26 protein-coding genes (2 of these 26 cut by a window edge) are annotated in these 57,671 nt (G+C 67.3%); 18 read left to right on the top strand and 8 right to left on the bottom strand.

Translation table 11 applies throughout. The features are described from left to right. The 9 genes from NJ1_RS18470 to NJ1_RS18430 form a co-directional block, all read left to right on the top strand. On the top strand, window positions 1-20,450 hold the 3' portion of the coding sequence (locus NJ1_RS18470; RefSeq protein WP_067695726.1) for a WXG100-like domain-containing protein. The gene continues 2,005 nt to the left of window position 1, outside the view; only the last 20,450 of its 22,455 coding nucleotides appear in the window; its start codon lies beyond the left edge, outside the window; the stop codon is at window positions 20,448-20,450. Between the two features lie 103 nt (window positions 20,451-20,553). Beyond that, window positions 20,554-20,838, top strand: coding sequence for a hypothetical protein (locus NJ1_RS18465; protein WP_067696072.1), 285 nt, complete (start codon window positions 20,554-20,556; stop codon window positions 20,836-20,838). Between the two features lie 76 nt (window positions 20,839-20,914). Beyond that, window positions 20,915-22,531 carry a hypothetical protein gene (locus NJ1_RS18460; protein ID WP_245717460.1) on the top strand — a complete coding sequence of 539 codons (1,617 nt, stop codon included), beginning with the start codon at window positions 20,915-20,917 and terminating at the stop codon, window positions 22,529-22,531. Between the two features lie 73 nt (window positions 22,532-22,604). Then, window positions 22,605-24,389 (top strand): hypothetical protein, encoded by a 1,785-nt coding sequence (locus NJ1_RS18455; protein ID WP_067695724.1) that lies wholly within the window; start codon window positions 22,605-22,607, stop codon window positions 24,387-24,389. 5 nt (window positions 24,390-24,394) lie between these two features. Next, complete coding sequence (locus tag NJ1_RS18450; protein ID WP_067695721.1) at window positions 24,395-25,195, top strand: ESX secretion-associated protein EspG; 801 nt, start codon at window positions 24,395-24,397, stop codon at window positions 25,193-25,195. Then, a complete protein-coding gene (locus tag NJ1_RS18445) occupies window positions 25,192-25,536 on the top strand; it encodes a hypothetical protein (RefSeq protein ID WP_245717452.1) in 345 nt (114 codons plus the stop codon). The genes NJ1_RS18450 and NJ1_RS18445 overlap by 4 nt, the downstream gene beginning before the upstream one ends. A 186-nt stretch (window positions 25,537-25,722) precedes the next feature. Further along, on the top strand, window positions 25,723-26,043 hold the full coding sequence (locus NJ1_RS18440) for a type VII secretion target (protein ID WP_067695715.1): 321 nt from the start codon (window positions 25,723-25,725) through the stop codon (window positions 26,041-26,043). After that, on the top strand, window positions 26,040-27,257 hold the full coding sequence (locus NJ1_RS18435; protein ID WP_067695711.1) for a hypothetical protein: 1,218 nt from the start codon (window positions 26,040-26,042) through the stop codon (window positions 27,255-27,257). The genes NJ1_RS18440 and NJ1_RS18435 overlap by 4 nt, the downstream gene beginning before the upstream one ends. Before the next feature lie 156 nt (window positions 27,258-27,413). Then, entirely contained in the window at window positions 27,414-27,722 is a 309-nt protein-coding gene (locus NJ1_RS18430) for a PE family protein (protein ID WP_067696067.1), read from the top strand. A 31-nt stretch (window positions 27,723-27,753) separates the two neighbouring features. Here the strand turns inward: NJ1_RS18430 and NJ1_RS18425 are convergent, their stop codons facing one another. Both NJ1_RS18425 and NJ1_RS18420 read right to left on the bottom strand, forming a co-directional pair. Beyond that, entirely contained in the window at window positions 27,754-28,218 is a 465-nt protein-coding gene (locus NJ1_RS18425; protein ID WP_067695708.1) for a hypothetical protein, read from the bottom strand. Window positions 28,219-28,246: 28 nt separating this feature from the next. Then, complete coding sequence (locus NJ1_RS18420; RefSeq protein WP_067695706.1) at window positions 28,247-34,801, bottom strand: WXG100-like domain-containing protein; 6,555 nt, start codon at window positions 34,799-34,801, stop codon at window positions 28,247-28,249. 354 nt (window positions 34,802-35,155) lie between these two features. Here NJ1_RS18420 and NJ1_RS18415 point away from each other — a divergent pair, with 354 nt between their 5' ends. Next, entirely contained in the window at window positions 35,156-35,815 is a 660-nt protein-coding gene (locus tag NJ1_RS18415; protein ID WP_067695702.1) for a hypothetical protein, read from the top strand. Window positions 35,816-35,866: 51 nt separating this feature from the next. Here the strand turns inward: NJ1_RS18415 and NJ1_RS39740 are convergent, their stop codons facing one another. Both NJ1_RS39740 and NJ1_RS39735 read right to left on the bottom strand, forming a co-directional pair. Next, window positions 35,867-36,385, bottom strand: a complete 519-nt coding sequence (locus NJ1_RS39740) for a YbaB/EbfC family nucleoid-associated protein (protein WP_067695698.1) — start codon at window positions 36,383-36,385, stop codon at window positions 35,867-35,869. 11 nt (window positions 36,386-36,396) lie between these two features. Next, window positions 36,397-36,708 (bottom strand): hypothetical protein, encoded by a 312-nt coding sequence (locus NJ1_RS39735; protein WP_067695695.1) that lies wholly within the window; start codon window positions 36,706-36,708, stop codon window positions 36,397-36,399. A 317-nt stretch (window positions 36,709-37,025) separates the two neighbouring features. On the opposite strand from NJ1_RS39735, the gene NJ1_RS18400 reads away from it, so the two are divergent. Both NJ1_RS18400 and NJ1_RS18395 read left to right on the top strand, forming a co-directional pair. After that, entirely contained in the window at window positions 37,026-37,589 is a 564-nt protein-coding gene (locus NJ1_RS18400) for a hypothetical protein (RefSeq protein WP_067695692.1), read from the top strand. 491 nt (window positions 37,590-38,080) lie between these two features. Continuing rightward, a complete protein-coding gene (locus NJ1_RS18395; protein WP_157574077.1) occupies window positions 38,081-39,085 on the top strand; it encodes a hypothetical protein in 1,005 nt (334 codons plus the stop codon). A gap of 35 nt (window positions 39,086-39,120) precedes the next feature. Here NJ1_RS18395 and NJ1_RS18390 read toward each other — a convergent pair whose 3' ends face one another. Both NJ1_RS18390 and NJ1_RS18385 read right to left on the bottom strand, forming a co-directional pair. Next, on the bottom strand, window positions 39,121-39,831 hold the full coding sequence (locus tag NJ1_RS18390) for a hypothetical protein (protein WP_067695687.1): 711 nt from the start codon (window positions 39,829-39,831) through the stop codon (window positions 39,121-39,123). A gap of 12 nt (window positions 39,832-39,843) precedes the next feature. Continuing rightward, the gene (locus NJ1_RS18385) at window positions 39,844-40,074 is read right to left on the bottom strand and encodes a hypothetical protein (RefSeq protein ID WP_067695686.1); all 231 of its coding nucleotides are present in this window, start codon (window positions 40,072-40,074) and stop codon (window positions 39,844-39,846) included. A 424-nt stretch (window positions 40,075-40,498) separates the two neighbouring features. Between NJ1_RS18385 and NJ1_RS18380 the strand changes: the two genes are divergently transcribed. From NJ1_RS18380 to NJ1_RS18355, 6 genes are all read left to right on the top strand, one after another. Beyond that, window positions 40,499-42,373, top strand: coding sequence for a hypothetical protein (locus NJ1_RS18380; protein WP_067695683.1), 1,875 nt, complete (start codon window positions 40,499-40,501; stop codon window positions 42,371-42,373). After that, complete coding sequence (locus NJ1_RS18375) at window positions 42,370-43,149, top strand: ESX secretion-associated protein EspG (RefSeq protein WP_067695680.1); 780 nt, start codon at window positions 42,370-42,372, stop codon at window positions 43,147-43,149. The genes NJ1_RS18380 and NJ1_RS18375 overlap by 4 nt, the downstream gene beginning before the upstream one ends. Before the next feature lie 114 nt (window positions 43,150-43,263). Further along, window positions 43,264-44,691 (top strand): serine/threonine-protein kinase, encoded by a 1,428-nt coding sequence (locus tag NJ1_RS18370; protein WP_067695677.1) that lies wholly within the window; start codon window positions 43,264-43,266, stop codon window positions 44,689-44,691. Window positions 44,692-44,944: 253 nt separating this feature from the next. Beyond that, entirely contained in the window at window positions 44,945-46,645 is a 1,701-nt protein-coding gene (locus NJ1_RS18365; RefSeq protein ID WP_157574076.1) for a hypothetical protein, read from the top strand. 68 nt (window positions 46,646-46,713) lie between these two features. Next, window positions 46,714-48,498 (top strand): hypothetical protein, encoded by a 1,785-nt coding sequence (locus NJ1_RS40845; protein WP_067695672.1) that lies wholly within the window; start codon window positions 46,714-46,716, stop codon window positions 48,496-48,498. A 211-nt stretch (window positions 48,499-48,709) separates the two neighbouring features. Further along, entirely contained in the window at window positions 48,710-49,471 is a 762-nt protein-coding gene (locus NJ1_RS18355; protein WP_067695670.1) for a hypothetical protein, read from the top strand. A gap of 42 nt (window positions 49,472-49,513) precedes the next feature. On the opposite strand, the gene NJ1_RS18350 is transcribed toward NJ1_RS18355, so the two are convergent. Then, complete coding sequence (locus tag NJ1_RS18350) at window positions 49,514-50,380, bottom strand: immunity 49 family protein (protein ID WP_067695667.1); 867 nt, start codon at window positions 50,378-50,380, stop codon at window positions 49,514-49,516. Beyond that, window positions 50,358-57,671, bottom strand: the 3' portion of a protein-coding gene (locus NJ1_RS40840) for a WXG100-like domain-containing protein (RefSeq protein ID WP_067695665.1). 1,104 nt of this gene lie beyond the right edge of the window; only the last 7,314 of its 8,418 coding nucleotides appear in the window; its start codon lies beyond the right edge, outside the window; its stop codon occupies window positions 50,358-50,360. The genes NJ1_RS18350 and NJ1_RS40840 overlap by 23 nt, the downstream gene beginning before the upstream one ends.

The raw sequence follows: 57,671 nt of genomic DNA, 5'->3' as shown, positions 1-57,671 counted from the left end.
ACGCCGGCTCCAACCCGAACGCCGCCCCCGCGACCCACGACCGCTCATCGGCCCCTGACCAACGCACCACCACCCGTGCGGGCGACGCCACCACCACCCGCCCAGCGGACGCCACCCCCCGAACCGACCCTCGCCCAGATTCCACCCCGCGCGACACGACGTCGCACCCAGCGGCGGACGGCACTCCGCGAGACCGCTCGGACATCACCCGAAACCCCCAGTCCGACAACGACTCACCGTCGTCGGACAACCCCTCTGACCAGTCCCGACCGCGCAGCGATGATTCCGCTCCACCCGATGCGGACGCCCCCACACGCCCCGAGGGGGATGACTCTTCGCGTGATCCGTCTCCGGAGCCGGACAATGACTCGCGCGACCGTTCGGACTCACCCGAGCGCGACCCGAGTCAGCCGCGTAGCGATGATTCCGCTCCGCGTGACGCGGACGCACCCGCGCACCGCGATACCGACGACCCCTCGCGCGACAGGTCCCCGGAGTCCGACGCCGGTTCACGCGACCGTTCGGATTCGCCCGAGCGTGACGGAAGTCAGCCGCGCAGCGATGATTCCGCTCCACGTGACGCGGACGCATCCACGCGCTCCGATGCTGACGAATCCTCGCACGGCCGGTCCCCGGAGTCCGACGACGCCCCGCGCGACCGTTCGGACTCACCCGAGCGCGACGGAAGTCAGCCCCGTAGCGATGATTCCGCTCCGCGCGATGCGGACGCACCCGCGCACCGTGATACCGATAACCCCTCGCACGACAGGTCCCCGGAGTCCGACGCCGGTTCACGCGATCGTTCGGATTCGCCCGACAATGACCGAAGTCAGCCGCGCGGTGAGGATTCCGCTCCGCGTGAGCTGGATGCCCCCACGCACCGTGATACCGACGACGGTTCGCGTGACAGATCCCCGGAATCGGAGGACCGGTCCGGGGATCGCTCGCCAGGGCGTGAGCCGACCCAGCCCCGCGGTGACGACAACACGCGACATGACGCGGATCAGGAGGCGCGCCCGGATACCGACGACGGCCGCCCCGACAGGTCGCCCGAGTCCGACGGTTCTCGTGACCGGACCGATCGTTCCGAGGACGCGGAGAAGCAGCAGGATTCGCGGCCGGATGATTCCCACGCCCGACGCGACTCCGATGATCCTGCGAATCTTCGCCCGGCCCGCGAGGGCGACTCCGAACCTGTTCGCCCCGAGAGTGATTCACGCCGTCCATCCGACGATGACACCCGCGCACACGGCGACGATCCGGATGCCCTGCTGCTCGCGCCGATTCCCGTGGCCGACGGAACGCACCCGCACGACGGCGCACGACGTCCCGCGGAGTCAGGTCGCCGCTCGGACCGAGTCGACGCCGACGCCCCCGAATCCCGCCCGGCCGCCCGCAATCCGGAGGACGGCCCGAACCGCAGAGCCGGTGCACCGGATCGTGGCGACGGTGCCGCCCCCCACCCGGGTTCCCTCGATGAGGGTTCGCGAACCTCTGCGCGCCAACCGGATTCGGACGCCCCGGACGATCGCTCCACCCGCGGCCGCTGCGGCGAACTCGCGCTGCGCCTGCTGCGCGACCTCACCGGGAACGAGTCGATCCGCCTCCCGGAGCGCACCGTCGGCGCCTCCGGCCTGTCTCGTGACGAGCTGATTTCCGCCGCGGGCGGCCAGCTGCGCGAATACTCCGATCACGACGCCATCGCCGATCGCCTCCGCCAGCTCGGCCCCGGTTCGGCCGCCCTCGTCGTCGATCACTACGCCGGAGACGCCGACGCCTACGGTGTCGGCGCACACGCCTACCTCCTGGTCAACGAGGGCGGCGAGATCGTGGTCAAAGACCCCGGAGCCGGGCTCGACCACGGCTATCCACCCGTCGTGCCCCGCGAAACCCAGGGCACGCACGCGATCCTGTTCAAACCCGAGGGCGACCCGGTTCACCGTCTGGCCACCAAACAGCGCGTCATGCTGGACGAGCGCGTCCGAATCGGCCACGGCCACCAGCCCGTTCGCTTCCAGCGCACCGGCGACGAGATCAGACTCGATCTGGCCGAGGCGAATGCCTACGGCCGGGACAATTGGGCGGACGCGCACAACGACCTCACCGACGAGCAGCGCGCGGCCGTGCGCGCCTTCCTCGGCGATCCCGGTGACGATTCGAATCCGACTCGGTCCGATGGTGCACCCACCGCCGCCGATATCAACGCGGTCCTGCGCGGCGACGCCGAACCCACTCCCGAGATCTCCCGCGCCCTGGACCTCATCGACAGCGCCCTGAACCTGCAGCCGCTCGCCGAGCCGGTCATGGTGACGTACCCGGTGAGCTCGAACCCGTTCGACGGCGTGCCCACCGATCTGGTCGGCACCACCCAGCACATCTCGGAGTTCCTGCGCCCCATGCTCGGCGGATTCCCGTCGATGCAGGACATGACCCACCACCTCGAGCTGGTCCTGCCCGCGGGCACCCCCGCCCTCTTCCTGGGCGACCTGTCCCCGCTCGGCGACCGCCTCCCCATGATGCTCCTGGCCCACGGCCTGGACATTCACATCGACGCCGTCCAACCCCGAGGCGAAGGCCACTTCGGCATCCAGGCAACCGTCCTCCCCTTGGCCGATGCCACGCCCGATCCCCACGCCACCCGACCCGACAACGCCCTACCTCGCCCCGACGCGGAGAACACCGCCCCGCCCACCCGCGAGGAGCCGCGCCCCGCAGACTCGACGCGCCCGGATACCGGGGCCACCCGCGAGGACGCCAGCCCTACCGCGGACACGGAAACCCTACGTCCCGAACCGGATTCGACACGCGATCCGGAGCGGACGAGGAATACGGACACCACTCGGGACTCGGAGACCACCCGGGATCCGAATGCGACAAGAGATGAACAGAACCCTGAAGTGCCCCCGGCTGGATCGGACGACGCTGCCCCGCAGCCGGAGTCGTCCGGCGCCGGCGGCGGGAAGCCGCCGAGCGATCCGCCTGTCTCCTCCGCCGCATCGGATCCGGAGGGCGCGGACCACGCCGGGCATCCGTTGGATCAAGGTGCGGCGCACCCGGATCCTGCTGCCACACAGTCGGAGTCCCCGCACACGGTGACCGAGTCCATCGACCGCGCGAACACGGTCATCCGAGAATCGGAAGCGCAGCTGTCCGAGCTGCAGCGCCGCATCGACGATGGTTTCGCGGCCCTGGACCGCATGGTGAGCCGAAACCTCGACGCGATCGCCGAGGGCCGCGAGCCGGGTCTGTCCGAGGCGATCGATCGCGCGTCCGATGTGCTGGACGAGTCGATCGCGCGTATGGACGAGATGTCCCGTCGCATGGATGCGGGCGTCGCCGAGCTGGAACGAATTCTGTCCGGCCTGGATCGACCCCTGGAGCCCGACGCTCCACCCGCATCCGAACCCGATGCGGTACAGCACGATCCGCTACCTGACCAGTCCCGCCGACCTGATGGCACATGGCAGTCGGAGCCCCCGCCCGAGCAGTCACGTCAGGCCGACGGCACCTGGCGGTCCGACGGCGACCACCCGGATCAGTCGCGCCACCAGGACGGCAGCCGGCAGTCCGATGGTCCGCCGGAGCAGTCGCGTCAGCACGACGGTTCGTGGGAGCCCGACGCGGATCATTCACGGACACAGACGGATTCGAACGGTCATCCACCGGACGCACCCCGGAACCCGGACGGCACCTGGAACGCGGACGACCCGAACGCGACCCGCGTCGACGGCACCCGCACCGATCTTCCCGCACTCGAACCGACTTCGGCCGACACCACCCGCGCGGATGTGTCCGAGGCGGAACGCACCCGGACCGACGACACTCGCACGGATCTGCCGACGCCGGAACAAACCCGCGTCGACGGCACCCGCACCGACCTGCCGGTCGCGCAGCAGACCCGAACCGATGGCACCCGGCCGGATCTCCCGGCCCAGCCGGAGCCGCGCCCCGCGTCTCGCCTGGAGCGGGCGGGCGAACGACTGCGGCAGATCGGCGACGAGATCCGCGGTCTGGTGGACCTTTTGCGCGCGGGCCACGAGCCGATCCTGAAACATCCGTCGGGCTCGGGTCTCGACGGTCAGGGCCAGTCGGTGGCGGTGAACTCGGTCATCGAATTGGCGGGTGGCCACTCCGACCACGCGGCTCCGAACTCTGTTCGGGTCCTGAAGGAACTCGTCGAGCTGTTCCGTCAGCGCGGCCGCATCATCGAATTCCTGCGCGGTATCAACTCCCCGCGCCCGGACGATTTCGTGATCCCCCTCAACCCCGACGGTTCGGAGAATCGGTACTGGGAGACCGAGGCCGACCCGCGCCTCGCCGCCGACGTCGACATCCCGCAGCGCCTGCGCGAGCACTTCGCCGAACTCGACGCACAATTGCCGCCGCCCGAGACGCCCCGCAGCGATGACACCCGCGCCGATATCGCCGTCCCCGATCGCGGCGACGCCGAGCGTGGTCGCATCGAGACTGAATTGTCGCGCCTGGCAGAGGTTCTGGGTGTCCCGCTGCCCGACTACAGCCCCACCTCACTGCGCGTCGCCGACGCCGACATCCGAGAACAGTTGCGCGCCCGCCAGGACGAGATCGACCGGTTCGAGGAGGTGGCCAAGAACTACAACGAGGAAGACGCCCGCATCCCGTTCAGTCGCGAACTCCCGCTCGGCCTCGAAGGTGTGGCCGACGAGGACGCGGGCCTGCGCCTGGTGCGCGAACTCCTCGGCCCCGAAGCCGTTTCCATGATGGACACGCAGGGTGTGAACAACGGTGCGGCTAGCCCCTCCTCCGAAACCCGGATCACCGACCTCTACCGCGAAGCCGCCCAGCGCCGTCTGGACCTCGCCGCCGACCGGGTGGAACGCGCCGACGCCCTCGGCGTGAACCTCAACCGCGAGAACCTGGACCCAGCCCTGGCCCGGCTTCGCGCCGACGCGCTGCGCCAGGAACTCCGGGCGGAGGTCTTCACCGAACTCGCCGCCCAGCACGAGCGCCTCCCCGCATCCGAGCCCCCCACCCCTGTCGACGCCTCTCCGACCCGCGCCGACACCACCGACTCCTATCCGCGCGAGACCCGCTCGGACACCGCGGATTCAGACGCGACGCGCCGAGATCCGCTCCCCGCGGAGGCCACTCGTCCGGAGCCGCTGCCCGCGGATGCGACGCGGACGGATGCCACCCGCCCCGAACCCGCTCAGCAGCGCCGCCCGGACGGATCGTGGCGCGCCGGCGACCCGGATCCAGGGGTCACCGGACCCGACCGCGCCCCTGCGGCCGAAACCCACCGGGATGCCGCAGCATCGACCCCCGAGCCGCATGACGGCGACTCGTCCGGACCCGAGTTCTTCGACGGGCAAGACTGGTCGTCCGACGACGCATCCGACGGGACGCACAACCACACCGACGACGACCAACCGATCAACCCTGACGATCACCCGGTTTCGCCCGATCAGGAGTGGTCCGCGCACCCGGACGACGACTGGTCCACGATGGACCGCGAGGAGATTGTCCAAGAGCTGAAGGACCGCTGGCATTTCGAGGACGTCGTCGGCTTCGACAACCCGGATGTCCACCCGGAGGTGCTGCGCGAGTTCGCCCGCGTCGTCGACGACATGATGTCCCGGTACAGCTTCCTCGATCTGCGCGTGCTGGAGATCGGCCCGACGGAGAACGACGGCGCATACGCCGAGACGACATCGGGCGTGACCGCCGACGGCCGCGTCTACGCGGAGAAGCTTCTCCTGAGCAGCAACTGGGCGAAGTACCCCGACCTGTTCCGGACGTTCGCGATGAAGGACGAGTCCGTCGGCTTCCATGTGCCGAATTCGGGTCCCCGCCCGGTGTATTCGATCCTGGTGCACGAGTTCGGCCATGTCCTGGACTTCAACGGTCAGCTGAACGCGCACGGCGATCTCGGCGATGTCCTGCTGAATCATTACGAGGCGCGATACGGTCCCGCCGAGACGATCCCTTACCTGACCTGGCTGTCGCAGCTCTCGAACTACAGCTTCGAGGAGGGCGGTGGCCCGCTCGAACGCTACGAGGCACTGGCGGAGGCCTTCACCGACGTCATTCTCAACGGGAACGACGCATCCGTACCGGCGCAGGTCCTCTTCCGGCTTCTGGCCACCCACGCCGATGACGCCCGAATCCTGCCGTCCGGCCCCGACTCCGTAGCCGCTCCCGACCCCGATCAAAACAGTTCCGGCACAGAGCACTCCGCGGAGACGAAGCCCTCGACTCCCCACAATCCGGAGTCCGATGCCGCGCCGAATCAGCCGCACGATCAATCGCCGGTACAGATTCCGAACGATCGCCTGGAACCCGCGGGCGCCGAACGGGAACCATCACCGGACGGACGGGCGAGGCAGCAGGACAGCGCGGTTCGCGATGTCGCATTCCGCGACAGCTCGTCCGAACTCTGGGTCCCGCGAACACCGGACCCGGGCTTGACGTCCATCGCGGAAGTGCTGGCGCACACCGAGGCCGGCCGGGTCGCGTTGGAAGCGCTGAACTCGGCCGATGTGTCGGTCCGGCTGGTGGACAGCGACGGTGAGCCACCGACGGGCGATTCCTTCGATCCCGCGCGCAACGAGCTGGTCATCGACACCCACGGCCGTGACGAATTGGCGCAGGCCGCAGCGCTCGTGGCTGCGGTGCCACACCTCGAGGGCCCGCACGCCGACGCGACCCACACCGGAGATCCGCGGCACACCGCGGCCGAATCCCTGGCCCGGCACACCGAATTCGTCAATGAACTGCGCGAGGCGGGCTACGACCCGGACGGCGGCTCGCTACGGGACCCGATCGAGGCGGCCTACGAACGCTCGCTCCAGCAGGACTACAGCCGCGCGGCCGATGCCGCCGTGGGCGAGGCGCGCGCCCGCGATCCGGAGCTGACCGACGCCGACGCCCGCCGCATTGCCCACGAGGCCGGCCGTGACGCGCTGCTGTCGGATGATCGATTCCGCGGCGCATCCGGCGACGACAGCCCGAATCCGCTCGCGGACCGCTACCAGGCGCCCCCGAACACCCGCCCCGATCTCCCGCCCCCGGTTGACGAGTCGCGCCCGCCTGCCCATGAGGCCCTGGCCGATGACCTGACGATGCTGCGCCATACGGCCGCGAGCTACGACAACGGTTCCGATATCAGCCGCTGGGCCGTCGAGACCCTCAATCGCCACGGTGTCGATATCCGCTTCAGCGATGATCCGGGTGTCGAGACCGTCCGGACTCCGGACGGCCGCTCGGATCGCGGCGCCCTGCTCGGCTACGATCCGGCCACCAATACCCTGGTGCTGCCGGATGATTCGACCCCGTCGCAACACGTCACGGAACTGGTCAACGCGGCCGCGCAGGTCGAGGCCCTGGCTCGGGTCGAAGGCCCGCCCGAGCGCTTCACGATGTCCCGCGACGACTACGTGCGCACCATGCTGGCCCGGCAGGCCGAAGCCCTGAGCCTCGGCTATCAGCACGATCTCGTGCGGAGCGAACACCCCGGCCGGACCCCGAGAGCGGTGACCGATCCGCTCGAACGCTCCTTCCTGCGTGCCCGTGAACAGGCTCTGCGGACGGCCCGAGACGCCTATCGCGGCAGCGACGCCGCCACCGAGCGGATGGTGGAGGCAGCTGCCTACCGTGCCGGTGTGCGTGAGGTGCTCACCCGCCTGGCCGCGGATGGTCCGCGGGTGGCGGGTCGAGATCCCGCCGCCGTCCATGCCGCGCAATGGGATCGGGCGCACGGGATCACGGGCTCCGACGACCCGCCGCGCACCCCTCGCCCCGAGCGCGATACGCCCGAGTCGCACGCCCGCCGCGCCGCCGACTACCTCACCGAGATCGATCATCTGCGGATGCTTCGCGAGTCCGGCACCCCGATTTCGGTCGGTCCCGCCGAGCGCGCCTACACCGACGCCCACGAGAAGGCGCTGCGCCGCTCGGACGCCACGCCGGAATCCGCCCGTGCCGCAGGTGAGAACGCCGTGCGCCGCTATCTCGATCGGACCGGACTCCGCGATGCCGAAATCGCCTTCGACGTGGTGCGCTCGTTCGGCGAGATCGGCGAATCGCACTGGGGACAGCCACATCCGACAGATCCGCATCTCGGCTTCGATTCGCCGCGTACCCCCGCGGACCAGGTTCCCGATGCTCCACCGCCCGTGCACCGCGCCACCGACGAGCACGAATTCCTGCGCCGTGTCACGGATGCGGAGCTGCGTCGCTATCCGGTGGGCGCGGAAAGGCTCTCCGACAATGTGATCCGCGTACCGGATACCACCGGGTCGAGCACCCGACTGGTCGTCTACGCCGCCGACGGCGAGCACATGCGCGTCCTGCGGGAGCTGGGGGAGTCGGACCCGCGCTATCGAGATGCCCTGTGGGACAGGTGGAAGCGGGTCGCCTACCGGCAGCTCACTCCGGACGGTGCGGGTGGCTTCCGGGTGGAGGACATCCACGCCGACGAGGCCGAAGGCCCGATGCGCCGCCCGACCCATCAGGACGCGCTGGGAGAGATGGTCGCCCACTACCTGCGCTACCGCGACGAGGGGCGCGTGTCGGTCGGCATCGACGAGTGGATGCGCCAACTCGGTCCGGACGCGTTCGATCACACTGTGCAGCCGCGTCTTTCGATACGTCGCGAGGGCATGCACGTGGAAGTGCCCACCGGACTGAATCCACGCTTCATGGAGGTCGGCCATCGGCAGGCGGAGTCCGATCCGGCCGTCGCGCACCCGCATCCGGCGGCCGTGGCCCACGATCTGCAGACCCGTCGACTGCCGATGCCCCCGCGCGACGGTGGTCCGCTCGACAGCCGGTACCACGGAAACCGGGATCGATACAGTTTCAAGGGTTTCGAGGCCGGCCCGCTGCGCCTGGACCTGTGGCTGGAGCGCGACGGCTCGGGCGGCTGGCGGGTGCCTCCGCCGACCGGAGCCGGTGGCCCGTCCGATGCGATCGCCGCCCGCTACGGCCATCTCACCGATACCGACCCGGCACGCCTGCTGGAGCGCATCGCCACCAATCTGCTGGACGGTTCGCGCCCGGTCGGCGTGGAGCCGGAGAAACGTGGCCTGTTCCAGCGCATGACCGATCGATTCACCGGTCGTGACCCCGCGGCGGTGGAAGGCGCTGCGCCGCACACGCGCCCGGAAGATGCGTCCGCGCCCGATCGCCGTTCGGCCCTGCCCCGCTCGCAGGAGCCCCCCGCGGAGAGCCCGGGGCCGCAGCGGAGGTCGGAGGCTCCGGGTAACGAGCCCGAGGATCCCGCCACCGCGCACCGCACCGACGGCACAGACGACATTGACCGCACCGACGGCGCCGACGACCTCACGCATCATGCCGCGCCGGAACCGGATTGGTCGCTGCGCGCGAACGACGAGTGGTCGGCGCTGGACCGTGAAGGGGTCATCGACAAGCTCCAGAACGACTGGGATCTCGAAGTCACCGGGTTCGACGATCCGCTCGTCGACGTGGAGGTGCTGCGCGAGTTCGGCCGAGCCATCGACGACATGCTGCGGCAGTTCCCCGACACGGATCTACTGGCGGTTCGCATCGGCCCGATCGACGATCCGGGCGTCTTCGCCGAGGCGGATCCCGCCACCTCCGGCGGGCGGGTGTACTGCGATTCGATCACCCTGAACGAGAGCTTCGCGCGCAACCCGGAGGCGTTCGCACGCCGCATCGCCGTCAACGAGTCCGACGGCGATCTGGCGCCGGGATCCGCTGAGCGGCCCTACTATTCGACGATCGTGCACGAGTTCGCACACGCCATCGACTTCAGCGCCCAACTCCGGGCACAGGGTGAGGCGTTCGACGCGCTCCAGCGTCACTACCTGGACACTCGCGGTGATCTGGACGGCTTCTCCGCCTGGCTCGACGAGCTGCCCGGCTACAGCTTCGACGAGCACGGTCAGCTCGACCGGGCCGAAGCGCTGGCCGAGGCGTTCACCGACGTCCGGCTCAACGGTGATGATGCCGGCGAGCCCGCCAAGGTCCTCAACGATGTTTTGGAACGGGCGTACGCCGATGAGGTCGAGGGCAATTCGGTCTGGGACGACGACACCCCGCACGCCGCCGAGCGTCGGAACTCCGACGGGGACACCTCCGAACCGGCTCCCGCGCAACGACGTTCGGGCCCGCCCGGGGAGGGTGATCCGTCAGAACACGGTCCCCGGTCCCAGCGTGATCCCGCCGCCGAGCCCGAAGCCTCCGGCGCGGGCGACGGTCAGCCACCGCGCGGTCCCGGATCCGAGGTGGCTCCCGCACCGGACCCGGACGGCTCGGAGGGTGGCCACGATCCCGCGGCGGATCTCGCGCACAGACCCACGCCCGAGGAACTCGAGGCGCGAGCGCTCGCGCAGGGTGAGTACGACCGGCTCTTGCAGCAGCGCAAGGAATTGGCGCGCGAGCTGGAGTTCTGGCGTGCCAAGCGAGATGACCGAATCGATCGTCTGCTCGACGTCGGCGATCCGGAGCAGGCCCTGGGAACCCGGGATCGGTTGGAGCGCACAGTTCTTCGACTCGTCGACGAGCTGGGCAACCGGACCGTCGAAATCGCCGGTACCGGTGACGAAACCGCGCACCGCGAACGAGAACCCGCCGGTGCCCAGGAACGAGCCCGTCGCGAGGAAGCGCTGCGCAAACTCGTCGATGCCGCCGAACGAGTACTGGGCTTCCGCGACGACATCGGTGTGATCGACCGGCAGCTGGCGGATTTGGAGCGCGCCGGAAACGTGGTCGGCCGCCCGATGCCCGCGGAGTTGCGGGCCGAGCACACTCGCCTGGCGCAGCAGCGTGCGGAGGAACTGCTGCGCATCAAACCGCGCCGCATCATGCGCGACGACCTCGCGAGCCGCTTCGGCGTCCTCGACGAGCGTGGCGTCGTCGACGAGGCGGCGCTGGGTCCCGATCGCGTGGACGCCCTCATCGACGCCTTGGGTTTCCGGTTCCCCGACGAGGCCGACGGTCTTGTCGCGCTGCGGGATGCGGCGCGCGATGTCAACGAGGCGCACAACCGGATCGGCCGCATCCAGGACGAGATGGAGCGCGCCTCGGCGGCTTACCGTCAGCTCGCCGAGGCCGAGGGCGCGCGCATGGTCACCGACCGCGTAGCCATCGTGGAGGGCGATCCGCGCCGGATCATCGTGTTCGGCCCGCGTGACGAAATCGGCCACCCGCGCGCGGATCACGACGCCGCCTTGGACCACGCGATCCGCCACACTCCCGAAATCGCCCAGGCCATGGTCGATCCGGCCACGCGCGTCGAATACCAGCAGGTGCGCGGCGACCGCGAGGGCAATCGGGAAGTGGTGCGCCTGCCGGCTCCCGAGATCGAACGCATGCGGGCTCGCATGCCTGGACTCGGTGAGAACCGCTTCGATACCACCAGATGGCGTGACGCCGAGGGCAATTGGCACCACGTCGACCCCACCCGCCCGAACTGGGAGCTCAACCGCGGCAACTGGGACGAGGTCCAGGACGGTGCCAAGCGCCGCAAGTTCTCCCCGCGAGATCTGCCCGAAGGCGTCAGCGGCTGGGCCACGGATCCGATGCAGGCCGCGGTCGAGGATGTCTTCGTCGATCCGGCCCCGGGTGAGCATGGTGTGAACGAGGGTCTGCTGCCGAAGATTCCGGGTGGGGATCCGATCATTCCGCCGGGGATGGAGCATTACGACCTGCCCTACGCCGGTGCGGTGTCGAACGTCATGCGGGTGGTGCTGGAAGTCGCGAAGTTGAGTGGTTTCACCTGGTTCGGTGACCCCGACAATCCGGGCAAGATCCACCCGGCGTTCAAAGGCCACCCGTGGTTCCGCGAACGTTCGGGCGAAACGCAACCGATGGTCCGCGAATGGAATCCGATCGAGCACGCGGACGACAGCGACCGCGGCCCCGAACACAAGCAGCGCCAGCGCGAGGCGGCCGACCGCTGGGCCGAGGTGCAGCGGTGGGCGGATGAGCGGTACGCCGGATTCCGGGCCGATGACACCGATATCGACTCCATCGCAACAGGTCTCGACGCGTACCGCCGTCGCGTGGACACCGGTATCTCGGATTTCATCGACACCGTGCGTGACCAGTTGGCCGACAACCCCGATGCCGATCCCGCCGACCTGATCGCCGATGTCATCGGGGAGCGCCGCGGTCAATTGTCCGACGATGTCCTGGATTTGGCCGCCGATCTGCGCCAGGCGCTGGACCGCGCGGAGGTCTACGACAACGCCTCCCTGGCCGACGTCATCGCAGACGGGCTCCAGTCCGCCGCCGACGCCCTGCTGCCTCCGGAGTTCACGCACGCCGAACTCGAGCAGATCAAGAACCACCTGATGCGCGACCAGCTCCTGTCGGTCGACCCGGTGACCGGCGTGATCGGCCGCCGCCCGCTCGATGCTCTCGCCGATGTCGCCGAAGCCTGGAACCGACTCCGCGCGGGCGATCCGCTCCCGGCCGATCTTCTGCTCCTGCAGGACGCGCTGGCCGAGTCGAACTACTTGCGAGCCAACCCCACGGCCACGTGGCGTGAAGCGAACGCCCACGCCGCCGCCGCGGACGGCTACCACTGGGACGCGGTGCGCCCACCGCTGACCGGCGATCGTGCGGGCATCAAATACGAGCCCGCCCCCCTCCCCGGAGACAATTTCCTCCCCCCGAGACCCACCGCCGACGACACCACCCAGAGCCCCGCACCCACCCTCGAATCCCCGCGCGGCACGGACCCGGATGCCGGCACGGTCGAGTTCCCACGTGGTACCGATCCGCAGGCCCCCACCGTGGAGTTGCCGCGCGGCACGGATCCGGAGGCCCCCACGGTCGAGTTCCCACGCGGTACGGATCCCCAGGGCACCACTGCCGAGCTGCCGCGTAGTGGGGACCCCGAAGGCAGCACGGTGGAGTTGCCGCGCAGTCCGGACCCGAGCGGTACGACCGTCCAGGAGTCGCCGGGTACCTCCGATCCGGACGGCACGACTGTCGAGCTGCCTCGCGGCGAGGCTCCCGCCGGTACCACCGTGAAATCGCCCGACGGTGACGGCTCGGACAGCAACGCCGCGCCGCTGCCTCGATCCGGGGATTCGGCGTCGCGGCCGGATCCAGCTGTGCGACAAACGGATACGCGGCCGCCGTCTCCCCTCGATTCCGACGGGGCCGGTCAGCCGCCGCGCGACACCGATGACGCCCCGCCCGCCGACGGCCCCGACGACTGGTTCGAGCGCATGCGTGCCGAGCAGGCCGACTGGGAAGCTCGCATGGACGCCGAGCGAGCCGCCTGGATGCGCGAGGAGCTCGTGGACTCGCCCGACGGAGACCCCGACACCTGGGTCCTGCGTATGCAGATCGAGCAGGCGGAGTGGAACGCGCGAGTATCGGCCGAGCGCGCCGACTGGCTCTGGGAGCAGGCGGGCGGCCGACCGCAGGAGCCCACGACTCAGCCCGCCTCGCAGCCGCGTACCGAGGCAGAGCCCGCTCACACCGACCCCACCACGCCGCTGAGCGCGGACGGCGAGGACATTTCACGCGCGGCTCCGCAGGAGACTCGCGAGGACCGCACGATCCCGCAACAGACCGGCGAGGACGTCCCCACGGCCCCGCACGAGACTCGCGAGGACACCCCGACCACGCGGGTGCCCACCGAGCCCGAGACCGTCTCGACTCCCCGTGCGCAATCGGAAGAACCGCTGCCGGACACCGCCCCGCTCGACGACACCACCTCGCCCGAACCGGAATCCGCCATCACGCGGCAGGACGGCCCCGACGACTGGTTCGAGCGCATGAACGCCGAGCAGGCCGACTGGAACGCTCGCATGGACGCCGAGCGTGCCGCCTGGCTCCGCGAGATCGCCGACGCCGACCCCTCCGACACTCCCGATGCCAGGTTCTCGCGCCTGCAAGCGGATATGGCCGAATGGGAAGCCCGCATCTCCGCGGACCGCGCCGACTGGCTGTGGGACATGGCGGGCGGCCGCCCGGATCCCGACCCCTCGACCGGCACCGACGGCACCCCACCACCCCCCGATGCCCCATCGGGCGGCCCCACCAAGCCCCCCGTCGGCCCCACCGAGCCGCCCACCCCAGCTGAAGCCACCCCGGAACACCCCACAACCCCCGGCCTCGACACTGTGCCAGGTTCGGAGGACCCGACCCGGCCCCTGCCCCAACCCACCTCTGACGGAGAGCTGCCCCCGGAATCCCCAACCCAGCGATCGGGTCGGAACGATCCGGAGACCGTGCCAGGTTCCGAGGATCCGACTCGGCCAGCGCGCCAATCCGGCTCGGATGACCCCACCCAACCTCTGCGGCAATCTGATTCGGAGCGGCCGGCGAATGCCGAACCGACGACCAGGCGACCGCAGGATCCCGACTCCGCCGAAATGCCCGGCTCGGAGGATCCGACTCGGCAGTTGCGCGAGCAGCCACACCAACCGACCTCGGAGCAGCCGGGGGAGGGGACGCCCGCCCCCACCCTGAGCGAAGCCGAGACGCGCGCCGCCGCGCAGGCCGAGTACGACCGACTGCTGCAGCAGCGCAAGGAGATGGCGCGGGAGCTGGAGTTCTGGCGTGCCAAACGAGACGACCGGATCGGGCGACTCCCGGACGTCGGTGATCCGGAGCAGGCGGCGGGGACTCGGGACCGCCTGGAGCGCACCGTATCTCGCCTGCTCGAAGGTTTGGGAACCCGGCGGATCGAGCTTGCCGCCGCCGGTGACGAAACCGCCCACAGCGTGCGCGAACCGGCCGGGCGGCAGGAGCGGACCCGCCGCGAGGAAGTGCTGCGCAAGCTCGTCGAGGCCGCCGAACGAGTCTTCGACCTCCAGGACGACATCGGTGTGATCGACCGTCAGCTTGCGGATTTGGAGCGCGCCGGAAACGTGGTCGGCCGCCCGATGCCCGCGGAGTTGCAGGCCGAGCACACCCGCCTGGCTCAGCAGCGTGCGGAGGAACTGCTGCGCATCAAACCGCGTCGCATCATGCGCGACGACCTCGCCACCCGCCTGGGCCTCGTGGACGAGCACGGTGTCGTGGACGAGTCGGCCCTGAGCCCCGAACGGCTTCAGGACACTGTCGACGACCTGCACGCCCGATTCCCCGACGACGCCGATGCCGTCTCCGCCCTGCGGGACGCGGCGCGCGATGTCAACGAGGCGCACAACCGGATCGGCCGCATCCAGGACGAAATGGAGCGCGCCTCGGCGGCTTACCGTCAGCTCGCCGAGGCCGAGGGCGCGCGCATGGTCACCGATCGTGTCGCGATCGTGGACGGCGATCCGCGCCGGATCATCGTGTTCGGCCCGCGTGATGAAATCGGCCACCCGCGCGCGGATCACGACGCGGCCTTGGACCACGCCGTCCGGAACACCCCCGATGTGGCGCAGGCCATGGTCGATCCGGCCACGCGCATCGAGTACAAGCAGGTGCGCGGTGACCGAGAAGGCAACCGAGAGGTCGTAGACCTCCCGGCTCCCGAGGTGGAGCGCCTGCGCAGCCACCTCCCCGGCGGCGGCCAGAATCGTTTCGACTTCACCAGATGGCGTGACGCCGAGGGCAATTGGCATCCGGTCGACCCGACACGACCCAATTGGGAGCTCAACCGCGGCAACTGGGATGAGGTCCAGGACGGTGCCAAGCGGCGCAAGTTCTCCCCGCGCGATCTGCCCGAGGGGGTGAGTGGCTGGGCCACGGATCCGATGCAGGCCGCGGTCGAGGATGTCTTCGTCGATCCCGCTCCGGGTGAGCATGGTGTGAACGAGGGTCTGCTGCCGAAGATTCCGGGTGGGGATCCGATCATTCCGCCGGGCATGGAGCACTACGACCTGCCGTACGCGGGCGCGGTGTCGAATCTGATGCGCGTCGTGCTGGAAGTCGCGAAACTGAGTGGCTTCACCTGGTTCGGCGACCCCGACAACCCGGGCAAGATCCATCCGGCGTTCAAGGGCCACCCCTGGTTCCGTACTCGCGCCGGTGAAGTTCAGCCCATGGTTCGCGAGTGGAATCCGGTCGAGCACGCCGACGACAGTGATCGCACCCCGGAACACAAACAGCGCCAACGGGAAGCGGCCGACCGCTGGGCCGCCGTCCAGCAGTGGGCGGATGAGCAGTACGCCCGGTTCCGCGCGGACGATAGCGATATCGACTCCATCGCAACAGGTCTCGACAACTACCGGCAACGAGTCGACACCGGCATCTCGGACTTCATCGACACCGTGCGTGACCAGTTGGCCGACAACCCCGACGCCGATCCCGCCGACCTGATCGCGGACGTCATCGGTGAACGACGCGGTCAGCTGTCGGACGATGTCCTTGATCTGGCCGCCGATCTGCGCCAGGCGCTGGACCGCGCGGAGATCTACGACAACGCGTCCCTCGCCGAGGTCGTGGCCGACGGCCTCCAGGCCGCCGCCGATGCCCTGCTGCCACCCGAGTTCACGCACGCCGAACTCGAACAGATCAAGAACCACCTGATGCGCGACCAGCACCTGTCAGTGGACCCGGTGACCGGTCTGATCGGCCGCCGTCCCCTCGATGCTCTCGCCGATGTCGCCGAAGCCTGGAACCGACTCCGCACGGGTGACCCCCTTCCCGCCGATCTCCTGCTCCTGCAGGACGCGCTCGCTGAGTCGAACTACTTGCGAGCCAACCCCACGGCCACGTGGCGCGAAGCGAACGCCCACGCCGCCGCCGCGGACGGCTACCACTGGGACGCCGTACGCCCACCCTTGACCGGCGACCGTGCGGGCATCAGATACGAGCCCGCCCCGCTGCCCGAACACAACGTCCTTCCCCCGCGTCCGGACTCCACCCCTGCGCTGCCGCCCCGCCCGGGCCCCGACGGCGGCACCCCCCAGCTCCCTCGCGGCGACGCCCCCACCCGCGAACTGCCGCAGGCCGAAAACCCTGACACGACAGTCGAATTGCCACACAGCGCCGACCCGGAGGCAACCACGATCGAGTTGCCCCGTAACGGAGATTCGGATAGCGATACCGTCGAATTGCGCAGTGACGATGCCACCGTCGAGTTGCCGCGTAGTGACGATGGCACTGTCGAGTTGCCGCGTAGTGACGATGGCACTGTCGAGTTGCCGCGTAGTGACGATGGCACTGTCGAGTTGCCGCGTAGTGACGATGGCACTGTCGAGTTGCCGCGCGGTGACGATGCCACTGTCGAGATGCCGCGCAGTGACGATCAGAACGGTGTTCCTCTCGACTCAGACCCCGGAACCGCAACGCAACAATCCGCTCGCCGAGCTGACGACGGCACGGAAGACCCGACTTCGAACACCCGGCCTTCGGAGGACACCGAACCGAAGTCCGACACTCCCGCTGATACTCGAGAACACACGCCCGCCGATACTCGAGAAGACGCTCCCGCCGATACTCGAGAAGACACATCCCCGCAACAGCTTCCGTCGAATTCGGCCGATCCTGAACCGGCAGCGGAATCGGCGCGGGAGGCGACGGCCGACCCCGCGCGGCAGACGAGTGAACCTGCGCGGCAGGCCGTCTCGGATCCGAACGGCTGGACCGTGGCGGGTTCACCGGAGACCCATGTACCCACCGACCCGCAGGTGCGGGCGCGGGTAGAGGAGTTGGCGGCCCGGGCGCTCGACTCCACGGATCAGGCAGGTGCGCGCCGCGCGGCCCTCGACGATGTGGCCCGCACACTAGGCGTCGATCCCGAGGGGCGCTCGGCGAGAGACCTGGAGCGTGCGATCACCGCGGCCCTGGATGCGGAGGCAGCGCGCATCGAAGAGGTGATGCAGCGCGGCAATATTCCGAAGCGCGAGATGGTCCGGTACTTCGACGAGCGCGACGCCGCGACCCGCAGATCCGGTGAATTGTCCGCGCAACGCGCCTACGCCCTCAACCAATTCGCCCAGTACTACGCACATCTCACCGATGCCGCCGACGCCCTGGGTGAAGCTCACGCCCTCGCGACCACGGACGTCCTGTCCAGCGAAACCGACCGCGCCCTGGCCCCCGGCGTCGGTCTCCGCGACAACCCTCCGACGGTGGTGGTGGTCACCCACCTGTCCGATCCGACCCCCATCCTCGGCCCCGACCTCCGCGCTTCCCTTGCGGACCAGGGCATTCCGGTCCGCTACCGCCAGGTCGAGGTCACCCTCGACGGCACCATCACCATCCGAACCCTCACCCCACCCGACCCGCCGACAGCCCCCGCCCCGGCATCCCCGACCACCCCGCCCCACCGCCCCCCGGCCACTCCCCATTCCGCCACCACCGAACCGCACGCCCACCCCTCCGAAGCCCCCCGCGAGCCGGCCGATACAGCGGCCGACCCCGTTCCCCGCGAGCCAGCCGATACGGCCGCCGACCCCGTTCCTCGCGGGTCGGCCGATACAGCCGCCGACCCCGTCTCTCGCGAGTCGGCCGACACGGCCGCCGACCCCGTTCCTCGCTCGTCGGCCGACCCGTCGACGTCGCCGATCCCGACGGACGAGACGGCACCTGCCGAGACCGAAACGGCAGCAACCGATTCGACGGCCGCCGATCGGACCGCGGATGGCACGCGCCGTAGTCCGACCGAGCCTGCCGACCCACCAGACCGGGCTGATCGCGCCGGCGACCAGACTGATTCTGCTGACCCGGCAGACGCCGCCGACAGGGCAGATTTGGCAGACCCCGCCGATCCGGCGGACTTTGCCGATCCGGCAGATGTGTCGCTGCCTGATGGACCGAAGACCGACTCGCCTGAGCGGACTGAGCCGACCGAACCGACCGAACCGACCGAACCGACCGAACCGACTGAACCGACCGAACCGACTGAGCCCACTGAACCGCCTGAGCCGATCGAACCGACCGAGTCGGCCGAATCGACGGAGCCGATTGGACTCGGCGAGGGCGGCCCGCCGCTGCACCGGACCGAATCCGGCGATGACGATGGTGCGGACGTCGGTGTATCCGATGAGGCGCACAGTTCCGATTCGGACGATCCCGGACGTGGCGACGACGGTGATCGTGACTCGGATGAGCCTGAGTACCAGCACAATCCGAACTGGCGGTCGCACCTGCCGCGGGTACCGCACGAGTACGAAGCGGATCTCCCGGATTACACTCCGGAGCCTTCCGAGCAGCCGTACCCATGGACCCTTCCCCCGGAAGACCACAATCCTCCGCAGCCGCAGCCGCAGCCGCAGCCGCAGCCGCAGCCGCAGCCGCAGCCGCAGCCGCAGCCGCAGCCGCAGCCCACTCCACCCCCACATCCGTCGCTACCGACTCTGCCTCCGCAGCCGACGGTTCCGTCGTTGCCGACTCCGCCTCCGCAACCGCCGGTTCCGCCGCTACCGACTCTGCCCCCACATCCGACGGTTCCGCCGCTACCGACCATTCCTCCAGTCCCACCCCTTCCTCCGGGTTCGCAATGGCCACCGGGGATTCCGACGCCGCCGAACGGAACGTGGCCTCCCGATCTGCCGTCGCTCCCGACCCTGCCTACCCTGCCTACCCTGCCGGAATGGCCTGGTAGTGGCGGGCTTCCAGAGTTGCCCCAGCTCCCGGACCTCCCGGACTGGCTCGGCAATGGCGACACCTCGGGAACTCCCGGCAGCTCGCCCCTGCCGGATCTGCCTGGAGGCGAGAGCAACTCGAACGGTTCCGGTGCGCACACTCGCAACCCGGGCACGCCCGAGAGCACCCCGCCCGGTACATCAGGCGATGGCGCACCCCGCCGGTTCAACGACGAGGGAGACGGCTCGAACCGGCCCGGAAACCACACTCCGGGGGCGGAACCCGGCGCCGGTTCCCCGGGACCGACCGACCCTCGGAACGTCTCACCGGGCCGGAACGAACCCGAATACGATTCGCCCGGCACCCTTCACGGGCCGGGCAGTGACGCCCCGAACACACCCGCCGCCCCCGGTGGTGGTTCGCCCTTGGTCCCCGGCACGCCAGATATCTCGAATGGCCAAGTCCCGAATTCCGCCGCACCCGCGACAGCCCAGAGCTCTGGCTACCCCGGCGGCGGCATGCCCATGGGATCCCCGCCACCAGCTGTGCCCGCCCAGTCGGCCCGAGGTCGCGGGCCCAACCGATTCCCGCGCGCGTCCGCCCACACCCCGGGCGGCGGCATCTACGTCCGCTCCCACTCCGGTTTCGGCGAGTTCGCGATGCTCGACCCCATGACGGGCGCGCTGACCTCCGCCCAGGTCGGCGGAGGCGCGCTGGCCGGAATCTACGACGAGATGGACGGCCTGCGGGTGATCTTCTACCGTGATCAGCAGGCTGGGTTGATTCTCAGAGTCGCGGATCAGCTGCTTCCCCTGGATCGGCTCGGCGCCGATGTCTGGTGGGAGCGAACCGACCAGGGCTACACCCGACTACTGGTCAACGTGGCCGGAACTCCGCAGTGCGAGGTGCGCTATCGCACGGTCCCCCCGGACGCCGACCTGGGCTTGCTGATCCGGGATGTGCTGTCCGATCCGGTACGCCGCGCGGGCATCTTCGGTTGACGAACCGATGTGAGTTCGCCGATTTTTTCCATTTCGGCAACCGCGTGGTCGACTCGGATATGTGATGCTGACAGTTGGCTTTCGACAGACGAGGAGGATGGACGTGCGCAGTGGCCGTCCGACCGAGGAGCAATTGCGGCACAATTTCGAGGCCGCGCTGGCCGCCGCTCTCCAGGGGCAGGGCGTCCGCAGTTCGACGGGCCTCGACTCTCCGACGCAGGATGCGCTGTGGGCGATCGCCCGCGCCCGTCCGGAAGCCAGGGAAGACATGGTCGATGCGGCTCGCCGATCCTTCGCCGGTCAGTTGGACGGCAGCAATGCCGCGCGCTGGCGCGAGGAACTCGAACGCACGATCGCCGAACGTCGTTCATCGTCCGAAGGCAAGTGATTCCGGCGCACGACCCCGACAGCCCGGGGTTCGTGTCGTCTCAGGGTGACCGTCGAGGAGACGATTACGCGTGACCATGTCCCACGAAGCCGGCGAGGTGTCCCACCGAACCGGCGAAAACCGCACCGGTGACACACAATCGGGCCCGCCGAACGCCGATGAGCGCGCCGCCGGCCCCGATGTCGACCTCGAATTCGACTCCCTGTCACCTGTGATCGGAGTGGAGACCGCCGAATCATCCGGCGCGGCAGAGGAATCCGCCCCCGATATCGGCTTCAGCCTGGGCGCCAGGGCGCCCGAGCCCGCCACGGTAGACGTCGCGGACCGCGCTCGCTCGCTCGCGCACGCCATCGCGCAACAGCTCATGTCCCAGGGTCCGCAGGGCTGGACCCGCGTCCACGCGGCATTCGCCATGACGGTCACCGGTCAGCTGTCCCGCCTGACCTACTCCGACGACTCCGGCCGCCAGGCTCAACGGGTCCCGTCTCCGGAGACACTCGACCTGGTGGTCGAACATCGCACGCTCTCAGCGACTCTCGGTGACGGTCCCTGGTGGCGGCTCGAGATCACGCTCACCTCCGAGGGTGAGCTGGATGTGGACCACGACTACGGCGACGAGCCGTTTCCCGCGGATCAACTCTTCGCGGCACAGGACTACCTCGCCGACCTGGATGCCTACCCGCGTACTACCCTGCCGACCTGGCTGGCGGCCTATGCCCGTCACGGCAACAGACAGGTGCGCACTCCGCAGCAAGCGGGCGCGGCCGCCCGCGCCGACCGCGAATCCGCGGTGCTGCCAACGGCTTCCGACGACGATTTCCCGGATTTCCCGGTGCTGTGGTCGCGATGGTCGGCTCTCGCGGCCGCGTTCGTGGCGATCGGCTCGGAATGGGGCCCGCGTGTGCTGCCGTCCTTCGGCTGGTTCGAAGGGTCGCGCCGGTCGGGCTCCTCGCTCTACGCCCTGCCGGGTGGTCGCGCGGTGCTGTCGGGTGGCGTCTGGAACGCACCGGAGCTCGATATCGCGTATAACGGCGGAACACCGCTCCCGCGCCTGTACGCGGGCGCTCCCGAGTGGATCGCCAACTCGGTGTTGAACTCTCGTGCCGGTGGTGGCCTGCTGACCTTCTGCTACTGGTGGGAGCGCGGTCGCTGGTATCGCGGCGAATCCCCGCACGCGGCCGAATTGGCCGCCGCGGTCCCGGGAATGTGGACCGCCGCCACGGTCGTGGACGTGATCTGCGGTCTGCTCGCGGACGAGCCGTCGGACTCGCTGCGCAGTGCGGTCACCGACTACGTGGACGCGGCCGAACGCAATGACGTGACCCGCGAGCACCTCTCCGAAACATTCGGTGACACAGCCGATCTGGACGGCGCGAACTACCAGCTCACGGTGTCGGGCGTGGCCCGCACCGGCCCCGGCCGCCTGCCCGAATCCGACGCGATCGCCGAGGTGCTGCGCTACATCGACACCCATGCCGTCGACACCACCGGCTACCCCCTGGATCAGCTACGCGCGGAACGACTTCCGGTCGGCTGGCTGGTTCACACGCCCCCCGGGCAGGGCGAGATCTCGGTGCAGCGCGCCCTGTTCTACGTCGCGGACGACGGCGTCGTGGAGTACGCGACATCCGCGACTCCGCCATCGGTCTACACACCCGGTTTCGAACAGCGTTTCCATCAGAGACATTCGTGAGGAATCTCGGTTCGACCTCACAGGTCGAACCCGAAGGCCCTATCTTCGAACAGATATGAGTGAGGAGTGAGACGTGGCCGACGAGGACAACCCCTGGCCCGAGCTGTCCAAGCTAGCGCGCGGCGGCACACTGCAACTCGAACCAGGCGCCGCGAAGGAGGCGGCCAAGTTCGCCGCCGATGCCGTGTACGCGCTCAGCGAGGCGAAGAAGCATACGAAGCAGCTGACCGAATACACCGGATTCAGCGACAACAATATGTTGCAGTCCGCCCTCACCCTGCGCGACCGATTCGCGGCCCAGGGCGGCCGCGTCGACGAAATCCTCGACCACTACATCACGCTCGTGAATGCCCTGGGCGACACCCTGATCGTCGCGGACAAGACCTATGACGCGCAGTCGCAGGATTCCGAGCTGGCCTTCGTCAAACTGAAGCAGGAGGCCACCAAGGGCGCTCCCGGACTCGTTCTCCCGCAGCCGGGCCGGACCGATCTGCCGGCCTGGACCGATCGCCCGCCGACCCCCGGCGTCGACAACGGCCTCGGTGACATGGCAGCGGTCGCCGATGCGAAGACCGGCCGCTACACCGATGTGATCGGCGTCGAAGATCCGGGCAGCCACGACGGAAAGTGGTTCGTGGACATCGGTCATGGCATCCATCCACAGTTGGTCGCGGATAAGAGCGGCGCCTGGGATGCGATCGCCGATCGGATCGGCGGCAGCTTCGAAACCCTCGTCGGCCGCCTGGAGCGGCTCAACGACGAAAAGCAGTGGACCGGTAAGGGCGCGGACGGCGCGATAGCGGCGGTCAAGCGATTCAACATGCAGGCCGCCAACTTTCGGATCGACCTGCACGGCATTTCCGAGAACCTGCTGTACACCTCGGGCTTCCTGAACTACACGCTCAGCAACCTGTACAAAGAGTGGAAAGAGGAGTGGCGCGGGAAAGACGAGGAGACGCAGATCATCAACGACGGCGTCGCCGCGTTCACCAAGTGGTACATCCCCGGAATCAAGTACGCGGGCACCGCGATTCCGAAGCTGGTCGATCCGACCGCACCGCTGCCGTCGCTGGATGATCCAGGCAGCCGCCAGAATCCGAATACCGGCGGCGGAGGCTCCACGAACCCGAACAAGTTCGGCGCGGCGACGCTGCCGTCCAACGCTCTTCAGGAACTGCCCAAAACCGATCCGAACAAGACGGATCCCAGCAAAACCGACCCCAGCAAGACGGACCCCAGCAAGACCGATCCGAACGGCACCGACCCGGGCAAGAACGGCACCGACCCTGGTAAGAACGGAACGGATCCGGGCAAGAACGGCACCGATCCGAGCAACAACGGTCAGGGCGGTTCCAGCCAATCCGGTTCGTCCGCATCGGATTCCGGTCTCTCGCAGCTGAGCAGCGCGCTGTCCGGACTCACCTCGCAGGCCTCGCAAGCGTCGCAGCTCTCGCAGGCGAAGGACGCCAGCTCCATCTCGCCGCTGTCCTCGCTGCCCGGCTCGCTGAGCAATCTCGAGAAGGCCCTCAAGGGTGGCGGCGGTGGCGGGGGAGGAGGCGGCGGTCCGCTGACCCCGTCGACGCGCGAACCGAGCCAGAAGCTCTTCCCGCGCGCCGCGGTCGCGGCCACGACCGCGGAGACTTCCGCGTCCTTCGGCGGTCGTGCCGGCATCGCGGCCGGTGGCAGTAGCATGCCCATGGGTGGCGGTATGCCGATGGGCGGGGGAATGGGGCACGGCGCGCAGGGCGGTCAGGGCGGCAAGGATCACAAGCGCCCGGACTTCCTCGATTCGACCGAGTACCTCGAGGAAGCCATGGGTGACGCGCCGATCGTTGCGAAACCTGTGGTGGAGGGCTGATTTCGGTGCATCGAACCTGGTCCTTCACGGATCTGGAATTCCTGGTGCTGTGGGAGGAGTCGGGCGAGGAGTTCCTGCCGCGCCCGCTGACTTTCATGAGTCGCACCGAGTGGTGGGACGACCACCTGGCGAACAAGGCCCGCGCCCGCGACGATCTGCGCGACCGCGATCCGGAGCTGGCGAGCGTGCTGCACGCCCTGTGCGCTCCGGATGTCAGGGTCGAGGTGCACGGCTGGGACGGCCATGACCGGCTCGACGCGGCGGGCAGCATCCGCCTGCTCGCGGTGCGTTTCGGTGATCTCGGCTATCTGGTGACCCAGTTGCCCGGCGAAACCGTCAGGCACAGCGCCGGATTCACCGTCACCGAATTCGAGGCGTCCAAGCTCGCGAGCGAGGTCGTCGCGGCGCTTCCGGACACCGAATCGGGTCGCGGCCGCGATATCGTGCTGGCCGAAGAGGAGCACATCGACGAGATCGATTTCGGATACGGCATGTCTCCGGCGCACGAGACGCTCGAGGGCACTGTCGTCACCCGCGCCTCCGACTTTCTCGCCGCGCCCGCGGAGAATCTCGGCCGGATCGATGTGGTGCAGGGACATTCGCGCTTCGGCCCGCGGGGCATCACCAGGCATGTCATCGAGTGGCGTGATCTGGTGCAGGATGGGCGCTATGTCGTCACCGGTGAACATCCGCCGGTGGCCGCACCCGCCGATCGCCGACGGATGACAGCGACTCTCGACACCCGAATCAGCGCGGTGATCCTCGCTCTGGAAGACGAATGGGCCGAAGGGCAGGTATCGCAGTGACCACCGACGACCTCGGATTCCCCACCGAGTTCACCGCTTCCTCACGCACCGGATCCATCGTGGTGACGACCACGGAACAGGGTCTGCCACGCGGGATCACGGTGGAACGGGACAGCCTGCGCGACGATCCGCAGCAGTTGGCCGGGGAGATTCTGCGCCTGTGCCGACAGGCGGCGAACCGGGCGGGGATGGAGCGGCGCGCGCAGTTGCAGGCCGCCGGTCTGGCGCCGGAGCTGTTGTCGCTGACAGGTTTACCGACCGTCGAGGAGGTAACTCGTCAAGAGCTCGTGCAGGAGCAGGAGTACGAGACGGAGCCGGACAGCTGGTTGCGTCCGATATGACCGTTTCGGCGGGAACTGATACCGTCGAATTTCATAGTGCGGCAGCTTGATTGGAATTCCTGCCGATAACCCGGTGAACACCTGGTGTTCACCGCCACGGCGGGGAGTTCGCGCAGGCTTTCCTATACGGCGCGAATCCTCGCTCTGTATAGTTCGTTATGAATTGATCTTCCAGATGGGGGTCTCATGAGCAGCAACCTCGTTGCGACGCCGGATGCGATTCGCCGGTACGGTGATGTCTCGGCCGCGGTGGCTTCCACCGTCGCCGGTGCCGCCGCCGCGGACCAGGCAGCCACCATTGCCGCCGCGATCCCGGTCTTCGGGCTGATCGGCCAGGACTTCCTGCTGAGTTTCGTTGGCGCACAGGGCAACCATGTCGCCGCCACGGCCGAACTCGCGGCCGTCTTCGCCGGCACCGCGGCGACCTCGTACGACGCGGCCGCGACCTATGAGAATGCCGAGACCGAGTCCAGCGTCGACTTCATCTCGCTGTCGCAGGAGCTATGACCACGCCGTCCGTTCCGGGTGCGCTCGATTCCGCCGTGGCGGATGTGTTGCGTGGCACCGCGCTCGGACCGACGCTCGATCGTCCGATCAACGACATCCTGCAGGACATGGGCCTGCCGTCGCTGCCGCAGCTGCCGCCCGTCCCGGCGCTGCCGGAACTTCCGCCGCTGCCGGTCATCGACCTGAGCGCACTCACCCGCCCGCTCACCGATCTGGCCGCCTCGTTCGGCACCGGCCAGCTCGGCAATGTGGATGCGACGCAGGTGCTCTCGGGTGTGTCCAGTGCGCTGCAGCAGGTCGTGTCGGTCGCGACCTCCCTCATGTCGCTGGCGAGTCAGTGGCAGGGTGACGGCGCGACCGGTGCCGCCGAGAAGGGCGCCGCGGCACAGACGAACGCGGTCGAATTGCAGGGTCAGAACGTGCAGCAGAAGACCGTGCTCGCGGGCGCCGCGACCACCGTCGCGACCGGTGCGGCCAGCATGGCGGGCATCATCACCAAATTCATCACCGGCGCCACCATCGCCGCGCCCTTCCTGGTGACCCCTCCCGGGCAGGTGTTCCTGCTGTCGCTCGCCAGCGAAACCGCCGCGGAAGCCACCGCTGTGGTCGCCTCGACCCGCTCTCAACTCACCGTCGAGAGCGCGGAGATGACGGTGGCCGGCAAGAAGGTGGACGTCACCGATGCCCCGAAGGGTGTCGACTCGCTGTCGCAGTTGACCCAGTTGATCAGTGCGATCCAGCCGCTGGCCAGCGCGGTCGGCAGCGGCGTCCAGACCGTCCAGCAGCAGCTCGAGTCCATCGCGGAGCCGATAGAGACCCAGTCCGCCGAGGTCGATCCGGTGGCGGCCGCGCTCGCCGGTGGCGGCGGTGTGGCCGGTGGAGTCGGCGGTCTGTCGGCGATCGGCGGCCTGGCCGCGACCACCCCGCTGAGTCAGTGGAGCGGCACCCGCTCGATGAGCGCGGCCCCCGGCGCCCCGGCCGCCCCGTCGGCCGAACCGGTCGCCGGCACTCGCCCCGCGGCGACCACTCCCGGCATGATCCCGCCGATGGCGGGCGCGGGTCTCGCTCCGCAGAACCAGGATTCGGGCGACGAGGACATCCGCACCAATATGGTCACCGGCGAACACGGCGACGAGGTGGTCGGCGAACTCGGCAATACCGGCGTCCCCGTGGTCGGGGCGGTCGGTACGACCAGCCCGCGCTCCGCCGTCTGATCGGGTCGCGGCCGCGGTCGTGGCGCCGGTGATCATGATTCCGCCGGTCTGCTCGAGTGCGCGTGCCGCAGTGGCGAGAGTTCGCTGTCCCACTCGGTAGGAGTTCGGTCGCCGAACGCGGTAGGATGCCTGCAACTGGGAGGGATGGTGAACGAAATGGCTATGGGGAGTGTGCGTTTCGATGCGGCCACCGCGTTGTCCGCGGCAGCCGATCTGGACGCTCTGGCAGACCGCCTGGAGGCCACGCTGAAGGCCGAGACCCCGGCGCTGCGGGTCCAGTCAGCCGGCGCCGACGAGGTCTCACTACAGGCCGCCGACACCCTCACCGGTGTGGGCAATTCCTACGTCCAGCAATCCGGTCTCGGCATCGGCGAACTCCGCGCACTCGCCGCGGCCGTCCGCACCCACGCCGCGACCTTCCAGCAGATCGAGTCCGACTCCACGGCCGACTTCACCAACCTCTGACGGCCGAGTCGTATCGGCCGTCCCCGGAGTCTTATTCGGCCGGCCGGTCGATGCGGGTCGGCACCGGTTCGCCCTCGGGAGAGTCGGGGGCGAACGCGGGGGTGGAGCCCGCCAGGCTGAGGTAGCCGTTGATGCTCTGCGTGAGGGTCAGGCCGTAGCCGTCGGGAGTGCGGGTGTAGGTCGTGCGGGGGCGCGCGGGGCGGTCGGTCCGGGTGGGCCAGCTCTGTTCGGTCCAGGCCTTCGTCACCAGGTCGAAGTACTCGTCCGAGGTGTCGGGGGTGGTCCCGACGACCCAGTACCGGATGTCGAAGAACTCCAGCAGATTGTCCGGGTTGTTCTGCTCCCAGGGCAGATTCACGCCGCGGTGCAGGTTGGCGGCGGGCAGGTCGGGATGGTGGAGGGTCAGCGCGAACTCGGCGGGCAGGGCTCGCAGGGTCTGCGTGAAGTGCCGCAGCAGGTGCGCGCGGGCCGCGGCCTGCGTGGTCGCCGATGGCATGCCGTCCTCGTTTCGTCGGGTCGAAGGGTTACGGGGCTGCGCCGCCGCCGGGCGGGTTGATCTGGTTCCAGAGTCCGGCGATGATCAGCCCCAGACTCGCATACGACTGGTTGTTCGAGTCGAAATAGTTCGTGGCCTGGTGGTCGTCGGGGTTCCAGCCGAGCCTGGTTCGGCTGGGGGTGGAGTCGGACTCGAAAACCGTAGCGCCGAACGCCGGATCATCGGGTGCGGGACCGTGCGTGGAGGGCATGAGCTGGATCGAGTCGTGCTCCGCCATGGTCGCGAAGACGTGATTGGGCAGGTCGGCGGCGTCGACTCCGGTCAGCCGCAGATCGGCCACGCTCGCGACGCCGGTACCCCAGCTGCCGATGAAGACCAGCGCGTCGGTGTCGAGCGCGTGGCCGTGCCCGGCCGAATGCCCGCCGGTCACGCCGCCGTAGGAATGCGCGATCGTGGTGATGTTCGCGGGCGGCCCCTGATGGGTGACGCGCAGCCCCTCGTGGAACTCGCGCACCTTCTGCGCGCCGTCCTCCGCACCCTTGGACGAGAGCGTCGTGATCAGCGAATTCGGGTTGTCGTACGCACCGAACAGCAGCACCGAGGTCTCCCCGGTCGGATCCATCGCCAGGGAGGCCTGCCGCAACTGCGCCAGCGTCTGCAGGGCATAACCGACTCCGCTGCGCCGTCGGAACGCGCCGGCCAGTGCGATCGCCACATGCTGCGCCGTATCGGGATTGCCCAGGGCGTAGATGTATTGGAGCTTCTCATCGACATACGACAGCAGGTGCGGCGGCAGATCCGGATCGGCCGCATCGAGCAGTGTCAGCATGTCGTCGATCTGCTTCAGCCGCTCCTCGTGCTGTTCGCGCACCGCGTCCTCCCGCAGCGCCGCCAGGGTCCGGCGGTTGTAGTGATCGCGGTCGGCCTGCGGAATCCCGTCCCGGTTCCCGACGTACGGATCCTCGCGATGCCAGGCGTCGCGCTCCTGCGGTGAGAGCTGAGACCAGTGCTCGCGCAATTGTTCCGGATCGCTGGGCAATCCGTGCTCGACGGGCAGTCCATGATCGCCGGTCGGCTCGTGGTCGGCCGTTGGATCATGATTCGGTGAGCTCTCCGCTGTCACATGCGCGGAATCCGCCGCGGTCGGAGGCCAGCGGAACCATCGCGCGCCCGAATCGGGATCCTCGACCACGTGTGATTCCACGACGTGCTCGGCGACCTCCGCGCGATAGACCCGATGGACTCGCATCACGGCTTGATGGAAGGGCTGCGACAGGAAATCCAGGGCGTCCGCCGCCCTGGCCTCGATGCGAACCGTCTCGACGAACCGCCGATCCGCTTCGGACAGTTGGTAATCGGGGCGGCCCACATCGGCGAGCAGCTCCTCGACCTGCCTGCGCCCGCGCTCGTCCAGTCGATCCGAGACGACGGCCCGCCGTTCGGCCGCGCCCGGCGTGCCCTCTCGCAATCCGAGTCTCTCGACGAGCGCGAGCCCTTCGCGACGGGTGGGGTCGAGGTCCGTTACCGTGGCGGGCTCGGCCGGACTGCGAGGAACGCCGCGTTCGGCCAGTTCACGCACTTGCTGGATCCGGCCGAGATCGTGGTCGCTCGGTGTGGCATCGGGATCGAGCGCACCCGGACGCAGCATGCCCGCGCCCGGCAGCTGTGCCTGCTCTATTCGGTGCGCGAGTTCCGGATCATGTTCGGCCAGAAGTCGTTCCGCGACGCGCGCCTGATCGGGGTCGTGGAATCCGACCTGGTCCATCAGATCGATCAGGTCGCGGCGCAGGGCCGGAAGCTCCTTCGCGCGAGCACGATCGGCCGAGACCTCGTCGATCTGCGCTGTCAACACTCGCATTTCAGCGAAGCGCCCGCCCAGATGCGGTGTCATCGACAAGGGCCGATCGTCGCTCGGATCGACGTGGATGCCCTCCTGCTGCAGCAGCGTGATCTCGGCGAGTTCGTGCGCGAGGGCCCGGACCACATCCACGTCCCGCGCACGCGGCGAGACCTGAACGTCGTAACCGTCGGGCCGGGAATGGAATTCGGCGACCGCACCGTCCTGGGTCGGACCGACCTCGATCCGCACGGTGCGCCCGTCCGGCAATACGAAGTGACCCTGGTCCGGATTCCAGGTGACGCCTTCCGGTGCTATCAGCGACAGGTTCTCCCGGACCCGATCGAGCACGGCGTCCGTGGTCAGGTCGGCGACGCCCTCGGGCCGTGCGTCACCGTGGAATTCGCCGACCGGGCTCGCTGTACCGTGTTCGCCCTCGTGTCCGGTGGACTCGGGGGATTCGTCGATTCCCGGTGCGGGAGTCTCGGCGACCTCGACCGAGCTGGGTTCATACGAGCTGGGTTCATAGACGAAGATCATGCGTCGCTCGGGCAGCGGCGGATCGATCTCCGCCATGCGCGCGGTATTGAGCACATTGCTACCGCCGGCGTCGATCGAGTAGTCGTAGTCGGCATTACCCGGATGCGGGAACGTGGTGTTCTCGATGACCCGGAACGGGTTCGGGCGGCCGAAGTAATGCCGCTCCAGCGCCTGCCACAACGTCGTCCCGAGGATGTGCTTGCGATCCCCGCGTTCGCCGCCGGGTTCCTCCGGCTTCATATCCCACTGCACCTCGACGCGCCCGCCCGGTGCGAGGATGTCGGCGAGCTTCGCCGCGATGTCGTCGTAGACGGCATCGGGCAGGTCGGCGCTGACATTGTTGATGAAGATCCGGGCCACGTCGCCGTTCGGCCCGTCACCGAGCAGATGACCGTCGGACAGCAGGTTGCCGAAGACCATGACGGTTCCGGGCTCGGTCAGCGGCCCCGGGTCGAGCAGGCCCAGATCCCGGCGTCGCTGCGCGGCGATCGCCTTGTCGGCCAACTCGGTCTTGATCACCAGGCCGCCACCGGAAAGGTCTGCGGCCGGGGTCATTTCGACGCCGAAGGCGCTGCGCCCGACCCCGACGTCGATGGTGTGACCGCCCGTCGCCGCGGCCGGTACCGGCGGTCGCGGTTGGAGATCGATTCTCGAGTTGTCGGGGCCGTAGGCGTTCTGAGGCAGGGGCAGTCGATGCTGCGGCAGTGGCCGTGAGAGGACCTCGACACTGGATTTCCCGTCGACCGCATCGTGCACGACGACGACGTACTCGGTGCTCACCCCGTGTTCGGCCGCGCCGCGGTTGGCTCGATCCACGGTGTGCAGCAGGTCGTTCAGCGTGCTCGGCTCGCCATCGACGGTGAGCCGCCCGGTCTCGTGATCGAGCATGCCGGTGACCCGGTCCGGGGCGTTCACCAAACTGTCCGCGGCAGCGTGCATCTGCGCGAACCGCTCGGGGCCGAAGGCATCGCGGAACGCCTCGGGCATCGCGTCGTGGAAACCGTCGATCGCGCGATGCACGGCGTCGGCGCGATCCTGTCCGTGCAGCGCGGGATCGTTGAGCGCGGTGTTGATCGGATCGATCGCCGCGAACAGCCCCCGTGCCAGCTTCCGGACGGATCTCATCCGATCATCGAAGAGCGGATCGAAAACGCGCCGTGCGAGCTCCTCGCGCATGCGCCCGTCCAAGGCCATCGCTTCGGCGCGCACGACATCGTCGGCGAAGTCGCCATCGAGCAACTGCCGCAGTTGATTCAGATGATCAGCGGCGGAATGGTCGAAGTCGGCATCGGAAAGACTCGGATCGAACACGGGCCGATGTTCGTGCAACCCCTGCTGTTCCAGTTCGAGGCGGCGCGCCAGCATAGGATCATGTTCGGCGAGCAGCTGCCGCACCGTGTCGGCGTGGCCCGCATCGAAGAAGCCCAGCCGATCCATCAGGTCGGCGAGGTCGCGACGGTGCTCGGAAACGCTCTGCACGTGAGCCGGATCGGCTGCCGCGCGATCGATCTCCTCGGTGAGAACGTCGAGTTCGGCGAAGCGTCCGCCGAGATGACTGGTCATCCGGTCGGGGCGGTCGTTGTCCGCATCGATCAGAATGTCGATATCCGGGTCGGTGGCCAGCCGGATCTCGGCCAGCTCGTGCGCGACAGCGCGCACGACGTCCTGATCTCTGGCCCGCTCCGACACAGTGATGTCGAAACCGCCGGGATCATCGGAAGTAGCCGGTCGCGTGTGGAATTCGGCGACATTGCCGTTGGTCAGCTGCCCGACGGACACCGTGATGGTCCGACCGTCCGGCAGCAGGAAGCGGCCGGTGTCGCCGTTGTACGACACTCCCTCGGGCGTGATGAGTCCGAGATTGTTCACGATGTGATCGAGCAGCACCTTGTCGGTGAGGCTGACCAGGGGGACCGGTCGCCCGAGGCCGTCGAAGTCACCGACCGGACTCGCATTGCCGCGCTGCGGATCGCGGGCCCCGTTGTCGGATCTGGTGGCGGCCGTCGGATCGGTCGCGATCGGCACGACGACGGGACCCACATCGGCGTGTATCGGACCGGCGGCGGGCGCTGTCGGATCGCTGCTCTCCTGCGCGTGGCTGCCGGTCTCGGTGTGATCTGGCCGTCCGGTGTGCGGTGTCTCTCCGGCGAAATCAGCTGTAGGCGTGGTGACTTCGACACCGGTTCGTCCCGCCTGTATCGGCGCGGTGAATGCCGAGGTGTCACCGATATCGCTGACCGAAGCGTGTGCGGGCGCGATCGGACCGGCGGCGGGGGAGGCCGGTGCGACCGGACGTGGTGCGCTGCCATCGGTGCGCGCCACGGGCGCCGCCTTGGCGGGATCGCTGGATCCGGGCGCGCGGGTGTCGCCGGTCCCGGTGGTGTTCGCTGAGGTCGTGCCGGAGGACGCCGAAGGTTGACCACCGTGCGCGGCCGGAGTCTGTACACCGGGAGCCGTCGTCGCGCCGGGTGCGCTTCCCCCGATGACCGCCGCGCTATTGGATTGTGGCCCAATGCCTTTCGTGGGGTCGCCCGAGTGCTCCGGCCGGGGTCCTACCTCCAGCTTCGACTCGGATCCCGGTGCGCGGCTTTCGGGTTCCACTCGCGCGGAGTCGCCGGTCCGATCGTGGGCGCCTGATCCGGAATCGTGCTGCGAGGCCCCCTCGCCCCCGTGCGTATCGGGCGAACCCGCACCGTTCGAGCTGTCGGGCCCACTCGCCGTCGTCGAATCACCCCCGTCCACATCGGTATTCGGGTTCGCATCGGGCCGATTGTTGCGGCTGTCGACGCCGACGGACTGCTCCTGGCCGCCGGAGCGGTCCTCGGTCTGCGAATCACTGTCGTTCCGCACGGGTGCGTCGGCAGCAGGGGCGTCGACGGTGGGCGCACTCGCGGAGTGCACCCCCGGACCGCCGGGCTCGTCTCCCGTGCCACCCTGCTGTCGGCTACCGCCGGAATCGTGGTTGCCCGCGCCGCGCTGCTGGTCGCTGCCGTCCTGCCCTGGCTGTTGGTTGTCGCCCGGTCCTTGTCCGTTCCCGTGCTCACCGGGCGCACGTCCGTCGGAACTGCTGTCTCCCGGTCCTTGTCCGTTGGCGTGGCTGTCGCCGGGTTCGGTACCGTTCCCGCCCAGGCGCTGCCCATCGCCTGAATTCCCCGCGTTGTCCGGAGTCCGCGCATCGGTATCCGGCGTATTGCGTGACAGTGCGGGCTCATTGGTCGAGGGCCGGCTGCCGTCACCGGTGTTCTCGATCGACGTCCCCGCCAGATCCGAATGCCCGTTGTACCCGTGCAGCGCACTCGGCCCCGCCCCCGAGAACGCCCCGCCGGTCAGCGACCGCGGATCGAATTCCCAATTCCCATTGAGCATTCCACCGCCGAGCCACGCCGCCCCGGCTCCCGCCGCACCGGCGGTAGCGCCGGTCAGCGCGCCGTTGAATGCCCCCTTGAAACCGCCCGCATCCGTCGGCAGGTAATGGTGCGCACCGAATCCGACGCCACCACCCACACCACCCGCGAGCGCCGAGATGGCCGCGTTGTTCCCGATCGCGCCCCAGTCGTACCCGTCGGTGTGACCGGTCTGCTGCTGGATCGTCTGAACCAGGAATTCCTGTGTGCTGCCCTGGAACGTCTCGACAAGCGCTTCCTGCCCGATCTCGTACACCAGCTTGGGCAGCACCCTTTTGAGCACCGTATTGCTGATGTTCCGCTCGATGACCGCGATGATCCGCCCGGCCAGCCGCTCGCTCAGCTCCCGGAACGCGATGCGGGCCGACATGATGACCCCGGCCTCCGCCGCCGGAGCGAACGGTCCCGAGGCTGCCGCCCAGGCGAGTTCGCCGACCAGCCACGCACCGGCGATATAGAAGTTGAGTTTCGCGGACTGCAACTGATCGCCCATGCCGTCGGCCGATTGGGCCAGCGCGTGATAGTTGTCGACCAGTTCCTGCAGCGAGCCGTGCTTGTTCTCGTCACCGTCACGAAGGGGTGTGAGCCACTCCAGGATCCCGTCGCCGCCGGTTCCGTCCGGATAGGCCTTGCGCACATCGGCGAGGAGCGTGTCGAGGTCGCCGATCAGCCCGTCGGCGTCGGCGGCGACCTCTTGCAGATCGCGGCCCATCTGCCACATGACGTCTTCATTGCCGTGCGGCCAGTCCGAGCCCACCAGCCATTCGAGCCACTCGAGCCAAGAGGGAAACTCCAGCGCCACAGCACACCTCAGCTACACAGCGAGTCGAACAGGCTGCGGCGCAGAGTGACCGGTGAATCCAGGCCACCCGCGAGGTCCGGGGTCCGATCCTCCACAAGCCCCCCTCTGTTCCAGGTGCCGCGCGGTATTTGCACTGATCTGGGCGAGACCGACTGTGCCACAGGGGAGCAGGTGAACTCAACATGAACGGAAAATGAGAGCGACCCCGAGGATTTGTCTCGAGGCTTTCCGTCGGTCGCTGAAACCTCCACTGATATACATGAACAGCGTGTAGGAGGTCGCGCGCAACGCCGCTCCCGCACACCCGGATCAGGGGTTCGCGCGGTGGTAATGTCCGGGCGCGAAGGAGGCCGCATGGGTGAGATCGCGGGGGCGCGGGCGGAACTGGACCGGCTGGGCCGTTCCCTGCGTGCGCAGACCGTCGAACTCGTCACCGAGTTGACGCCGGGCGCCGACCTCGACCTGCTCTTCCTGGACGAACCGACCGTCTCCGATCGACACGAGCCGGTGAAATATCGCTACTCGACCGACTTTCGAGGTGAGCGCCCGCCCGGCGTCGAGGCCGCGGATCTGGTTCTGCGCGGTGCGGAGATGTTGTCCGCCGCGGGTTGGACCGTCACGGCGTCCCCAGCCGATGTCGTTCCCGGCAGCATCGGAACAAAGGATGGCAGCACCATCGAAATCCGCGCGACGACAGCGCATCCGAGTGTGCTGTTCAGCGTCCGCACACGGGAGATGTCGCTGACCGAACCGCGGGTGTTCGAATGGCCGACCCCAGTCCGCACCGCCGAGACGGTCGATCCCGGATACGTGCTCTGCTACGAATGCGACGGTCTGGGCCGATGCCCCGAATGCGGCGGCAGAGGGTGGCTGCCGGATGAGGAGCAGGGGCGGATCACCTGCCCGGAGTGCCTGGGTGAGAAGGTCTGCCCGATCTGCCGAGATGCCGGGCAACTGCTCATCTCCCGATTGCAGACATTCCAGCGCGGCTATTACCCGGATCTGCCGAAATAGCCCGACGGCACGGACACAGCGCAGCGGCGGCCCGAAAATCGTTCGGGCCCATCACCATTCCCGGCTGGTAGCTCCACCGCTGCTCCCGGAAGAGCGCCAATCGTCGTAGTCCAGCGCATCGGTGAATTCGACTGCGGGGGCGTCCCGCTGGGACAATCGCTCGCGAGAGTTGGGCGGCGCCAGCGACACCGGCGGATCGAGCGGCGCGAGAGCCTGCACGTCCGGCATTCCCTCGATGAGCTCCGAGAGCTTCGGCAATCGGGCCCGCTCGTCCCTGATGGGCTGCAACAGTTCCTTGGTCAGCCGAGCCACTTCGGCGGCGGCCTTCTGCGCCGCCGCGGTGACGCCCTTGGCGAGCTCATCGGGCGTCAATTCGTCGATATCCGGGGAAAATCGGGTCGCGATCACGATATGGTCGGCATTCACGACCACCGTGATCCGTCCGCCCGCCGCCGTCCCGCCTGCGGTGAGCTGCGCGCGTTTGCGCGACACCTCGGCGACCGCCCGCATCTGCTGGGCGAACCCCTCCAGGATCCCCGCCGCCGCGGCTTCTCCGCGATCCACGCTCACTGCGCCCCCACTCAGAAGCTCTCGGTGTTCCCGTGTTCCATCCCGTCGAGACGCTTCGCGCCGCGCCGCATCCCCGCCTCGAGATTGCCGAACGTGGTCGCCAGGCTCTCGGTGCTGGTGGCGGTATTGCCGCTGCCGCTGCCGAATCCGTTGTCCCCATCGGCGAACTTCCCGCCGAACTCGTCGTCGCCCCATCCGGACGTCCCCGGGGATACCGCGGCCCGTGTCCTGTCCGCGACTCGCGCCAGTCGCCGCGCCAGATCTCCCGCGCTGTTGGCGGCCGTCCGGATCGCGTCCGGATCGACATTGACTCTTCCGGCCATGAGAGCGCCCCTCTCGACTTCGGTGATCGTCGCCGTGCTCGATGCCGGAGAGCGGCCCTACACGGAGAAAACGACTGTGCCACAGCTGAACAGTGAACACAACGCGAACAGTCGTCGAGTGGCTCGAACTTCCGCCCCTCGGTATCGTGCCGACTGCCATGCTCGCATTGCTCGAGGGCGCCACCCTGCCCCGAGACTCTTCCCGCCGCGGCCCTCACCCTGGTGGGTCATGACCTGAGCCCGCTCTGACGCGAGATAATTCGTATCCTCGTGATCAAGACGGTGTGAGAACCGTCATCGACAGCAAAGGAGCAGGTGTGCCCGACGTCCTGCCTTTGGCGCGCACGAACGCCGAGGCCCGCCTGTTCGTCAGCCTGCAGCCGTGCCCGGCCTGCGGTGAGTCCCGCTGCACCTTCCGCAGCGCGGTCGTCACCGTCGACGGTGTTCTCGCCAGCCGCTATTCGGGCGACTGCCCCACCTGCGCCCAGCACCGCGAATACGAATTCCGGCTCCCCGAGAAAATCCTGCCCCCGCCCGCCGAATCCGTCCGCTTCGGCGAGGACGACCCCTCGGAGCTTCTGGATCCCGGTGTGTGGCTCTGGTATTCCGACATCGCCGTCGGCCAGGTCCCGGTCGACCGCACCGGCCTGGACGACCGCGCCCTCCGCGCGGCCCGCCACGCGGTCGCGACCGCCATCGCCGCAGTCGACGAAGTATCGAAGTTCCTCCCCCCGGGCACCGACCGAATTCCGTCGTCGGCCTTCACCTCCGCCGACGGCCGCGCCGTGTACGCCCGCGAACCGGGCCGCTTCACCCGAGCCCGCCTCGATGCCGTCCGAGCCTCCTACCAGGCGAACCTGACCCGCTGGAACAACAGCTGATCGCAGGCCCCGGAGCGGCGCTCCCCATCTGACTGGACAAACGAACTGGTCCCCGAAAGGATCAGACTCGTTTCAGACATTGTTCGCAGGGGGATTGTCGATGTCGAAGTCGTGGGAACTCGGGGCGGTCTCGACCATGCCTCCGATCGCGGGCGGGCCTGACACGGGTGTCGAGCGGGGCCGTGTCCCATTCGCACCGTGCACGGAATGACGGGGGTTCGCTCGTGACCACTCCGCCGTTCGGGCCTGGTTCCGGTGTGCCGCACCAGGGTTCGCATCCGCCGAAGCCGGGTCCGCTGAAGCGGCCGTCGTACGGGTGGCAACCGGCGCCGCCCCCGCAGCAGCCATTCCCACAGCAGCCGTTCCCGCCGCAACGGCCGTTTCCGCACCGGCAGTTCGGTCCGCCGCCCGGGTTCGGGCCGCCCGGATCCGGGCCCGGGCCGTCGCGGAAAGGGCGACTGGCGCTCATTCTCGGGGTCGTCGTCGTACTCGTGATCGCGGGAGGCGCGGCCGCGTATTTCGCTGTGGCGCGGGACGGCCGGGAGTCGGAGTCCGTGGTGGCGGGGGGTATGGCCGGGGGTTTCGACAATCTCACGACGCTCGACCCATGCTCGTACCTCGAGCCGCGGCAGTTCGCGGAGTTCGCGGATACGGGTTTCGGGGACGGGCCCGCGGTTCGGATCGAACCGTCCGGCTTCAGCACCTGCGATGTGCAGATCGAGCGATCAGCGGCGGCGGGCGCGGGCAATTCGGTGACCGTGCACGTCGAGGCCGGGCGGATCGTGCCGAGTGAGATGGGCAAGTCGGTCTCGGTCGTGCAGCGCGGCGCACTGCAGGTGGCGGAGATCAAGGAAGCCGACCGTCCCACCTGCGAGCAGTACATCTTCCGCTCGGATGGAACCGGTGTGCGACTGTCGGTGGACACGCTCTCACTGCGAGGGCCCGACAGCGCCGACACCCTGTGCCGAATCCGGGACACCGCGGGCAAGGCCGCCTCGGACGCACTCGAGGCCAACCGCGCGGATCGAATCGAGTACCCGGCGGACTCGCTGGGCGGCACCGACCCCTGCACTCGCCTCGAGGTCTCGGAAATCACCGCCGCGACCAAGTCCGCATCGGTGGCGAAGACCACCACCGGACCGGCATCGATGTGCCGGTGGGACGCGGGTCAGGCCAAAATCACCCTCTCGGCGGAGCTGATTCCGAAATCGGAGGCGAACGCGAAGGGGACCACCGAAACCATCGCGGGCCGCCAGTCCACGGTGGAACCGTCCTCGAGGAACCCCACCTGCCGAGTCACCGTCTACGGGCGCGCCTGGGAGCCATGGCTGGGCAAGCACTCCAACTACACCCAGGCCATCAACGACACGTCCTCGCAATTCCAGGAACTGACCCGCCTCTACGTGCAGCTGTCCGGCAACACCACCTCGGACGACGCTTGCCTGGCGGCCAGAACGCTGGCCGCGAACGCCTGGACTCGCTTGCCGCACAACTGATTTCGTCAGCGCCGACGTCCCGTGGCGCGGGACGCTCAGGCGTCTTCGATTCGCTTGCGCGTGTAGTCGGACAGATAGCTGCTGAAGAAGTCTCCCACCTCGACGGGGATGGGGCGCACGCACGAGAGCGAGTATTCGAGAACATATCCCGACCCCTTGGCCCCGCCTCCCCAGAATTCGTACTCGGGCTGCAGGTCTTCCACCATGGGCCGGTACAGGTCCGTGATCTCGAGGAAGTCGAGCAGTTCGGCCAGATCCCACTGGGCGACAGCCGGTCCGGGGTCCTCGGGCAGGAATCGACTCGTTCCGCCGGCGTTCCCCCGCAACCGAAGTCCGCGAGCGAGCGCCTCGGCGTCCTCGAGCGTCAGAAAGTGAACCGGCCCAGCGTATTCCGCGAAGACCCAACTGTTGAACCTGTGGTCCTCGAACACCTCGCCGGCGCCGAGGGTCGCGACCCGATCTGTATAGCCGAGTCCGATGCGGCGCAGATCGTGCAGGTCCCCGTCGCCGCCCCGGACGGTGATCAGGTGATCGCCCTGGCAGATCCAGCCCAGCATCTCTGCCCGGAACTCACTGTTGCGCTTGAACTTTCGAACGCAGTCATGATGGTAGTAGCCGTAGAAGTAGGTGACCTCGTCATCCCAGGTCGCCAACATGCTGCGATAGGGCTGGACAAGCTCGGCCCAGCTTTCGACCTCCAGGGCGAATCGACCGCAGAACGTGCACATATCGTCGTCGTGGAACACAGCCCCTCCGGCTCACGAAGCGATCACACCGTGTGTGGGCCACACCTTTTCGCGGGTGGCTCGCACCATGATCCGCCCGGCTGCCGTGCGGAACATGCCGTCCCGCTCGCCGTCGGTGGTCGCGGTCTTCTCGGTCTTGTCGATGATCAGCGTGCGGCTGAGATCGGTCGTGCTCGCGCCGAACCAATACTCCGCCTCGTTCGGGTCATCGCGAATCTGGCGGTAGTAGATGAGTATCGCCACCGGCGCTCACCGATCGCCGAAGCGAACCGGAGGTGGACATCGACCCGCCATGATGAATTGCTCCTCCCCGTAATTGAATCCGACAGTAATGGGCTCGCGCACCCCATGCCACCGGGATGTGGTCCGTTCGACCGGAACTCACGAATGGAACTCACCCCGGCCGGACCGGCCCGGGTGTGATCTACGGAACAGGCCGTTGTGCAGGTGGTTTCCCCGGGTGCCCGTCGATACACTCAGCGTCGGCTCCCGGCGCTGCCGAGGTGCTGACGGCCGCGAACGAGCTCCTCCCGGCCGGTCGCAGGGGTGGGGAGTGCATCGATAGCAAAGCAATATGTCCGATTCTGCAGCTTCGTCGGACTCGGCGAGGTCGACCCTGGCAAGATCGGACCCACTTCGAACACATCCCCGAGGGAGGTGAACCCGGATGACGGACTCGGACAACACCTTCAGTGAGCTCCAGACCAACGGCGGGATCAGCTCGAGTGGTGGGATGGTCTTCAATCACGAGGCCGCCACCACCATGGCGCAGCAGTGCGCGAACATGTGGAACGCCATGAAGTCCGCGTCCGACGCGGTCGGCCGGGCGACGGGCGCCAAGGCGCTCAATCAGCGCGATTCGGGCGCCCAGCTGGCGGCCAAGTTCGGCGCCGCCGCCGCGAACATGCACGACACGGTGAGCAGCCATCAGACGATCCTCACCGATATGGGGGAGACGTTCGTGTCGGCGGGTGCGCTGTATTCCGATGTGGACGCGTCGGCATCGGCCAAATTCCGGGCGCTGTGCTCCGGTGGCGGACAGGCGGGCGGGCAGCCCGGCCTCGCCGTGGAGGCGGCGAGCGGCCAGCCGGGTCTGGCCGTGTCGGGCGACAATGGCCAACCCGGCTTGGCGGTCTCGGATCGGAGCGGTCAGCCGGGGCTCGCAGTACCGGGTGATCTCGACATTCCCTCCGGCACAGCCCCGCTGCCCTACTCCGACCCGACCGCCGCCGGGGGCAACGGCTGGTCGGGTACCGGGGCCCAGGACTACGGCGACGCGGCGGACCTGAGCTCGGCGCGAAGCCGCGTCGCGGGCGACGGCACTCAGTTCGACCAGACCGCCGTAGCCGAAGACCGTGGCGCGCAATACGAATGGGATGACTTCTACAACCACGGGCGCTACATCGACGAGAACAGCGTCATCGGTCAGCTGAAGGAGTTCGCGCAGTACTGGTCGAACGCGAAGGCCGCGTTGACCACTCAGGCCGGTACCTTCCGAAGCTCCACCGATCAGTATCTGCATGAGTACGTCGGGAATTCGCAGGACACGGACGGGATCTGGGCCTCGGCGGGTGCGCAGAAGGCCAAGGCGGCAGTCGTGGCGTACCTCGACAACCTGACGAAACTGACCAACTGTATGGATCTCATGAGCACGAATCTGGCCTCCGCACAGTCCTGGCTCCAGCGAGTGCAGAGCGTGATGCCCGACAAGCCGATAGCGGGTTACGCCGATCTTTCGGACAAGGACGTCCGGGACCGGATGATGCAGCTGCGGCAATCGTGGGACAACCTGTATGTCGAGGGCGTCAAAGAGTCCAGCGCCGGAATTCCGCTCATGCCGGATCCGAAGGCGGCGATCGCGGTGACGGCGCTGGGCGCGAACACCGCTCCGGAATCCGAGACTCAGCCGCAGGCGCAGGAACCACAGCCGCAGGCGCAGGAACCGCAGCCGCAGGCGCAGGAACCGTCGAACGACAGCCCCGAGGCGGAGTCGGCGGTGCAAGAGACCCAGCCGGTCGAGTCCGAACCCGCACAGAACGATCCCGATGTGACGGATTCGAGCGATCAGCCGCAGACCACCGACCCCACGCGGCAAACCCTGCAATCGCTCTCCGATCAGGCGAACGCCGCCGTGCAGGCGGGCGTGCAGGCCGCGGAATCCGCTGTGGAGCAGGTCAATTCGGCGATAGACGACGCCGTGCAGAATGCGACGACCGGCGCCCGGCAATCCCAGGACTACGTGAACCAGCAGTTGCAGAACTTCGGATTGCTTCCCGGCAGCGGTAGCGCGGCCGGCGGGCAGCCCGCTGGTAGCCCGATCAGCTCGGTTCTGGGCAACGGCAGCTTCCAAGCGCCTCGGCTCGATCTGTTCCCTCGCGCCGGGACCTTGGCTTCGGAGAGCGTGCTGGGCAACCGCGCCGGCCTGGACTCGAACTCGGACAGCGCAGCATGGTCGAGTCCGATCGAGGGCGGGTTCGATAGCGAGAGTGTTGACCCGCAACAAGATTCACAGATCGACTTCACCGCGGGAGACGGCGCGTGAGCCCGAGTTGGTGCTTCACCGAGGCCGAGTTCTACGTCCTGTGGATGGATCACGCGGGTGAAGACCTGCCCGAGCCCTTCATGTTCACCTCGGCCACCCGCACGGCGGCAGCCTTCGAAGCCGAACTCCACGAGGCGCGAGAAACCCTGAGCCACAAGCTGGACGGCGATTGCCGCGCCGCCTTCGAGTCCGTGGCCAACCCCGACCTCTATCTCGTCGCCTACGGCTGGAACGAACAGGACCGCTGGGGCCAGAACACCCTGATCCGCGCCCGCGTCTCCCGCCGCGGCGCGAAAGGCTATGTCACCACCCAGCAACCGGGATCCACCTACTGGCGTGGCGGGGGCTACCGCATCATCGAATGCGACCCCCTGCGTCTGGCCGCCGAAATCATCCGAGCCCTGCCCGCCTGCGACCGAGGCAGCCAACGAGACTTCGCCCTGGCCTTCGATGATCAGGGCATGGACTACGACTTCGGCCACTCCCGCATCAGCGCCGAAACAGACACCACCGTCTCCCGAACCAAGGAATTCCTCTCGGCCCCCGCCGCCACGGTAGGCGAAATCCACATAGCCCAGGGCAGATCCGTCTTCGGCCCCCGAGGCCTCACCCGCCACCGCGTCACCTTCCGCGACGTGGAAAAGGACGGCCGCTACGCCATCACCGAAAACCCCTCGCGGGCACTGGGAGTGGACGACAGCAGATTCATCTCGGTCTTGGACGAGTACATCGAGAAGGTAGTCCAGGCCCTGGAAGACGAAGACGAGCGCGACTGACACCGAGGGGGAGAGGGTGGCGATATTCGGTCTGAGCGCGCTTCGGTATCAGGATCGGTGACGAGCGCTCATCTATGCTGTCCGGGCATCGAAGGCTACGTGTGAGGGGAACCCGTGGTGCAGCTACATCCGGGACAGTCGTTCGCCGGATACACCGTGGTCGGGGTCCTCGGCGTGGGTGGGATGGGGAGCGTCTATCTGGCCGGTCATCCGCGTCTTCCGCGGCAGGTCGCGCTCAAGCTGCTCGCGCAGGAGGTCTCCGTCGACGCGGAGCACCGGCGGCGCTTCGAGCAGGAGGCGAATGCCATTGCCCGTCTGGATCATCCGAGCATCGTCGGCATTCATGACCGCGGGATGGACGACGGCCACCTCTGGATCGCGATGCAATACATCCAGGGCACCGACGCCTCGCGATTGGATGCTCGCCAGGTGTCCGTCGAGCGGGCGCTTCGGATCATCACCGAGACTGCGTTCGCGCTGGACTTCGCACACAGCAGGGGAGTGCTGCACCGCGATGTCAAACCGGCCAACATTCTCCTCTCGGCCGCGGACACCGGCCGCCAGGAGCGCGCGATTCTCACCGATTTCGGCATAGCCCGTCTGCTCGACGCCAACACTCAGCTGACATCCACCGGAACCTTCACGGCCACACTGGCCTACGCCTCCCCGGAGCAGTTGTCCGGAGAGCCTGTCGACCATCGAACAGACCAATATTCGCTCGGTTGCACGCTTTTCGCGCTGCTGTCCGGGCAGTCACCGTTCGCGTCGACCAATCCCGGTCAGGTCGTCGCCGGCCACATCGGCAAACCCGTTCCCCGGCTCGGTCACATCCGCCGTGACGTCTCCCCGGCGTTGGACGATGTGATCGCCCGTGCCACGGCGAAACGGCGAGAGGACCGGTACGCGAGTTGTTCGGAATTCGCGGCGGCGGCCTCGGCGGCACTTACAGGCAGGGCGTTCGGGTCGGACGCCCGGAATGCGCCCACGGTGGCGCGAGGGCGACCTCCGGAACAGCATGCCCCCCAGCATGTTCCGGCCGCCCATGGGCAGGGAGCCGTCCCTCGGGCCGGACGCTCCGCACGAGCACCACGAACCGCATTCATGATCGCGGTTCTGCTTGCCCTCGTGGGCGGCGCATTCGCGGCCTTCAACGCCTACGCCATCTCGACCGACCTCGGCTATATCTCGACCTTGCGACCGAGGGTCACCTCCTGGGTCGGATTTCTCGTGACCGGCCTTGCCGCAGTACTTCTCGTCAGCGGCGCGCTCACGTTGCTGGCCCGCGTCTCCATCTCGAGGATGCTGATCGCGGTGGGCAGCATGGGATTGCTGGTCTCGTCATTGGTTCGGCTGACTGCCCTGGTCTATCCCCACCTCGGCTGGGAAATCCTGGGAACCTATCCGCACCTCTACTACTTCTCCCTGAACGACCACCTCGACCTGATCTACGGCGCCGTGGTCGTGCTGATGATTTTCACCCTGGCCGCGGTGTTCTCCAGGTCGACCCGTGAGGTCCTGCGGGAACCTCGAAACGGGCGATAGCTGTAGCGCAGGCCTGGCAGTCGGATAGGTGCTTGTTCGCGCCGTCGGCCTCGCGGACCAGGTCGAGAGCGGACCGAGCGCCTCGCTCGGGAACTCGGGTGAATGGCGTGATCGTAGGGCCGCGCTGAGATCAGACGAGCGTGTCCACGTCGACTAGGCTTCGTGGCGAGAGGTCTTGATGGCATCGTCAGCCTCGCACCAGGGGGTGTCGGGGACGGCGGTGCGCGGTTCCGAACTGGGGAGTGGTGTTCTCGTGAGTCTGCCGTCGCTACGAGTGGTGCGAGCGCGCTGGTTGGCGCTGGTGGCAGTTGGTAAGGCTGTGGATCAGGCCGATTCCGCCGGTCTCGTGCAGGACGGTTACTGGTTCAACTCGCCCGGTCGGACCTCCTCGGCGTTGTTCCCGCTCCCCGATGGCCGGGCGGTGTGGCTCGCCGAGTTCGGTTCGATTCCCTCCGCGCCCCCCGAGTGGGTGCGTCAGACCATGGCTGAGAGCCAGATCAGCCTGGATGGCAAGCCGGTGCTGTGGTGGGACTGGCAGCAGTGGGACGGCACCCGTGTCGCTATGGAGAGCGAATGGATCGCGATATTCCCCGGCTTCGAGTCCACCGGGGCCGTGGCGGAGGAGCTGCTGCGGTTTCATGTGTCGCCCACGTGGGGCGACGACGACTGGGATGGTGACCTGGAAGACGACGAAGACGAAGACGACGACGACACTGACGAAGGCCCCGCTCAATGGGCTCGCGATACCGCATTCCGATTCGTCAGGGCATGTGAGACGCAGACCGTCGACCGTGCGACTCTTCGTGGATTCGTCCTGTCCTGCAATGGGACCGAAGCGGGTGTCGACCGAGGCTACGACTTCCTGGTTCAGGCCGGATTGACGACGGAGACCAACCCTGGCCCTCTGGAGGACGGGGTCGACGGCCTGACCGAGCGGCAGGCGATCGACATCGTTCTCCGTCATCTGGCTTCCGCCTCAATCGATTTGACGTCCTACGCTCCCAAAGGCCTTGCCGCCCAGCGTCTCGAGCTGGGGTGGTGGGTCTACGCCCCGACCGATGAGATGCGGATCGGCGCGGCCTGGTACTACATCGGCGACGACGGAGTACTCGAGCAGTCCTCCTCGTCCTTGGGCCCGGACCTGGCCGCGCAGCACTTCGCGATCAACTACCGAAACCGCAACCCGGTCGCATCGACCGTGCCTTCCGGGTTTCCCCGAGGTCTGACCTGGGCGACCATGCCACCGACCCAACTGCCGATACCGCCGGGCTTCGACCGCCTGCATGTCTTCAATTTCCTCGCGCGTGCCCCACTGCCGGAGCCCGCACCCGAGGACATCGAGTGGTCGCGCCACAATCGCGATGACTGGCGGTACTTCACGGACCCGCACGTGGACCGCACCCAGATACAGCGCCACAACCTCCAGGGCGGCATGAAAGCCGATGGCCGCGGCGGATTCTCCGAATGGTGGGTCAACCCCGACTTCACCCCGACCAGGGAGTACATCGGCCTGGACCTGACGACCGAAATCGACCTGGCTCTGTACCGGCTGTTGATGGGCTACCGCGACATCGGCGAGTTCATGAAGGTCCTGGCCGATAGCACCCTGCACATCGTGCTGTCCCCATCGGACCCCGAAGGCAAGCAGTGGCCGACCTACTCGCTGGACGGCTACGACCACGTCCTGGACGTCTACACCTCCCCGGCATTCCTCCCGCCCGACGCGAACCCCTGGCTGCGCAAACAGATCGACGGCGGACAAGTAGCGCTGAACCTCAGCAGCCGCGAAGGCACCCTGATCCGCTTCAACCCGGGCACCAGGCTCTCCGGCCGGCTACCCGGAAACGATCTGCTCTTCTGGACGTGCGAACTCGCTCAGGCGGAGGCGATTTCGCAGGGCGTGGATCCGGCGCTGCTGTTCGGCCCTGCGTCGCCGGTCGGTAGATCGCACTGACAGGCTCAGGATTCCGACAAGTGGTAGAACCAATGTCGTTGCGCTGATCTTCAGGGGGTTCTCGTCGCATGCGCCAAATCCGTACCGTTGAGCTGATTCCGGGTGAGCTGACCACGCGGATCTTCGCTGGATCCAGCCCGGGTGGCAGCGATCTCTGGTGCTACGCCAGTGATGGGCTGCAGCGTCTCGGGCAGCGCGAGTTGGTGCTTCAGATCTTGCGGGACCGTCGCGACAAGCCGGATGCGGTCAATGTCCCCGAGTTCCCACTGTGGCTGATGAAGGAGGCGCACCGCGAAGCGAAGGCCGGCAAGCTCTTCGAGCCCGGGAAACGCCTCGCTCTGCCTGAACCGGGTTGGCGGCTGGGCATCACGGGGTTCCTCTTCGAGGAGTATTCGGAAGGTGCGGACCTCTACCCGGACGGCCTGACTCCGCTGCTCGCAGTCCCGATGCTGGAAGACGAGATGAAGGCCGCCGATATGTTCGGCCACGCACGAACTTTGGCCCTGCTCGGAGCTCAAGCCAGTACATACCCCTACCCCTACTTTTTCGACCGGCGGCGCAAACCGGTGCTCGACTACAAGCGGCACCAGGCGAAAACGACGCTGAACCGCACGCCGATGACCCACGCTCATTGGGTCGAGGTCGCCGGCGACGGCTCCGAAGTGCGAATCACGGTGACTCCGGACCGCGCCGACTGGCTGGCCTTCGTGCTGCGCGAACACGGCGACCGCGGGATCGCCCTACTCACCTCAGCATCGCACTCCGTCGCACGTCAACGCTTCGTCTGGACGCCCGACGGCTCGAACGCGGCCATTGGAATTCCCCAATCCGGGGTTCCCCTCATCGCGGGCAACTTCCTCCTCTTCGTCGCGACCGAGGGGGCATCCAATTCGAACAAGCTCGAAGACGGCTACGGCGTGGTCGTGACTCCGCGTGAACGTGACGACATCGCGGCCGCCTTGGTCCAAGGTCGTGAATTCCGTTTGCGCACAGGACGAGTCGACCTCGTAATCGGCACCGGTGCGATCGGGCACGATTCCCCGTTCGGCGCTTACCGAAATCAGGACACCTTCCGTCGAAACGAACCGGCAGCTCCGATCCCGTTTCCTCCTCCGCCACCACCGGCTCCGCCGGTGAAGTCCGCCCCACCGGTTGCGCCGATGAAACCCCCGCTCCTACCGCCCCCACCCGCTACCCGACCGACAATTCCTCCCGCACCCCCAGCCCCTCCCGCACCCCCAGCCCGCCGCGAGGCGATCGAGCAGCAAGCGGGCGCAACAGACCTCCCACCCTGGGTCCATCCGGATACCGCGGTCATGCGCGCGGCCGGTCCGGACAGTCGCCCGTACTGGAAGGGTCCCGCCCAGCCGCTGCTCCCGCCTCCGCCTCCGCCGGGACCGGGATTGCCGCCCCTCCCGCCGCCCCCTCCCGCCAGCGCGTCCGAGCGCCCTTCGGACCTGCCGCCGATACCCGCGTGGCTGCAATCCGCCCAGCCCTCCCCGGTCGCCCGGCCTTTCCGTGCGGTCGCCGTCGACCGCACACAGATCGTTCTGCTCTCCGAAGAGGCCGCGCTCGCAACAGAATTCACAGTCGAGATGTTCGGCAACTTCTGCGATGCCCTGTCGGCGATCGTCGACGAGGGCGTAGCCGCCGCAGTCGGTCACGACCTCGAACAGTTGGTCGTCGGAGTGGAACTCGCTCCCGAACGGCCCTTGAAAGTCAGCGTGGCCACTCGGGGCAGCTTCCCGAAACCGGCCGCACAAGCCCTTACCAACCGCCTCGACGGAATGACTGCACCGCCTGTGAGAGAACGAGTCATTTCCTTCGAAGTATGGTTCGCAGCGCGCAACTGACTGTGGTCGAGACAACTGTTCAGCTGATTTCTGCTGTCGACCGGATGAGTTCACGGCCGACTGTCGCCCATTCCCTGGTGCCCATTCTTGTTGGCTAGACTCGGCTCACTGGAAGGCGAGACTCGGAATCTCGCGAGGATGGGTTGTCGGCTACAACCGATGTCGGACACAGTCCTCGGGGCCGTATGAAAAGTCGGAGAGGAGCCGAAACGTGCCTGACTGGGACGGGAGTAGGTTGCTGCGGCGTGAGGCCGTGCTGGAGGAAGGCAATCGACTCAAGGCTCGATATGACGAGGGCGGATACACGGCCGAGGGGAAGTTGGCCATCTCCCGTGTATTCGAACTACAAGACGAGTACCGGCACCTTCTGCCCGAAGTCTTGGTCGCTCGCTGTCCGTTCACCGGTACCGCTATCAGCTGGCCCCTGGACAATGCTGACCTCGACGGCTGGTTCTGGAATCGGGAGAACCCGATCCGCAGACTCGTGAACCCGGTAGCGCGCACCTGGCTTGCCATGGGCGGAGCCATACGACTCACCCCACCCGTGGAACCGACCCCGTTCCCCCGGATGCCGGGCCCCGATGTCCCCTACGTAGTACCGCGAATCTTGGACCTGGCCGACGTCCGTGCAGTCGTGTCGGAGGTTCCCATCGGTCCCCACACCGGTTGGGCCATAACCTATTTCGCTGAAACGCGACCGATCGGCGTTGCGTTGGAGAACCTTTGGGGAAGTAGGGAGTACGACGTCTACGGCCCTGGTGGGCGCTGGAAAGCGTGGAACGAGCATCGCCAATCCATCCGGGACTACGACTTCGACCTGCGACCTTGGCTCGACTCGGGAAAGCTGCTGTGGATCGCGCCCGGCGACGTCGACGCGATCTTGCGTGAGGGTTCGTCGGAATGCCCATTTGTGGATATCGACGGGGAGCGCCGCCTGCAGCTCATTCGCAACGGCGAAATCACGCGATACTGAACGCGTGCATGGGCGCGCGTTCATGGGTGCCGGGCTGGGGTACTACGTGGGAAACTCCCCCAACCAGGTTCGATGCAAGATATGCTCGGGTAGATAATCGGACTCGACATCGATCGGGAAGTCCGCGTCGTATGCAAGGCAAGCCATCGCGAGTGGCCCAGCCGCTATGAAGCCGATACGGCTGGTCTTGCGGTTATCCTCTTCCGAGTCCCAGAAGCGGTCATGCAGTCGTAGTGCCTCTGCCAGCGTATCGTTGAATTCCTCGCGCTGTTCGTCGAAGAACCTGTAGAACAGATTGATCGGCGGAAAAAGGATTTCGAGCATCAGGTCCGCAGGCGCGATCCGAGTATTTCCCGGATTTGTGCCTTCGAATGCCGCCCGCAGTTTGCTCGGAAGATCCGTATCTTCGGACCAATAGGCCTGCAGCGTCGCAATCCAGTCGTAGATGTACTCGTCGTACATCGACCCTGTGGCGCGGAGAAGTTCGATCGGGACCGCCGCGAGCATGTTCAATCGTGCCTGATCTCGGCACATGATTGCGAAGTAGAACGCGGTCACCCAGTTGCCGGCGTCAGCGATCCCGCGAGTGGAGCCGGCAGGAAATTCGAGAGTCTGCTCTCCGAACCGTATTTCGACAGTCCCTTCGGTGCCGAGCGCGACAGCGAAGATCGCGGAGGACGCCTGCATTACCTGGACGTAGGCCTGCCAGGTCTCGAGCTCGCCGGCTGAGGGGTTCCGGTAGGAGCGCAGTCCGGCAAGTCGCAGTGAGTTCTGCAGGAGCCTCTTGAGGTCCCGCGGGTTCTCTTCTACGTAGCTGAGTGTGTTCGCAATCCCTTTGGCGATTCGTCCGAATTCGCCCTCGGCATCGGGAATGTCGACGTGGTGCCTAGCTGCTGCCCTGGTAGCCACCTGGTTGTGCCTCCCTGTCGAGATCGAAATACTTCAGATCGTAACCGCTGTAGACGTCCCCATTCACTGCGGCTTGGACCAGGACATACTCGAGCCGGCCATTGCGCAGCGCGGCCCGCAGCTCGGCCGCAATGTCGTCTTCGCCGTTGTTCTGTTCTTGGCCACGCTCTTCCATCGCATCAAGAATTGCTTCGAAGTAGTCGAGACGTCCCTGCTGGACGCGCTGGCCATTGGGCAGAGTGCAGGCGCCGAGCTCGGCGCTCGGTCCCTTGGCCTCGACGACGACGTAGGTCCCGTCGGGTAGTCGAAAGACCTGGTCGAACTGCCGTTGGCCGAAACCTAGGTCGGGTAGCTCGACCCGGGTCGCTCCCGGGAAGTGTTCCGGAACAGCATGGCGTTCAGCTGCATGCTCTCCCATCTTCTCTCCGAGTTTTGTCACCTTCGCATGTGGTTCCCTGTGAACTTCCTTCTTGGCGTCAAGATCTGCCTCGGTCCTGTCGCGATCAGCCTTGGCGAGGTCATGTTCCCGCTGTGAATCGGGACTGTTCTCGGCCTCGAGTGATTGCTCGGCGCCCTGTAGCCGCGCTTTCGCGGCCTTGAAGTCTTTTTTGGCTTGCTCGAGCGGTGCATGGAGCGGCTGATCGAGGTCGATCGCTCCGCGACGCTCCTTCGCGATGGCGTCGAGATCTTGCTTGACCGCAGCGGGAAGCGTTTTCGTGCTGCCGTCAGGCGCTCCAGTCGGACTGTCCTTGAATTTTTTGGGTAGCGGTGGCGGGGCGTCCTCTGCTGAAATCCACTTGCCTGGTCGCTTGGGATCAGGCCTGAGCTGGGGCAAAGGGTAGCCGTCGATCAGCTTGTCGACGTTCCGGCGATAGCCTCGTTTGTCGTAGTGGTCTTTGAACCACGTAGAGGTTTCGTCGTTCGCCATGTCGACGCGCTCCTGCGCGATCTCTTTCGGAGTTTTTCCTTCGGTGGTGGCCGTACCCGGTTCGGCATCCGCATGTGGTGCAGTGGTTTCGGACGTGGAGTGAAGAGACTTCAGCGATCGGAAGATGTCGGCGGGGTCTGCGCCTTCGGCGGCCGCCTGTCGGATCGTGGCCAGTTGATGAGTGGGGGAACCGAGGTCCACCGGGTTCTCGACTTCTGGGTTCGACCACGCCCGGTATGAATCGTGGTTGAAGTCGGGGTGGTTCGCGAGATCGATCGCGAGGTCGCGTAGCCGATCGATCTCGGCGTCGACTTGCCGGCGAGTCTTCTCGTCGAAATCGGCGCGTTCGTCCGGGGTTGCCTCGGGATTGGTTTCGTCGAAGTGGTCCAGTGACCTCTGGTGAGCGGTGTCGGCGAGGTCTTGCAGGTCAGATTCCAGGTGCCAGGGAGCCATCTCCCGGTCGATGGCAGCGAGGTCCTTGTCTGCCCACGTGGCGACAGGGTCTTCGTTCGGGCTGAACCGAATCAGTGGTTCGTTCTTGGTATTCGGGTCCGGATCGTATTGGTGGTCGTTGACGATGGGTTCGAAATTGCGCTGCCGCTGGAACTCGGTGGCGGGTTCCCAGTACGCGTGCGGGCCGTGCATGATGCCGGCGTCCAAACCGATCAATCGGGCGATATGTTGATCCAATTCTTCTGGAGTAAGACGTGTTCCATCGGCATGCCGGATGTCGAACAGATCGTGATCGCCCGTGACCGGCTTCCAGTCGTCTCCAACCTTGCCCTCGACGATTCCCTCGTCGGTGACCCGAAATTCCTTGGCGGCGATGAGTTCGTCCATATGCTCTTCGTAAGCGCCCCAGTCCTTTCGGCGATCCTCGAGACGCTTCTTCAGAGCATCGATCTGTTGCTGGGACATGCCCGTCGTGTCGGGCATCGACAGACTCTCCGGATTCAGACGCCCGACCAGTCCCTTGGCGTGTTCCGGCGCGCCCAAGAGGATGTCGTTGTCGTTGATCGTCTTGTCCTTGATGTCCATGGGCTTGGGCATCGCACCGTTCTGCAGGTGCCGGACGGCATCGGGGTTCGTCGGGCGGACGTCGATGATCAGGCCGTGCTCATCGGCGTAGTCCTGGATCCTGCGTTGATTCTCCTCGGGAATTCCGTGGACGGACTCGATCTCCTGCGGCGAAATCGGTGTGGGCTCGGACGGATTCGCGGCCTGTGAAGGGGTGTCGCGGTCCGGCGAAACGGTGGCTTGGTCGTGGTCCGTGTTGCCTGGTTGTGTCGAATCCGGCGTCGGCTGCTTTTCGGCGCGTTCGTGCTCGGGCTCTGACTTCGCGCTCGAAGGGTCGGGTTTCGGTTCCTGTGACGCGTGCGGGTCCGGCTCGGGTGTGCCGTAAGTAGTGGGATCCTGGTGAGTAGTGGAGTCGGTGTCAGACAGCAGTGCGCGGTGATGTTCGGCGAGGTAGTCGGCGACTTCCGGATCGTGTTGTGAAAACGCACGCCAGTTGGCCTCACCGGTCGTGGGGTCCATGAGGCCGAGGTCGTCGAGGCGAGCCCGCAGCTCCTCTTGCAGGTGTGGGATCTCGTTTGCCCGAGCGGGGGTGTTGAACGCGTCCACCGCGTCGGCCAGTGCGGTGCGAACCCGCTTGGCACCCTCGGCCATGGTCGGCGCCGAAGGTGTTGTCGGAGTGTGCCCGGGCTGGTTCTGAGTGGGAGTCAGCTGATGGTGTTCCGGGCTCTGCTGTGCAGTGGCTTGCTGTGGTTGGTGTTGTGCCGCGGGCTGAGTGGGGTTCTGTTGGGGTTGGTGCTGTGGCTGGTTCTGTTGGGGCTGGTGCTGTGCCGGGATCTGTTGGGGCTGGTGCTGTGCTGGGATCTGTTGGGGCTGGTGCTGTGCTGGGATCTGTTGGGGCTGGTGCTGTACCGGGATCTGCTGGGGTTGATATTGCGTCCCGGGCTGCGCTGGGTGCTGCTGAGGATGGTGTTGTCCCGCAGGTGTATTCGGCTGCACGCCCAGCGGGTGCAGCGGACGGCCGTTGGAGTTGAGGAACACCGCCTGGGTAGGACCGACACCCTCCGAGCGGAATTTAGGGGGCCAGCCATGGACCTGGCCGGTTTGCGCATCGACGAACAGGATCTTGCCGTTGTGGTTGACGGCGACGAAAGCGTGACCGCCGACTCGCCTGCCATTGGCGTCGACCCAATCGGTGAGGACCATGGCGGCGGAACCGGAGCCCATCTGCAGCAGCCGATTCTTGATGCCTTGAAAGTCGGCGGGAACGCGGCGACCACCGGTGAGGTTGTCCACGGCGGCGGGGCCCAGACCCTGAGTGCCCGAGGGACCGGTCAGTGCCGGGGCCTCGGTGGGGTGCCCGAACCAGGTGCGCAGGAAGGCATCCGAGCACAGCACGCAGTTGATGTTGCGACCCAGTGATGCCAAGCCTGGACCGTTGATGAAACGGACCCATTTCTTGAGCTTGTTTCGGCTGGTATCCGCATTGTGAATGTTCTTGCCCGGCCAGCCATTCGGCTTCGGCGCCTTGCCGGGGGCCTGTTGCGGCGGATGGTGAGTCGTCTGTGGGTCGACCGGAGCCTGGTGTGTGGTGCCCGCCTGATCCGGGTGCGGAGTGGCCTGGTTCGGCGTCGCGGGATGGGCCGTGGGCGTTTCGGTATGGGTCGGCGCATGCGCACTCGACTGGGGTGTTGTCGACTGCTGGGCAGGGTGCAGCTGATCGCCCTGGCGGGTGGTCTGGTTCGACGTGATATCCGGAGCGACTTGCTGCTGAGGCGAAAGCTGTTGTGGGGCAACCTGTTCGACTGGTCGCGCGCGAGGGCCGGGATTCTGGTTGGCATCCGGCTGCTGTGTCGGCTGGTTCTGCGGCGAGTGACCCGGTTGGGTCTCGTGCGGTGACGAGTCCGGTTGCCGCGGCAACGCCGCGCGCTCGGCCGGCAGCTCACGGCTGTGCGGCAATTGTTCGGCCGCGGGTGAACGGTCGGAGGGATGCCTGCCGTCGACGGGATCCGCCGGACTCTGCTGAGTCGGTTCGAGCCCACGATGCGGAGGCAACGCGGAATCACGCACGGGTGACGAAACATCATCGTCGGGATGCCCTGTGCGGTCCGCGTTCTCGGGTGCAGGAACGGACTGCTCAGGATGATGGGTGTAGTGAAAGGTCGGATCCTGGGCATAGGCGAACCGTGGATTGACGATCGGATCACCGATGCGGGTGGAGAGAATCTCCCCGCTGGGGGAGACGATCACCTCGCGCGGCCAGATCCGATAGATCTGATCGCTGCGAACCCCGCCGGGCAGGAGAACCTCAGCCTCGGTATGGCCGTGCGCCCACATTCTGGGGTCGACCGCGCGGGCGTCGTTGATCGTGGCGTCGACATCGATGCCGTGCGGGGTGTAGAGCTCGTGCACATAGCGGGTCTGCACGAAGTTGCCGTCCGGCAGTCTGCGCAAACTGTTCGTCTGCAGCTCGGTGCGCAGGTGACCGAGCTCGCGGACCGTCGCGTGTTCGGGACTCTTCGAGGCCGAGACGAGTCCGGAGCCGGCGGTCTGCCCGGTGTGCGCGGCGATGTTGAAATGTCTCGGGTCGCGTGGCGCGAGATCTGTGTCGAAAATTTCCGGGCCGCGAGAGTCCATGCGGAACAACGCATTATCCGGCCGCAGAAACGCACTCGCCTCCGTGCGATCTCGCCACAGGACGTTGTAATCATCGCCCGGGTAGCTGAGATCGATCAGCTTCGGATCGACCGGTACCGCGGAATGGTCGAGCGCCCCCACCGGAATCTCCCGGGTGAGATGCGATGGCAGGTCCGCGTCAGGGCAACCCGGCTCGAACTGATCAGAGGCGAGGCTTTCGAAACGCTGTCCGTGCGCGCCGATCTTGTCCCGCAGCACGGTGTCGAGGTACGAGCGATCGACGCGGGCAGCCGGACCTACGTGGTCGGGGCCGACCTCGTGTACTCCGGTGTTGTCCAAGGTCAGACGGGCAGCTCGGATGTCGGCCATGACATCCTCGGCCGACCGGTTGTTCGTGTTGGCGTACTCGGACACCAGGTTCTGCTGGTGCGGAGTGAGCGCTGGTGCTTTCGGCTCGTGGGGGAGCGGCTGTGGCTCCGCCTGCTGTGGCGTGGCTAGCGGGTCGTGGTCGGGCTGCGCGGTGCGGGAGTCGACCTCCGGGCTCGACCCGCCTCGGACGAAGTCCAGCATGCGGCGGAAAAGGCTTCGCCGCGGTGCGGGTTCGGACGATTCGTTGTCGAGCCATGCAGGTGTCGGTGGGTCTTGCGAGCCGTATGTCTGGTCGACTGCCGCGGGGTCGATATCGGAGCGATCGACCCTGGCTGTTTCTCGTGGTTGCTCGGTCGCAGTCGGTTGCGGCCCGTGTCCCGGCTGTTGGGCCGCGTCATCGTGCCGCGCGCCGTCCTGCTGCGCCGACGGCCGCTGAGGGGCGCTGTCGGTGCGACCCGGATCGCCATCTCTTCGCCCACCGCCCTCATCGCCAAGGCCCGCATTCAGGCCTGGATCCCGCCCCCTCCCGGCCAGGTCCCGTCCGTCTTGAACCGGCCCAGAATGTGGGCGGCGACCTTCATCGCCAGGGGACTCGAGTCGTCCGCCACTCTGATGCCCGGGTCGTCCGTACTGATCGTCACCTGTTTGTCGAGGTTGTTCGGACTGCTCCCGAACAGGTACGTCAGCGAGGTCGGGGTCTCCGTCGCCTTGCGGTACACGATGTACAGAGCCATCGTTTTCGGCCCACCTCTCGTAGTTTTCGCCGGTGCGCGGCGGGAGGACATCGACCCAATTCGCCTTCGAGTCAGCGTATTCGTGCGCTTCGCGGTAGGTGGCGTCCGGGTGTTGCCTCAGGTAAGCCGATTCCGCGAGCTCGTGTTCCAGAAGCGTGATGTCCGCTTGGAGCGGAACCCCTCGAGAAAGCCGCATCCATGCCTCGGCGATATCCGCGTCGGAATCGTAGCGTCGTGTCTCGTGTCCGACGACGTTGCCGTCGCTGTCGAAAACGTCGAGAAGATGCTCTTCGTCGAAGAGGTGTTCCTTGACACGGCCGAGCTCCTCTCGGCTGAATCCAGTGGTGCCGTCGAGGCGTTCGACGTCCACCAGGTTTCGGTGCATGTCGTCGACATCGGACTCCGAGGCGCGGAACGCCTCGTACGCGTTGTCAGCCCAGGCTCGTTGGCCGTCGATATCCAGCACGTTGCGCGGCCGCATTGCCCCGCCACTCTGCAGCGGGTCGCCGTCGTGGTGATCGGCTGGTCCGTGTTGTGACGGATCCGAGTTATCGGAACGTGTGGTGTGGTCAGCGTGGGGTGGTCGAGTCGCGGGGTCGGGTTGTGAGGAAGTCGGGTCGGCGGTCTTCGGAGTCGAGGCGTTGCGCGGCCCGAACTTCGCGGCGTTGTTCGACCGCGGGCGCGGAGCGGTCCCATCCTGGTTCGGGTTGGTGACCATCGGCATCATCGGCACGACCGTGCCAGGGTCCGGATGCTGTTCTCCCGCGGCATTATTGGAGTCGGACTTGGTGTCGCTCGCCGCTTCGGAACCGGTGCGCGAGGCAGCTACGGGTGTTGTGGGTGAGGCTGATGTCGGCGCCACATTGCTGACCGAGGCCCGGGGTTCGCCGACCGGTCGAGGTGCATGGCCATCGGTACGGATCTCGCGTGGTGCGGCGGCAGCCTTTGCCGGGTCGCTCGGATTGCCTGCACGAGTATCGCCCTGGTTCGTCGTCGACGTATTCGAATGCGGCGATGGCGAATTGGTCGCCGGTGTGTTCGTTGCGGTCGGCGTGCCAGTCGTATTCGGTGCTGTGGTAGCGGAATTCGGCGTTGACGAATGGGCGACCGGTGCTGCGGAAACATTGGAGGCAGTCGTCGCCCCGGGGTTGGTCGCTACCGGCTGCGCGGATTGCTGGTTTGCCGGAATGCCTTGCGCGCCGGTCTGTGTGGTGCCGTTCGTATCGGCGGAGTTGGCGTGCGCTGGACTTGTCGCGTCGCTTGCTCGTCCTGACGTCGTATCGGAACCTGGCGCGGAATCGTGCGATCGCCCATCGCTGACCGGCACACCGTCGTTGCCGACCGCGGCACCTTCATGGCCGACCGCTGCGCCGTCATGTTGGCCGCGAACATCGGAACGAGAATCGACGTCCGAGTTCGGGGAGGACGCGGGATCGCCGGCACGCGCTTCGGGGGAGTTGCCATTCCCTGCTGAGCCGGTGTCCGCGCCCTGCGGAGCTGTTCGGCTGTTTTCCGCTCCCGAGTTCGAGTCCGGGCTACCCGCTCGATCATTTCCGGGAGCAGACTGACCCTCGTCGCCGGGCGCGTGGCCGTCCTGGCCGTTCGTACG

The sequence above is a fragment of the Nocardia jejuensis NBRC 103114 genome (assembly GCF_001613145.1).
Lineage (GTDB): Bacteria > Actinomycetota > Actinomycetes > Mycobacteriales > Mycobacteriaceae > Nocardia > Nocardia jejuensis.
The sequence above is the reverse complement of the archived record's forward strand: the minus strand, read 5'-3'. Positions and strand labels throughout refer to the sequence as shown.

What these genes read in the sequence shown, in the direction of transcription:
- NJ1_RS39735 (WP_067695695.1), bottom strand. Translation starts at nt 36,708, where the DNA reads ATGGCCGGAAGAGTCAATGTCGATCCGGACGCGATCCGGACGGCCGCC.
- NJ1_RS18415 (WP_067695702.1), top strand. Translation starts at nt 35,156, where the DNA reads ATGGGTGAGATCGCGGGGGCGCGGGCGGAACTGGACCGGCTGGGCCGT.
- NJ1_RS18435 (WP_067695711.1), top strand. Translation starts at nt 26,040, where the DNA reads ATGACCACGCCGTCCGTTCCGGGTGCGCTCGATTCCGCCGTGGCGGAT.
- NJ1_RS18425 (WP_067695708.1), bottom strand. Translation starts at nt 28,218, where the DNA reads ATGCCATCGGCGACCACGCAGGCCGCGGCCCGCGCGCACCTGCTGCGG.
- NJ1_RS18460 (WP_245717460.1), top strand. Translation starts at nt 20,915, where the DNA reads ATGTCCCACGAAGCCGGCGAGGTGTCCCACCGAACCGGCGAAAACCGC.
- NJ1_RS18380 (WP_067695683.1), top strand. Translation starts at nt 40,499, where the DNA reads ATGACGGACTCGGACAACACCTTCAGTGAGCTCCAGACCAACGGCGGG.
- NJ1_RS40845 (WP_067695672.1), top strand. Translation starts at nt 46,714, where the DNA reads ATGCGCCAAATCCGTACCGTTGAGCTGATTCCGGGTGAGCTGACCACG.
- NJ1_RS18430 (WP_067696067.1), top strand. Translation starts at nt 27,414, where the DNA reads ATGGCTATGGGGAGTGTGCGTTTCGATGCGGCCACCGCGTTGTCCGCG.
- NJ1_RS18440 (WP_067695715.1), top strand. Translation starts at nt 25,723, where the DNA reads ATGAGCAGCAACCTCGTTGCGACGCCGGATGCGATTCGCCGGTACGGT.